The following is a 57,671-nucleotide window of genomic DNA, read 5'->3' as shown; positions in this document are numbered from 1 at the left end:
CACTTTGGACGTCACCGCCAAAGCGAAAACCGGGCAGATTGACCCGATTTTTGGTCGCGATACTGAGATCCGCCAAATGGTCGATATCCTGTCGCGCCGCCGTAAAAACAACCCGATTCTGGTCGGTGAACCGGGCGTCGGTAAAACCGCGCTGGTTGAAGGGCTGGCACTGCGCATTGCTGAAGGCAACGTGCCGGATAGCCTGAAAACTGTCAGCCTGCGCACTCTGGACTTGGGCCTGTTGCAAGCCGGGGCGGGGGTCAAAGGCGAGTTCGAACAGCGGCTGAAAAATGTCATTGAGGCGGTGCAACAATCGCCGACGCCGGTGCTGCTGTTTATTGACGAAGCTCACACCATTATTGGCGCAGGTAATCAGGCCGGTGGCGCAGATGCCGCTAACTTATTGAAACCGGCATTGGCCCGTGGTGAGTTGCGCACCATCGCCGCCACCACTTGGTCGGAATACAAACAGTATTTTGAACGCGATGCCGCACTGGAACGCCGCTTCCAGATGGTGAAAGTTGACGAGCCGGACGACGCGAAAGCCAGCCTGATGCTGCGCGGCTTAAAGGGCCGCTACGCCCAGCACCACGGCGTGCATATTCTGGATTCTGCTATCACCGCGGCGGTTACCCTGTCGCGCCGCTTCCTGACCGGCCGCCAACTGCCAGACAAAGCGGTGGATCTGCTCGACACCGCCGGTGCCCGTGTCCGCATGAGTATCGACACCCAGCCGGCCGCGCTGATGGAAATTAACGCCGAACTTGCCGCGCTGGCGATGGAGCAACAGGCTATCGAACAGGATTTACTGCTGCTGCCGAATGTCAGTTCAACGCGCTTACCTGAGATTGATAAACGCCGCGCCGAGCTGATTATTGGGCAACAGCAGCTTGCACAGCAATATGAAGCAGAGAAGCGGCTGACCACCCTGATTATTGAAGCGCGTCAGGATATCGCCAACGTGGCACATCTGGCGGAGTTGCAGGCAGAACTTAACCAGATTCAGGGCAACGCGCCGCTGCTGTCGCTGGATGTTGATGTCCGCACCGTCGCCACTGTCATTGCCGACTGGACTGGCGTGCCGCTGGGCAGCTTACTCAAAGACGAACAAACCAACTTGTTGTCACTGGAAAGCCTTCTGGGTGAGCGGGTGATTGGGCAGGATGGGGCATTGAGCGCACTGGCGCAACGGCTGCGGGCAGCTAAAACTGGCCTGACACCAGAGAATGGCCCTCTGGGTGTATTCCTGTTGGTCGGGCCGAGTGGTGTAGGTAAAACCGAAACGGCACTGGCGCTGGCCGACACACTGTTCGGTGGTGAGAAATCACTGATTACTATTAACTTATCGGAATATCAGGAAGCTCACACTGTTTCCCAGCTCAAAGGTTCGCCACCGGGTTATGTCGGTTACGGCCAGGGCGGCATTCTCACCGAGGCGGTGCGCAAGCGGCCGTACAGCGTGGTGTTGCTGGATGAAGTTGAGAAGGCCCACCGCGATGTGCTGAACCTGTTCTATCAGGTATTTGACCGTGGTTTTATGCGCGACGGCGAAGGGCGCGAAATTGATTTTCGTAACACGGTCATTGTGATGACCGCCAATCTGGGCAGTGATCATCTGATGCAACTACTGGATGAACAACCGGAAACGCCGGATAGCACTTTGCATGAACTGCTGCGCCCGATCCTGCGCGATCACTTCCAGCCCGCGCTGCTGGCCCGCTTCCAGACCTTGATTTACCGCCCACTTCAGGTGGACGCGCTAAAACGCATTGTGGCGATCAAACTGAATCAGGTGGCGCAGCGGCTACAACGGCACTACGGCCTGAGCTGCCAGATTGAAGAGAGTCTGACCGAGACTCTGGTCGCCGCCTGCTTATTGCCAGACACCGGCGCGCGCAATATCGACAGTCTGCTAAATCAACAAATCTTGCCGGTGTTAAGCCAACAGTTACTTCAACGTTTGGCATTACAGCAAAAACCGACCGGCCTGACGCTGGGCTGGGATGAAGCGGATGGGATCACACTGGAATTTCAAGGAGTGAATGATGAGTGATTCGATACTGACCAACATTGCCAGCCAGTTAAAACAGTCTTTGGGGCAATCACGTTACCATGTGGCCGTACATGACTGCCCGCACTTCCTGGATGTGCTGAGTTTTCATGCCGAAGAGTCTTTCAGTCGCCCCTGGCAGTATAATGTCTCACTCACCTGTAGCGAATCGGACATCGCCTGCGACACGCTGTTGCTTAAGCCGGGATCTTTCACTTTCCAAACCCCGATGTTTAATGGCGGGCCTGCGGTGCCAGTGCGAACGGTCTATGGTGTCGTGCAGTCTTTTCGTCGACTCTCGACCTCTGCTGATGAAACTCGGTATTCACTGACGTTGGTACCGCGCATCGCGCTGCTAAAGCATACAAAAAACAATGAGATTTACCTTAACCAATCCGTGACGGAAGTTGTCGAGCAGGTTCTGCGCAAGCACGGTTTTGACGGGCCTGACTTTGAATTTCGTTTGTCGTGTGAATATCCCGCGCGGGAACTGATTACCCAGTGGCGAGAAAATGACCTGGAATTTGTGCAGCGCTTGCTGGCGGAAGTTGGCATTTTCTGGCGTTTTGAAATGGATAGCCGCGTTGAGCAGGACGTCGTGATATTTCAGGACTCCCAAGAACAATACCAGTTCGGCACCCGGCTTCCATTGCGCAACCCAGCGGGCATGAGTGACAGCGGGCAAGAGAGTCTCTGGGATATCCAAACCGCGTACAACGTGGTGAGCGACAGTGTGGCCACGCGCGACTATAACTACCGTCAGGCACTTATTCCGCAGGACAGCACTGAGAATATCAGCAGCCCGGAAGGGATTACGACGGGCGAGGTTTATCACTATGCGGAGCCATTTTTATCCGAAGGTGATATCCAAAGTACCGAAACTGGCGCATTTTATGCCCGGATACGGCATGAGCGCATTCTCAACGTCCAGTTGACCGTCACGGGCCGCTCCACTCGTCCATTACTGGCCCCCGGTCAAGTATTGGAAACTGATAGTGCGCTACCGGAGGGGTTGAAAGATGGCATTGTCATAACGACAGTGCGCAGTCGCGGCTCACGGAAAAGCAGTTTCCAGTCGGAATTTGACGGCATCCCTTACAGTGAAACTGTCTGCTATCGCCCAGCACTACTTAACCGTCCGGTGATCTCCGGTTCTCTCTCCGCGAGAGTAGAAAGTACAGAGAAAGGAGATACTTACGCCTGGCTGGACGACCAAGGGCGCTACCGGGTGAAACTGGACTTTGACCGCAACGGCACAGAGCAGGGATATGCTTATCTTTGGCTGCGAATGGCAAAACCCTATGCCGGTGATACCTATGGCTGGCATGCCCCGCTGCTTGACGGCACAGAAGTTTCGGTGGTGTTTGACAGTGGCGACCCAGACCGGCCTTATATTGCCTATACGCAGCATGATTCCGAACATCCTGATCACGTCACCAGTGATAACCATACCCGCAATATCTGGCGCACCCCGGCAAACAATAAGCTGCGGATGGAAGACTTGCGCCAACAAGAACACATTAAGCTCGCGACGGAATTTGGTAAGAGCCAACTGAACATGGGCCATTTGGTCAATGCGCAGCGGGAACCGCGCGGCAGTGGATTTGAACTGCGCACTGACGAGTTTGGTGCTGTCCGTGCGGCCAAAGGGATTTTTCTGACGGCAGATGATCAGTTGAAAGCGCAGGGGCAGGTATTGGAGATGGCACCCGCGATTAACCTGATTAATCAGGCTAATAGCGAAATGCAGGCGCTGAACTCGGCAGCAGAGCAGGCCGGGGCGCTGCTCTCGGATATTCAGACCCAGCTTAACCTGGTCAAAGAGCGGCTGTCTGGTTTGCAATCCGCCGTCATCCTGGCGAGTGCCCCGCAAGGGATTGCCCTCACCTCTGGTGAACATCTACAGATGACCAGCGCCCGCAACACCATGATTAATGCGGGTCAGCACCTTGATATTGGCGCGATGAAAAACCTTTCCGTCTCGGTCGAAAAGGCGCTGGGGCTGTTTGTGCATAAAGACGGGGCAAAGCTGGTGGCTAATCAGGGCGACGTAGAAATTCAGGCGCAGCACAACACGCTGGCCCTCTTCGCCAAACAACAGGTCACTATCACCAGCAGTGAGGATGAAATCATCATCAGCACGCCGAAAACGCTAACGCTGAATGGCGGGGGCTCGTACCTGAAACTGAGTCAGAGCGGGATAGAGCACGGCTCGGCAGGGGACTTTATTATGAAAACGGCAAATTATGTGGTGCCGGGGTCTGGCAATAGTTTGCCTTTGGAAACTCCAGACTTTAAACAAACGGATGTCACTGTTACTACCAAAAACTCAGCCAAATGGGCCTGCGATTAACAGGGAAAGTAATCTATGCCAGCAAAACTACCCAAATTCAGTTATCCCGTACCGTCGAATAAAAATGGTCATGCGTTTTCAACCGCTGAGGATTTGCTGTCGAAGCTTGACGGTGAAAGCTCAGGGCAGTACCTGGTGGGAAGTCAGGGGATGTGGCACGGAGGTATTCACATTACTGATGCGACCATACCCTGGTGTGCATTGAGCACCAACAGTGCTGTGGAACAGCAGTATCGCCGAGAGCCATACAAGGGTGAGCAATTTATTCACTGTATGGCGGATGGTGAGATAGTGGCTTATCGGGTGTGCAAGGATTATGAGAGCACGGCCATCCCGTGGCGGGATGAAAAACTGCACTTTTCAACATCATTTGTGCTGGTGAAGCATTACGTTCAGCCGGGCGAAACCGATGACAGCGGGCTGACGTTTTATACGTTGTATATGAATTTGGCCCCTTTTTCTGCTTATGCACTGCAAGGCGGAGATTGCAACAGGAAGACTGCCAGTATTCAGCGATATTACAGTAGTGTGGACGATGTACTAGCAAGCCGTGCAGCCGGAACACTGGTTAAAGATACGTCAGTGACCCTGAGTGACAACATCATCACCCGCAGCAGCGATCGTCGGCAGTTCACTGAAGTCACGATAGCTGAAGAGACAACAAATGCAGCAGGCACCACGCTGAGTGCGGGGGCGAAGGTCTGGACCGTCTCCGATCAAGGCAGCTTAAAAGCTGAATCATCAGTGCCGGTGCCCTGCTGGTGGGCAAAATGCACACCGGCTTATGGCGCTCAGCCCGCAGGCAGGGTGAGCTGCACATCTCGCACGGACTGGGCGTATTACCTGAGTGGTGATGATGTTCTGGCTCGCAAATCCGCAGGTAAAGTGGCTGCGGGTTTCCCGCTAACTTATGAACCGGATAATGCCGCACAGCAGGTTGCACGACCGGTGACAGTCACGGCAGGCGCTGCCCCAACGGATGCGGTGAATACCTTCAGCCTGGTCACATTGGGTCGTGATGTAGGTAAGCAAAAGAAAGGTGATCGCGTCTGGATAGTGTCTGATGGTGACAGTTTGACGCCAGTCGCGCCAACGACTTCGGCAAGTACATTGGTCTTTGGTGAAGTGGTCAAACCGGCTACGGCCATGACCATTAACGGCGGCGACAGCATCGGGCATATGGGCTTTTTCCAACTGCCGGAAGAGAATGGCAAACGCTCGCGCTATCAGGTGCATATTGAGTGTTTTAGCATGGATGATACGCTGCCGACGTTTCTCACCAACCCGGATCACGTGGGTGAGCAAACCCCTGCTTTTCTGAAGTATCCGAAAGCTGCTGCACTGTTTGCGAAGGATGCGGCGGGGCAGATGGTGGACAGCACGCGCAAAACGCTGACTCAGGGTATTGTGACGTTATCGAAAGTACCGGTAGTGGATGTTGACGGGCGACCGGCTTATTACCAGATACACAGGGAAAATGGCTATCTGGCTGCAAGCAGTGTGCAAAAGTTGTCGCAATATGCCTTAGGTGAACTGGGTTTTGTGGCGCTGGATAAAACATCGGAGAGTTTTAACCTGTTAGATGGGGTGCAGCATCCGGATAATATCGTGAAAGGCATTCTGGAACAGATGTATAAAGCCGCTCAGGATGAAACCCGCACCAGCCATGTGTTGAATGAACATAATTACCGACGCCTGCTTGAGCATATTGACAGTAATCACGATGGGGTTTATTCAGAACAAGAATATCTTCAGGCGGTGCATAACGTCTCTTATCGTGACCATCGGTACCGGATAATCGCGAAACATACCAGCGAGTGGTATTGCGGTAAGGATGACCCACTCTGGAAGACTTATCTGGACACATTGACGACAGATGCGCCGCTGTGGAAAACGTATATTGAAGCGTTTATCGAGAAAATAAAGTGGATGAAGTCGTTACCAGGAATGGGCCCAGAGCTATGGCACATGCACCCGGTGGCGTTTTTGGGTGCATTGAATTTGGAACTGGAAAAACAGGTGATTTTCCCATTAATAGTGAAGCCGGAAAACGATCCCGAGCACGTGTGGTCCCGTTATGACTGGCGAAATATGCATCAACTGAATATGGCTGCATATGGAACTAATCGTAGTGGTGGCCGCAGGAAGCATGCTGCGCGAGATTTATATACCAAACCATATGAGAAAGTGGTGGCGGTCTGTGATGGAAAAGTTCTTGGTACAAACCCGTTCTATGATGGAACGAATGAGATAACAATTCTTCATACAACATTTGACGGACGCAAATTTATTGCCAGATATGGGGAGTTGGATCCACCGAGTATCACTGTCAGAATAGGGGATGAAGTAAAGCAGGGATATCATATTGGCAATACAGGTAAGCTTGTAAATCCAGCGACAGGACAACCAACGCTTACATTCGGCGGCGTCACTGTTTATATGCTGCATTTTGAACTATACTCTGGCCAGATTGCTTATAATATTAATACGCCTCTCACAGATAGAACACGTCCTCCATTTTTAAGGCGTAGTGATTTGGTTGATCCTATTGATATCTTATCAGAAGGATATACAAATACATTTATAAAGAAGGCCTCTTATGGGGAGCGTCTAGACATAAGTACACTATGTACATCCGAAAACGGAAAAGCCTTTATCAAGGGGTGGGAGTCATTAGGTCTTAATGCTTATAATGACTCGGAAGGATACTGCACCATAGGTTTCGGGCATTTAATAGAAAAACTAAGATGTGAGAACATTACATTACCGTCTGAGTATCAGGGAGGGATTACCCAAGATAAAGCGAAAGAAATTTTTGATGCTGATTTAATCAGATTTGAAAATGGTGTAAAAAGAGATATTCATGTTGATTTGTATCAGTATGAGTTTGATGCCCTGGTTAGTTTGTTATTTAACTGTGGGGAGTTTTTCTTTGCGGCTAATAAAGCACCAGCTTTATTAAGATTAATTAACTCTGAAGAATATGAATCAGCAGCTAATGAGTTTTTAGATATCACTAATCATGGTAATACAGGCCTTGTAAGAAGACGGTCTGCAGAAAATAACATATTTTTAAACAATATTTACGATTCCTCTCATTAATAATAAGGTCTGTTATTGTGATTAAGTTGCTATTGGTTTTGCCATTCATTCTGATTTCATTTGTTGCAAATGCTAACGTAGACAATTCTGCTTCCGATCTTCCTTTATTGACTGATAATTCAATGGTATGGAGGAGTTATGTCGTTTCTGATCGCATCGATCCGCAAGGAGAAGATGTAGCCGAGTATTTAGTAAATGAGGTTTTTAAAGGAAGAGAAATTGTTATTGATAATACCACTGTAACTGTCAATGGTGTTTGTAAGTATGAGTACAGCAAAGAAAAAATGACTCCTCTGCAATACTGGAATAGTCAAAAAACAGTTGACTTATATAAAACATTTTTATCTGGCTATAATGTTAAACTAAAGAATACGTTAGGTTTGATTACTCCGGTAAATCCTTCGATTGAATGCGTTTATCCATTTTCATACTTTATTGAAGTTGATAACTCATTAGTTTTTGTACTTAAAAATAGAGCGATCATTTATTCTCAGGTGAATGAAGAAGATAAGGTTTCTGTTGTTGCATGTGCACATAAGGAACAAACCCCAGAACAAATTTATGAGCATGGTTATATTGTCGATTGTTACTATAAAAACATGGATATTTTGGACTCTTACCAGAAGTATCGAAGTAGTTTAGTTAGTGATGATAGAGCGCATTTGCAGGAAAAAATAGCGTTAAACAAAAGTTTTTCCATGAAATGCGATAATGGTTGTATTGTCGTTGAATACAAATGGAATGGACCTGATCATCTTGTTATTACACAGCAATTTGATGGTGGTGAAACAAGGATCTATTTCAGTAAAGAAGAACAAGGCAGTCGAATTGTGACTAAATCATTCCCTGATTGATTACTTTTGTTATTAATTCGGTTCGTAGGAGGCTATCTTGAGGGAGATGTAATGGATTTTATCTTGTCAGTATTCAGAGAACATACCAACGCGGTATTCACATTACCAATACGATTATAGTTGCATGGCCAAGGCCGATACTGCAGTGAAATGATAAATATGAATCGAATGAAATTCATTGTTTTTCTCGTCACTCTTTGCTATTCAGTTAACAGCATGACTGCATTTACTAGCAATGAGAATAAACAGCTGTCTGAAATCGATATGAAATCTCGAAATAGGGTCGCTGAAGTTGTTAAACTATTGGATAATATAGTAAATGAGCAAATAGATAGTAACCCAGAGAAAAAGGAACAAATTTTAGTATTAAGAGAAATATGGGATATTACAACGCAAAAAAATGTCAATTGGAAACTTTTTATTCTAAAGGTACGGATGCAGAAATAACAGGAACTAGTGATTGTTTATACAATGGATATCAACAAGAAATTGATTATTTTAATAAAATACTACCATGACTAAAAACCGTAATGCATCAAGTTTTATTTGAAATCACTACCCTTCAAAAAAGCAAAAAAGCAAAAAAGCAAAAAAGCAAAAAAGCAAAAAAGCAAAAAAGCAAAAAAGCAAAAAAGCAAAAAAATAAAAATAAAAATAAAATATTAAATATGGCATGGGGAGTATCTGGTTTGGTATCCAGAAGGATATCTGAAAGAAATTTGTTTTTGAATAAGATGTATGACTCTTCTCATTGAGTTATAAATTGAGGTTTTAGATATGTTGCATATAAAAATTTATTTTTCTTTATTTTTATAAGTAAAGTGTATTCAAGTGATGTACAAATTAATGGTGCATGGGAGTTTTATAAGGTTTCCAGTGTAGATATCTTTGGTGAAAGTGACCCTGACACTGTTCGCAACCTAAATATTTTATATGAAAAGGTTGGGATAAATGTTGATGACAAAATTATTATAATAAGAAATTCTCTTCTTAGTGATAAGGGTATTTGTTCAATTAAATATAGAAAAACAAAAGAAACACCTCTTTTCTACTTTCATTCGGACACTACAGTTGCGATGTATAAGAAGTTGTTTGGTCAGGAGGGGGTTCCTCTGGCGGAATTCATATATTTATTAAGAGGTAATGAACAATCTGAAATATGCCCATCTATTTATAGTGAGATCATTAAAAATGATGATTATTTAGTTTTGATTGATCACTATTATGCTGTTTTTTTTAAGAGGGTTAATACGAATCTACCAGTTAATAAAAATAATGGCGATTTTTTATTAGACTATTGCAAGAATGTTAACCAAAATAAAACGTTTGATGGTGGGGGTAAGTATATATGTGATTTTATCAAAAAAAATATTAATGAAACATACACTAAGATAAGAGAGGCCTCGACTACTGGCAAACTCATGAAAGAAACTCTATCAAAGGAAAATTTAAAATATGCTATTAATGATGTAATGGTGAGCTATCAGTGGAAAAGTCCAGAAATATTGAAAGTGACAATTCTTCATGGAGGCGAGACCGTTACTTATGAATTTCAGGAAAAACAATCAGGGACTCATTTAGTCATTACTGTTGATACTGGATATTGAGAGTTGTTACGATGTAGACTGAAAGAAAGAAAGGATGCTTCATTAACTAATGATCAAGTAGTTTAATGATCGGGTTATGTATTCATATTTGATGCGTTCATAATTGCATGATTTAAAAAAGACACTCTAATAAATTAGAGTATAACTAAAGATATTTAGTGATTACGACTGTAATATGGATTTAATTAAATACCTAAAGGTAAATAACTAACAGAATTCACCTGCTAATGCGGCTTTACTTAATGACTATATATCCAATGTTAACACGTAAGTAATAATAGAAGTCCACAATAAAATGAATCACAATGATCATAAGAATTTTGTAGCTAATCCTGATCTTATAATTACTGATATTGAATTTTGAATAGAGTCAGCATTTACATTCTGGATAAAAACGAATAGAAGTGGCGAATATCTAAAAGACTTAGCCAAAAATTCAACAGTTTCTGTTGTTACGCAAATTGTAAATGGTGGGCAGAATGGGTATGCCGATAGACTTAAGAGAGATAATAAAGTAGTCCCTCTTCTTGGCCTTAATTCAGAGTTGGAGTAATTATTTATGATTAAGAGTTTTTTATTGTTGTTTTTTTTAGCATAATATTACCATGTCAGGCAGCTATCAATGTTGTTCAAGGACCATTTCCTCTAGATAAAAATAATAATTTAACTGTTTCTTTTATCAAAGAGAAAGATGAGTCCATTTCGTTTATTACACAGAGTGGATTAAAAATAGAGTCCATTGATAGTTATCAGGTGTATGATGGCGTACCTGAGATTGAAACGGTTTTTTTTACACCAATCGATAATGTTAAGAATGTAATTGTTCTTGTGTCTTGGGATGAAGATAATATAAATGCGAAATATTATAAAACTTTTGCATATAAATACTACAATGGAAGGGTTTCAGTAAACAAAAAAATATTAAATGATGGGAATCTATCTGGTTATGATGGATACAATTCATCAGGACTTATTTTTAGCTATAAAAATGCAGAATCCATAATGAAATATTTAAAAAAATATTATTAAATTAAGTATAGCGACGTTATTTTTTATGGCTTACTTTGTTTTAAATTAAAAAAAGTTCATGCATTTTCATTTAATTGGTTAGTAATCAAGAAGTATGTGACAAATTTTCTGTGCTAGATTTTATGGGTTTTGATAAAGTGAGAATGAGTAAAAAAATCACAACCGCTATGCTTAGAAAAATATGGACTACTACTACTGATGCGCCTGATACTTTACTTTCCTCTATTGCTGAGGAATTATCGAACAGTTTCGAAGCATGTAATATTAATACCAAAGATAGATTGTATCACTTTATGGCTCAGGTATTTCAGGAGGTTGGACCAGCATTTAACCTTAAAGAAAACTTTAATTATAGACCTAATGTACTTGTGAGTAAGTTTGCTTATTATAGAAACCATACAGCAGAAGCTCAACTCGATGGGTATATTCCAGGGACTCAAGCCGCAAATGCAGAAAATATTGCTAACAAAGCTTATGCGACCAGAGTTGGTAATGGGAACTTGGAAAGTGGTGATGGATGGAGATATCGGGGGAGGGGAATGAAACAATTAACATTCAGAGGAAATTACGGTTCTTTCACTCGTTACCATGAAAGTAAGTGGGATCAACGAATTGATTTTGAAGAAAACCCTGATCTTTTACTTGAGGCGGTTTACGCTGTTCGTTCAGCCCTTTATTTTTGGGATTTTCATTCATTATTCAGTCTTGCAGACCAAGGTGTAACTAGAGACGTATCTTACTCCATAACTAGAATTGTAAATCTTTACGATGATCATTATGAAGACCGTTTTGAAAATTTAAAAACATTTTTATCTGAAGGGATTTTCGATGAAATATTTTAGTTTGATGATTTTTCTTTTTTCAATAACAAATTCTTATGCTCTAGAGTTTACGATTGAACCGGGAGTTGACGATGCAGATGGCAATCAATATTACTCTTTGATAGTTAAAGGAGATAATGAATCTAAAAGTATTGACATTGTGCTGGAAGGTAATGCAACTACGGCCGCGATCAAAGATACACTTAGTATTTCATGTCCTTGGGGGATTGCTGAAGGAGTAAGAGTCAGTATGAGTTCCTCTTCAATTGATGGTGTAATGATTGTTGATGAAATTTACTTTTTTAATAAACAACTAGACAATGTTTTTGCCAAAGGTTTCACTAGGTTTGAAAATACCACATGGAAAAAACCGCCAAGCCTTAACCACTTTGTTTGTGAAAATTCCGGGGTGGTAATTAAAAAAGACATTCGTCTTGGAAGAGACTATTTGGAAAGTAATGAAGTAGTATCTCAGGGCCCATTCTTACTTAAAGGTATTTCTAATGTGTATATTAAATATATTTTAAATGGAGATTTGAAATTTATTCGAGAGGATGAAGTAGGTGAGACCATTGTTGAAACTTACAAAAATAAAAAAAACTATGCACCCAATGTAATTACTGTTTTCTTTATGGAATAACCTTTAAAAAGAAAGGTTGTAAGTTTAATCTCCTGGGGTGAGTCTAATAGTAATGTTAGCTCCATGTGCTATAAAGTCTATGCGTATTCATATAATAATGCTGGTATTTTATCACCGGATTTAAAAATAAACGATGACCAAAATTTATCAATGTGTGAAAGTAAAGATAAAAAATTCAAGTATAAGAATGCATCAGACATAAGAAAATATCTTGCTGGAAAATAAATTAGATAGAAAGATATTAAAAGCGGTAATATATAAATATATGTTGGGGTTGTGTAAGAAATTAATATTTTAAGATTTCTTAAATCAAGTATCCTAAATACGGGGTGATGGCTTTTTTTTTAAAGGCAACCGAAAACTTCCATACACACAATCAGAACGCGAGTTTTAGATCCACAAACATGGGGGAACGAGAGTGCCTTGCATGAAAGCAAAGTTATTGGAATAGTGTAAATTAACCAAGAGAATAACGGATTCTTCTCTTGGAGTTAATTCATTATATGACTCTTCTCATTGAGTTATAAATTGAGGTTTTAGATATGTTGCATATAAAAATTTATTTCTCTTTATTTTTATAGGTAAAGTGTATTCAAGTGACGTACAAATAAATAGTGTGTAGAAGCTTTATAAAGTTTTCAATGTAAATATTTTTGGTGAACATGGCTCTGACGTCGTTAGCAACTTAAATATTCTATATGAACGGGTTGATATAAGTATTAATAAAAAATCACCTTATTAGTGATAAGAATGTTTGTTCTATTAACTATATGAAAACAAAAAACACTTATTTCTTACTTTTATTCGGACACTACTGTTGCGATGTATAATACATTGTTTAGCCAAGATGGAGTTGCTCTGGCGGAATTTATACATGTATCAAAGGCTAATCAATAATCTGAAATATGCCCATTAATTTATAATTAGTTTATTATAAATGATGATTATTTAGTCTTGATTTATCATTATCACGTTTTTTAAAACGACACTAGCTCACTAGTAAAAAAACATAACAACGCATTTTTAGATTACTGCAAAGATATGAATAAAAATAAATAGTTTTACGGATAATATATTCATTAGTTAATAACTATATATCCATAATTAATATACAAATAAAACCCTCCTATATTAAATTATTAGCAACAACTAATCTCCAGAGACCGATATGCTAAATATTATTCGCAAAGGCGATAAAACCACTCATGGTGGCTCTGTATTAACCAGTTCAGAAAAAATGAAGTTTGGTGGCATTGGTGTCGCCCGTAAAGGCGATAAGGTTTCCTGTCCGATCTCTGGACATGGCCCGACCACCATTGTTGAGGGTATTCCTGTTGGTGGAAGGCGGAGCGCAAAGCCCTGAAGAGTTTCAGGCATTTTATGCAGCATATTCGTCGGATTTATATTCACTATTTCTTCACCCACAGCTTACCGATACCAGAAATTACGGCCCGTGGTTGTTTGCTGTTGATGATAGAGAAAAATTACCAAAATATATGGCCGATACGCCCGGCATTGCTGGCGTTATCATTTCTTCTCGTTATCCCGGTTCTCTGGCAGCGCAGCTTTCATACGGCTGTACGATGATTCGCCCAGACAATACAACGGCACTGATACGATTTTATACCCGGCATGTGATTAGCCTGTTGGCGCAATGTGATGAACAGGAATGGCACACATTTTTGTTTCAGGACATCGTGCAGTGGTGGGCACCCTCAGAAGAAGCATGGCGGCAAATCACTATTAAGCCTTCAAAAGTAGAAAATGCCAGAAACCGCACACTCAAGCTGGATGAGGAAATCTGGCAACAAATTGCAGATAAACCGGCAATCAGCACTGTATTAACTCAGTGGCAGAAGATGCCCGCAAGCCAGCATTTTCCTCCTTGTGCACAGCGCGATATGGTGATTAAAGCGCTGGATAAAGCACAAATAGCAGGGATGGCTGATGGCGTCGACAGCAAACTGTATGCGCTTTATTACCTCAATGGGGGCAAGAACGTACTGGAGTCTGAAGAGATGCAGGTATCGCTGAGAAACGTGAGCGAGGGGAAAGTATCGCTGGTACAAATTCTCACTCATCATGCAGCCAGATAATTATTGGAGATGGGGAAAAGATGGATTTTTTTAACCGGCTGGAAAAAATTGATGGTGCTGTGAATCGCGGTTATGCCCGTTGGGGGAAATGGATTTGGGGCAGCTTGCTGGCGATGGTGCTGGCATACGGCGGCTGGTTGGTCTGGGCATCTATATGGGGCCCGCCGACTGGGCCAGTAACCTTGATTATTCACAGTGAAATTGACCGGCCTATTCTGGGTTTTAGTGTTAATGGGGTGGCTGGGGCGAATGCTTCTGCATACAAAAAAAATCCCTATTCTGCCGGAGGAGGGGCGGCAACTTGTTGTGGAAGCATCAGTGGAAAAACGGCTGAAGTTATCTGGACATTAAGCACAACTCGTACTCAATACGATGCAGGGCTTCGTACAGAAACGCGCCAAGTTATTATGTCCCTACCTAAACGTAAATGGGGGGAGAATGATTTGCACGTTCATTTTTTACCCGGTGATAAAGTCCTGCTGGGTTGGAGTGATAATGCCTGGTCACCTTATGAAAAACGACCAGATGCTTCCAACAGCGCTGTAACACAGGAGCCGAATAATGGATATTGAAAGCATTATTGCTGCCGCAAACCGTGCGCAACAGGCAGAGGATACAGGGCTGAGCAATTGCTCACGAATCTGGCATGTTGGCTTATTTTTTGATGGTATTCATCGCAATATTGAGCAGGATGCTCCAGAGCAACGTCTCAGTAACGTGGCGCGCTTATTCAGGGCATATCCAAGTCCTCAGGAGAATACAGCTAATCTAAGTTATGACAAATTTTATATTTCAGGTCTAGGAACGCCATTTAATGAAGAACTGGCTGAGAAAATCCATACCATTATGGATGGTGCACAAAGTTCTGTATTAGATGATTTAAAAGGTCAGCCAGAAGATCTTGTAAAAGAGGCGGGCATGGAATTGCTGAAAGGCACCAGCTGGTGGGAGGTATTAGAAGATACAAGGAAAAAGCTTGTTAACCCCACTGAGTGGAAGAAACTAGCAGGTGATACGGTAAAAAATGCTGTCAGGAAGGTCAGTATTGAGGCCACTCCTTGGTTGCGTGATAATCCCGCCATTGCAGATATGCTAGTAACTGGTATTGATACACGGATTGGTTCCGCGAAATTGCGTTTTGAGCGTTTCTTTAATCGAGTTAAATCCAGCAGTCAAGTTCCGGTTGAATTGATCTCTATTTCATTATTTGGCTTTGATCTTGGTGCAACCCTTGCACGTAAATTTATCGATACTCTGCTTGGTGATATTTGCCAGAAGCAGGGAGATAAATACTTTTACCAAAATATTCCCGTAGAGATTATCTTTACCGGTTTGTTTGATTGCGCCCGTCATACCCCCGCCAGCAGCGACAACGGTGTGGACTGGTTTGTTTCCGCGTTTGGCGGGCCGGTAAGAGGGGTCAGTATTCTGTTGGGTGATAAATCCATTGATCAATATTCTGCGCTACCTGAAGCGGTGAAAAGTGCCCTGCATCTGGTCGCGGCACATGAAACACGGGTTTGGCGTAGTCTCTATCGTCTGGGTGGAAACAAGGAAACGCATCTGGAAGAATTACTGCCCGGTTGCTCTGAGGATGTGGGTGGCGGCCTGAAACCGAATGAACAAAAACCGAGTGCGGAACTGTGCAGGGTAGCACTACACCGAATGTACCGCGCAGCAACCATGGCTGGTGTTCCTTTTCTGGATTTCCAGACGCTTGATAAAACAGATACCGATGTTGCCGCCTATTTTGTTATGCAAGATAGCGTCAATAACAAGTCTGTCGCGCAGTGGACAAAAATCTACCAGCAAGCTGTGCCTTATAAAAAGCTCAGTGTTGCCGCGCAAAACTACCATCTTGACAGCTACATTGACTGGCTGGGGAAACAATTTTATCAATACCGCAGTGAATGTATGAAGTATGAGGAACAGCGTGAACAGGTGATGGCTTCAGCCGGTGCCTCTGCGGGAATGTTAGGTATTACACCGCAAGCACAGAGGATCGCCGATCAGTTTAGGACTGAACGCGATACTCTGAAAAAAAATTGGGGCTGGCTGGATGATGTTCACAGCGCTGCTGTGGGGATAAAAAACAGTATAGAAACGAATCCTAATGACAAACGGCGCTATATTGTACCTGATGTGTATGAGCCGGGTTTAAGAAGGGCGAAAAGATTTCTGCAATATGCTCATGCTGCCTATCAGGGGGTGACCCCGCCATGGCCTGATGACAATGCTCCCCCAGAAATGTTTGCCTGGTTTGTTCACAATGTACAAAATGTGGACCAAGGTGCTCGCATTTCGCAGGATTTCTTTGTGATTCGCTCGATGGAAATGCCCTCAGCCTGAGATTAAATGGCTCTGCGTAAAGATGTTGTTGCTTGCTGTCAGGGTACATAGCTAATTGATCTAATCGTGCAAGGAAGGCCAATAGATAAAAATGAGTTATATAACGATGGCGTTTGGCATCAAAAGTCAGTTTATTTTAAAGCTAATAATCTTTGTTGTATCAGTCATCATTATGATTGGCAGTTACAGCTTTGGCTCAGCCTTGTACAAAGGTATGTTCGATATTACTTCTCACCGAAACGTTGGAATGATATTTATATCTTTTTATTTTTTATTGATTGCTTCTCCTGTTTTACTTGTAACTTTGTTTACAACATTCAGGGTTGGTTTTGCGATTTTATTTTGTGGGATATGCTATTTATTCTTTGAGTGGTATTCACTGCACCCTCTTAGAGTTATATTAATGGGGGCTAGTGTAGTAACTGGATATGTTTTTATTTTAGCGACTAGAAAAATATGGGATATGGAATAAATAAAATCTTTGTGTTCAAGGTCATCATAGCATTAATGGCGTGTTTTGTTGTTTTCTCCATCCATCAACTAGGTCATGAATGGTATATGGGCTATTTTAAACCCCAGAGCAGGGGGTGACGTTAGGTTTTGTTATGTTTTATATGGATTTTATAGTAATGTCTGCTGTGTTTATTTCCCCATTTCTGAAAGCAAGGTTTTCATTAGTAATGATAGTGTCGGTATTTATCATTATGTTTACCACATGGTACAGCACAAATCCTCTCAGAGTAACATTAATGTTCCTATCTGGTTTTATGGGGTATTTATTTGTGATCCTAGATCTTACTATTGTAAATAAAATTCACAACAAGAAAAATAGTTAGAAATATTGAGCCACATTAAGTAGAAGTGATACCCAGTATGGGCTTAGTTAAATCTAGTATTTTTTTACCTCAGTAATTGTTGTGATTAACTGTTATAGCTTAGATTCGGCCTTGAACAAGAGTACTCTAGATATTATTTTTCACAAGATTGCAGGGTGATATTTATTTTTTCTGAAGAGTATGCTATTTACTCATTAGTAATGATATTCATTACTCCCTGTTAGAGTTATGCCAATAGGGGGTTATTGTAATGATTAGATGTATTTTTGTGATTGGCTATTTATCCTTTTTTATATTAAATTAAATTATATTGGGTGTAATTTACTGCTAGATTTTCTTATTTTTAGTTTTATGATGACGTGTTCTTACTTAAAAATAATGACAGTGATGAATTACTTTCTATAAGTTTAGTTAGTTACTATCTTGTTGTACTGATAATGATGGACGTAATATATTTTCAGTCAGGTAAATATATGGACCAAAACTCCCCCTCTCTGTATGAAATCCTCACCGGTAACTTCAGCGGTGATTTACCACTCAATATCGTGAGTGAAGAAGAACAGGTCATATTATCGGTATTGGATAATATCCAGCGGATACTCAATTCCCGGGCTGGAACCATTTCTCATTTACCTGATTTCGGGCTTCCGGATATGACTAAAATATTGCAAGGCATGCCGGGGACCGCTCATCAGTTAATTGATACCCTCTCAGATGTGTTGCTGAAATACGAGCCGCGGCTAAAAAGTTTACAGGTGTTTTTATTGCCACAGACCGCGCCGGGGCATTTGGAATACGGCATTGAGGCCGAGCTGAAAGGGCTGGGGCTAGTGCGGTATGGCACGGCGTTTATGCCAGAAGGCCGGGTGCTGATGCGCCATCTTAAGCAACAACACTACCTCGATCCGAGGGAGTCGTTTTAATGTTTTATCAGGGAAGACAAACTATGGCACCGAATACCGAGCGTACGTTGAAAACTGGCGGTGATCCCCGCCATTTTACTGAATTCAGCGCCTTACGTGACGAAATTGGCAAGTTACATCATCCCGCCCGCCCCGATGTTGACTGGGCGCGGGTTGAGCAGCTTTGTTTAGCGCTGTTCCGCCAAAACGGTGTTGAGTTGCAGACCACGGTAGATTTTACCCTGGCGCGAACTCATATTGCCGGGCTAGCAGGATTATGTGAAGGGCTGGAGCTGCTGGCGGGCTTGCTATCTCATCAATGGAGCGCATTGTGGCCACCACAAACTCATGCCCGAGTAGCGTTACTGGCTTGGTTGAGTGACCGATTACAGCAAGTCTGGCGCACCATGACACTGTGCTATGGCGACCTGGCTCAGGTGTATCGGGCTGAACGTGCGCTGGAGCAACTGTGTACTCAACTACAAACTTTAGAACTCAAGCATTTGAGTAAATTAGATGGTGTTCGCCTGATGTTGCATAACGCAGCATTGCGTCTGGAAAGTGCCGAGGCGAGTTCTGATACGCCAGACCGGTTGACGGTTCCGGCGCGACACGCTGATATCTCTGAACCACAAATGCAGCCCACATTGTCATCTGCCGCAGTCAGTGAGCCAGAGCCACTGGTTTATATTGTCAACGAACCGGCTCCACCGAGTGTTCAGGTGGTATTGTCCGCACCGCCGTCGCCTCCGCGCTGGAAGGCTGGGCAGGGTTTTGTTGCCGGGTTATCGCTGATGGCGGTGTTAATGGCGGGCAGTTTTGCTATCTGGCAGTCATGGTCATCCGCTACGCTGGAAGAGGCATTGTTAGCTCGCGCTGCGCCTTTACCTGCACCGTTAACAACTAAATCAATGGATGAACTGAAGAATCAGGCCTCAGATATCGAGTGGGCGCGGCTGGCGGAACCCGTGTTGCAGGCCAGTGCAGCGCAATTGGATCAGCTGGCACATTTACCACCTTTATGGGCGCAGGGGCAGGGTGATGCACTATTAGCGCAGGCGCAACAGCTGTGGCCTGCTAATCCAGAGGTCAAACGGTTGAGTACCTTCTGGCAGCAGCAAAGAGAGAGTGGGGCTGCCCCATTGGTGGAGCTGAAACATTACGCGCTGGCGCAAGACCGCTTGCGGCAGTTGGCTGAGCGTCTGAACAGTTTGGATGAGAAAAAACGTGGATATATGACTGTCTCTGAACTGAAATCTGCCGTCTATGCTATCCAGCAGCCGCTAACACAGACTGTGCCACTGGAAGAGTTGTTGCGGCAGTATCAGGAGCAGTTAGAGTCAGGGCAAACTCCGCCATTGGCACTGAGCCAACAGATAGACAGCCGGTTTACCCAACTTCTGAACCGGTATGCATTGCTGGCACAGCCCTCTAACGCGCAGTGAATATTCATTAATGTGGGAAATAACTGTCTCGAATTGACAAATAAGGGGCCGGTTTTATTTAGCATATTATTAAAATAATTAGCTTAGTATTTTCGTGTGTTACCACTAGAACCGGCTACTCTTAGATTAATAATATGTCACGCAACGCTCTGATATTAGGTTTTAAAATAGTCCCCTCGACTGAGTAGTCTATGGAGCATTGGCCCTATCTGTGATCTTAGGGCCTTTTCCTTTAATATAAAACTTGTGCTGTACTGCGGCGAAAAATTTCAGTGTGATTGAAGGCGCAAGGTTTTTTCTGGTCTGAAGTCACTGATCAGTAACGACATGTCCGGCATGTAGGTTCGGTGTCATAATTGAAGTGCGATGAGTCTAGCAAGGTAAAGCCGAATGATTGTCCTTTAATGGAGAAGCTTTCCGCGATGACTCATCCGCAGGAATTGAGCATTTATCGCCGAATATCGTGGTTTACCGGTCAACGCAATCTCTTTATGTGGTCGCAGCAGGCAGCATCTGATGCTTTCTCGTTACCGTGTGGACTGTGGCTCGGGGATTTACTTTCAGCGAATGCCCCCTGAACCGGTGCGCCAATTTCTTCAGCTGTTTGTCTGTGAAACCAGCTACAGCGGCCAAGTGGGCTTTGACTTTATCGAAGACAGTGACGGTCATTTTCATGTGTTGGAATGCAATCCATGGGCCATCAGCGGTGTTCATTTGTTCGATAATCAGCACCGGTCATTGGTTCAGCTTAGCAACCGCCCGGTGCTTTCTACTTCTTAGCGTAATTTATGCGCCAATTCTGCCACATTGGCATACATTTTTTTGCGAATATCGAATGTGGGTAAAACGTCTTGTAACATGATTTCATTAACGCCTGTCTGCTCTATCATATTACTCAGTTTTGCATATACCTGCTCTTTGTCACCAATGACATACATTGGCCAAGGCGAAGTTTCTGCAGGCCATATTCCCCCTGCATCAGCAATTGCCTCATCTATTGTTGGCATAGTAAGAGGCATAATATTAAGGTTTCTGCGTTGATGGAATATATGGCGCATCGGCATCGCCATTTTTTCTGCTTCTTCTTGAGTATCTGCAACGATTAATCGAATAGCGAGTAAATCTTTTGGTTTACTGGCAGTGCTATATTTCATCGTGTGTTGATAATTTTGACGATAAGTCGCAATACTATTTACCGCTTTTTCTGGTTGATGGAACGCACTACAAGCAAGGTTAATACCAAGGCTTGCGGCTCTTTTAGCACTATATTCGGACACTACTAGCGCCCAAATATTGTCATAATTAGATTCATCTCGCATTATCGGGATGGTTGAGAACGGATTATCAGCTTCAAAATCATTAGCTAACCAGCGTATTAATTCATCCATTGCTTGGTCAGGATTATAATTAGGTTCAGATACACGATTTGCTTGCAGAGCAAAGTCTTGTAATTGACCTGATGACGATTGCCCAATACCAAAATCTACTCTATCAGGATAGAGTGCATTTAAGCTTTTGATTATCTGAGCAACTTTATAAGGGCTGTAATTGTTAAGTAAAAAGCCACCCACCCCAACGTTAATTTTTTTTGTTTGGCTTAAAATTGCTGATGCAAGAATCTCGGGTGATGGTGTCGCTTCATAATGCACACCGTGATGCTCGACAATCCAATAACGAGCAAAATCGAGAGATTCGACATATCTAGCCAAATCAATAGAACTCTGTAGTGCTTTTGCTGACGTTGAATTAGGTTCAATGATCACAGGATCTAAAATCGAAAATTTCATAATTTATTTTTCCGTTCGTTATTTATACACTGACGTGGAAATTAAATCTTTTGCAATATCAATACGTTTGGTGCCCTGTAACATACCATTTTCAATCATGAAATCTTGATCTTCATTTAAGTTTTTAATATCAACTGAGGTCAGCACAGGGTTGAAGTCGTACAACAAAAATTGTTTTTTAGCATCTTCCAAGCTTAGTTTTTGTTCTTTAGCTGTAATTTCCAATGCTTCATCTGGATATTTTTTGATGAAATCAATAGCTTTCAAATGGGCAGAAAAATAGGCTTTTACTAGTTCTGGATTGTTTTTTACCCAATCAGAACGTGCGGCGATAACCGTTGTTGGATTAATTAACCCTTCACCATCAGCAAGTAATACAGCACCTGATTTTTCAGCATCGATTACATGAGCCCCAGCAAGAGTGGCGGCATCGACTTTACCTGATAGTAACGCCGCACTTGCTGCAGGAATGTCCATGTTGATGTATTCAATATCATTAAGGGTAAGTCCCTGACTTTTCAGTGCCGAGACTAACAATTGATTGAGTACCGTCCCTTTTGGCCCCGCAACTTTCTTGCCTTTTAGATCACTAATACTTTTAATTTTTTTATCCATAGTCATAACTGTATAAGCTTTTGGGCCACGAGAAAATGCAGCAATAATTTCAATTGGAGCACCATTAGCTTTTGCTAAAATGGCGGATGAGGATCCCAGCACACTGGCAATGTCAATTTTACCAGCAGCCATTGCTTGGGTCTGCTTTGCTCCTGAAGTGATAACGGAGTTATTCACTTGTTTGTTGTAAACTGCAACTTCATTATCTAAAAAACCTTTTTCGCGCATAATAATGGATGGCATATTAAACGGTGACGTCACATAAGTGATATTTAATGTGTCAGCATCATTAGCAAATGCTGGTATTTGAATAATAAAAGTGATTACCAATAAAATAGATTTTATCAAGTGTTGCATAGTAAAAATTTCTCTTGTTAATTGGGCATGAGTTTATCGGTAAGATAACGGCGCATTTTGACAACTTCGTCTTGATCTATTTCGCGAGGATATTTTAAATCAATAAGTAAATCTTCAGTAATTCTCCCATCATCCATTACAATAACTCTTTGTCCGAGTAATATGGCTTCTTCTATATCATGGGTGACAAAAATGACGCTGCTACTTGTATCTTTCCACCAAGAAAGCAGTTCATTTTGTAATGTTCTTTTAGTAAAGGCATCAAGTGCTGAAAAGGGCTCATCTAATAATAAGAGATCTGGCTGAGTCACCAAAGTGCGAGCAATAGATACTCGCTGCTTCATCCCTCCGGATAGCTGATTTGGGTACATATAACCACATTTCTCTAATTTGACTAATTGTAATATGTCATCAATTCTTTTTTTTATTACTTCTGGTTTTTTCTTTTTTAAGTGTTGTAAACCAAAAGAAATATTTTCTTTTACAGTAAGCCAAGGCATAAGACGTGGTTCTTGAAAAATAAAACCAATACTCGGGGTTTTATTATTCGCATGAGTTATTTGACCAAAATCTATTTGACATAAATTAGCAATGGCCTGTAAAAGTGTACTTTTCCCACAACCACTCTTACCTATAATTGTCAAAAACGTCCCTTTATCAAGAGATAAGGTTATATCTTCTAACGCCTTGATAATGCCTTGATTGCTAGGGTAATGAATAGATAAATTTTGAATATTCATAGTCGCTGCTTTTTCATTTTTCTTGAGCATGCCAAGGTGACAATTTATTGATTAATTTAGATAATAGATAATCGGTAAGCATGCCCATACAACCTATGACGAACACGCCAACCAAAATAATATCCGTTCTGGCTAAGGATTCAGCATCAAGCATCATATAGCCCAGACCCGCACTGCTAGCAATTAATTCAGCTCCGACGAGTGACCGCCAACTAAAACCTAAACCGACTCTTAACCCTATTAAAATAGAGGGCAAGGCCGACGGTAAATAAATGCGATAAAATATTTCTGATTGATTGAAGTTTAATACTTTAGCAACATCAATAAGTTTTTTATCAACTTGTTCCACACCACCGATAAAATTAAATAAAATAGGGAACAAGCATCCCAAAATAATAACGGCTATTTTTTGCTCTTCCCCAATGCCAACCCAAGCAAGTAATAATGGTAACAGTGCGAGAGGTGGGATTTGTCTTAAAAAGTTCAATGGTGGGTCAATGATACTTTTGATCACACTACTGGAGCAGAGTAGCAATGTTAAGATTGATGAAATAATAATAGCAAGTAAATATCCCCAGAAAATACGTTCTAGGCTAATTAGCAAATGCCGAATTAGTTCACCTGATACCAGCAGTTCATAGGCTGTTTTTACAACCGTAATGGGTTTGGGTAAAATATAAACACTAAATTTCCCTGATAAGCTAACCAGTTGCCAAACAACAATAAAAATTATCAGTGTTGTTGTTGTAATGAATATATTTTTATATTTTAAATCGCGCATATCGCTGATTGTAGATGTGAATGATTATTATTGTCAATTGTTGTTATTCTTTACATTCTTTGAGTGCGCTTACGCATACCATTAGTCTTGAACCCAACCTAAAAACTCCTGGCAAAGAGCAAGACATCTTTTTTGATTTTTGTTACATATGTAACATATGTAAATGAAAGATAATCAATGCACCTCAGACAGCTTTCTGGCAATTGAATCGCACCTGGCGGTAAATCAACGTCGGCGTCATGATTTTCCCGTCGTCAAACTGGATTAGTTCGCTTGGTCAAACTCCGGTACAAGTTGTTCAATGATAATGCAAATGCACTGTTACGTGAGTATGGGCTAACCCATCTGGAATATAACGTGTTGATCATTATCGATAGTAGTGAGCATGGTTTAGGGCCGAGTGAGCTAGCAGAGGGCTCCTGTAAGCCGCTAATATCACGAGTCTTGTTGACCCGTTGGCCCGGCCAGTAGCAATGACATAGCGGAAAATCTGATTACAGGATTGCGCACTTTACGCATTTTCTCCAGAGCGCCACGCTTTTCTATTAGGCGCAGCACCTGTGATAACTCCTTCCTGCTGAACTGTATCTGCGGGTGATCAAACATCCATTTTGCGATTGGCCAACCACTCAACCATTGCCGGGTCACGATGAGAAAAGAAGGCGCTAGTGGCCGTATCCATTGCCGCTATCTGCGTCATCTCCATCGCACTGAGTTCAAAATCCAGGATGTTGAAATTTTCAATCATGCGCTCCTTGTGAACGGATTTAGCCAGTGAAACGATGCCACGTTGAAAGATCCAGCGCAGGACGACCTGGCCGACACTCTTGGCGTATTTCTTGCCAATCTCTGTCAACAGGGGATTCAGAAACAGACCATTGCGGCCTTCTGCAAAAGGTGCCCAGGCTTCAGGCTGGATAGCCCGACTGTTCATCCACGGCACGGCATGAAGCTGTTGGTTAAACGGATTAACCTCAATCTGATTGACTGCGGGAGGAATGGGGTTAAACGCCATCAGATCCGCGAGGCGGTCGGGATGAAAATTACTGACCCCAATCGCTCGGATTTTGTCGGCAGCAAGCAACTCTTCCATTGCACGCCACGCACCATGAACGTCACCGTAGGGCTGGTGAATCAGATACAAATCAACGTAATCAAGCTGTAGACGATTCAGTGATCGTTCAAATTGTGCTTTTGCGCCTTCATAACTGGTGTCTTGCAACCAGAGCTTAGTGGTGACAAAGAGTTCATTGCGGGCAATGCCGCTTTGTTTCAGGGCATTACCCACCTGAGTCTCATTCTGGTAAGAGGCGGCAGTATCAATTAGGCGATATCCGGTCTCTATGGCATCAATAACAGCCCGCTCACATTCGGCGGGGTCTGTCATCTGAAAGACACCAAATCCCAGCAATTGCATCTGAATACCGTTATTCAATGTTACCGTGTTCATGGTCTTGTCCTGTGTAAATGTACCTGTCCCAGGAAGCATAACGCACACGCTGTAATAAGATTAGGTGCTATAATCTGCATGCCTTTATTAGTTGGACTAATAAATAGAATGGAAAACTACAATGATCTGGCCACTTTCGTCATGGTCGCCAAAGAGCGTAGCTTCACCCGGGCAGCAGCGAAGCTGGGTGTCTCTCAGTCAGCACTGAGTCAGACTATCAGGGGGCTTGAAGAGAAACTGGGTTTGCGGTTACTCACTCGCACAACGCGCAGCGTTTCTCCCACAGAAGTTGGAGAACAAATTCTTAATCTGCTTTCGCCGCGACTTGCGGAAATTGAAACCGAAATCGCGCGGCTAAAAGCACAGAAAGAACGCCCGGCAGGCACTCTTCGCATAACGGCGGGGGAACACCCAGCGGTGTATATCGTTCAGCCTGCACTGTCAGCATTTCTGGCGGAATACCCGGATATTCGTATCGAACTGATGGTCGATTACGGGCTGTCAGATATTGTGTCGGAACGTTATGACGCCGGTATCCGGCTCGGAGAGCAGATAGCCAAGGATATGATCGCGGTACGCATCAGCCCGGATATTCGGATGGTTGTTGTCGGCTCACCGGATTACTTTTCTACACATTCAGTGCCGCAGCATCCTCAGGAACTAACTCACCATAATTGTATTAGTATTCGCTTACCGACCTATGGTGGCATCTTCCCCTGGGAGTTTGAAAAAGAGGGAAGGGAAATTAAAGTTCGGGTGGATGGGCAGTTAGTTTTTAATAATATCGCCTTACGACTCAATGCCGCACTGTGCGGTATCGGTCTTGCCTACATACCTGAGGATATTGTTAGCGAGCATATTGCAGCCGGGCGGTTAATCACCGTTCTGCAAGATTGGTGTCCGTTTATTTCGGGTTACCACCTTTACTATCCTAATCGGCAGCATACTTCCCCAGCGTTTACGTTGTTGTTGAATGCGCTCCGCTATAAGCAATAGTGGAGTCACCAACGACTCCACGACTTATTGATTATTGAAGGTTTTTATCTTTCAGGAATTTTGAGACCAGATCGGCGATTTCAACGTTATTCAAATCAGAGAAGGGGAAATGGGTATTTCCTTTAATGCCGATTTCCGGCAGATGGATAACCGTCACGTCTCCGCCATGTTTATTCACTACATCCCGCCATTGACGCGCAACAGCCAACCGGGCGCGCCAGCTATCCTGTGCAGGCAAGACCGTCGGTTTATCCGGGATATTGTCGCCGTAGATAATCAGCACAGGGATTTTAGTCAGTGCCATAAACTGGTTCAGAGGCACCGACTCCCCCGTTAGGGTATCAAAGGCGTTCTTGGTTGGCGGCGGGACTTCGTCTTGTGGAAAGACAAAGCTGCTGCCAGGTTCAAACGCGACTATCCCTTTTACGTTGGCGTTCTTCATCGCGGTAAACCAGCCGGGGCCACCACCCTGAGAGTGGGTAAACAAAATGGCCGGGCCGGATTTATCCACGACGGCTGACATGGCATCTGAAATCACGTTGATATCAAAGGGGCCGGTGTTGGGGGTCATCTGGCGGTAATACTGGTTTAATGTTTCTTTATCATGGGCAAATTGAACGCCATCGAAGAAATCGGGCAAGACACCCAGACGGAACTGATTAAACCATAGTTGCTCATCGGCAAGCGGTTTGACAGTCCCCTCCACCATACTGCGCCCGGCGTTACCCCGACGTGGTTGATCAACCAGATAGGTCGAGAAACCACGACGCAGGAAGATGTTCTGAAAACCCTCGCGGCCGTCCGGTGTGCTTTCCCATGTCCGGGCGGACTGTCCGGCACCGTGCAGCATCACAATGGGATATTTGTGTGGGTTCTCTGGGATCTGATAAAACACAGCGGCGTGATCGCCATGATAGGTCTGGCCTGCCGGATCCAGCGGTTTTTTCGCATCAAACTGCCCTGGTGTCGTAACGACAGCACCACCTGCGGCAAAACTTCCCTGAGACTGAATAACCAAAGGGTCTGTGGGGGCAGCAAAGGCAGATTGAGAAACCAATCCGCCCACCAACATACAGGCGGTGAGTGTTTTCAGTAAGGCTTTCAATATATTTTCCTCATGTCATCGCGGATAATTGAATCATAGAGAGATTTTCACAAATGACTATGCTGCTAAAATGAATGAGTTAATAAGCAGGGCTAATTAATGGATGGGTTTTTTGCATCTGATATCAATAATATTTTTGAGCTCAGTGTATTTCACTCGTCTGCCGTTCATGAATATCTCAGTGCAGTTCTGTTTCAGAGAAAATGCAAAAACTGTATTTCATTATCGTGGGTACTGGTCGTCCGTGACTTTTTCCATCCACGTCACGGTTTTATCGTCCTGTGATTCTGAAACAGCAATATGCACCATCGGCTCTGTTGCGGATGCGCCATGCCAGTGTTTGACATCTGGCGGGATCCAGACCACATCGCTGGTTTTGATTGGCAGGGCCGAATTTTCCCATTCCTGTAAAAGACATGACGACTTACCATAAAGCCCACCCAGAGTTATTACACAGTGAGCTATTAAGTGGTTTATTGGTTCGGATAAGTTTTAGCTTAGACGGGTGATGTGGCTCAGTATCTCAATTTGCCATAAAACATATTGTCTACTAAGCAAAAATTTATTCATCTATTTATTTTCCCCTATATTAATTTTTAATATTAAGGGAAATCAAATGTTCAATGTTTTTGAATTGACTAAAAAATACTAGACATGTCAGCCTTGCTATTTACATTGGTGTTATTGCGGGTATTTTTTCAGCTTTAGTCAAATCTGGTTTTGAAACAATACTGCCATTAAGAACCGCTAAAACCATACCGCCATCCGTAGTATTACTATGAAAAATAGGGGGTAAATATTGACCCGATGACTTACCATTGGATGGATTACACGCTTAATTGGGGTGGTAATGGTGTTCATATTATCTTTCAATAGTCATCGCTATTATATACTGCGTAATTGCAGAATATCTTCCCAAAGTAAAAATGTTACACGAGATCGTTTTTGGTATCGGTGTTTCTGTATTTGCACATGGTTTAGTCGTTCCTTTACTCGGATTATCTGGATGGTTATGGGTTGCAGGCCCAGAAGCATTGATTTCTGAATTTTTTGGCACTGTATTCTGGATTTTGTCAATTGAAGCCATTAGACAAAATCTACGTTATACCTTAACCAAAGGGCCTGATGCTGAACGCTGTTAGCGAAATAAGATATGTGTTATCTGGAGTTTAGTTTCTTCGAAAACAGACGTTTAATATAGTATTAATGACTAAATCTCCCTCATTTGAAAGGCTCTACTGAAGTATTAAAAGACAGATTCACTGCAAGTGTAATAGCGGCGTTATGTAAACAAAATCATGTGAACAAATAGCTGATATTACACTTGGTCGCAGCGATAGGTAATGAGCTATTTAACCGGTCTTATTGAAGACTGACGAATGACCAACTCCCCCTCCACTCTCATTTTCAATGATAACAGAGACTGCTGTTGTGTAATTTTCAGCAAGGTGTGCAATGCCAGTTCCCCCATTTCGCCATAGGGTAAATCTACTGAGCTTAATTCAGGGGTGAGTTCTGAAGCGATACTTTGGTTATCATAGCCAACTACCGCTATATCATCAGGAATATGTAACCCTTGTGACAAAATCGCCTGATAACATCCCAAGGCGATATAGTCACTGCTACAGAAAATGGCTTCTGGCCGAGGAGTCAGTGCCAGTAACACCAATGTTTTATTATAAGCTTCTTTTAATGACCAGTTGGTGACTTGGATATAGCGTTCGTCAGGGCAAATATCATGGTTTATTAAGGCTTGTCGATAACCGTAAATACGATCATTGGTCGCATCCATCCACAACTCACCCGCCAAGATAGCAATCCGTTTATATCCTTGATCTAATAAATGACTGGTGGCTTTATAAGCACCAATCTTATCTGCGGGTAATATACAAGGGACATCGGGCAGCTCAGGACTATAACCATTCAACATTACCATTGGAATAGATAAATTGTGGAACATCGGTGCCAGTTGATTAGTCATACAGGATGCATAAATCACCCCCTGATAACCTCCTCCACTGATTTCCTCTTCCAAAGCGATACAATGTTCGGGTTCATTTTCCTGATCAAAAATAGCCAATAGTTTGTTATGTTGCCAAGCCGCCTGCTGAACCGCACTCACGGCTTCAATAAAGGGGTCGTGATTGATTAAACCATTAATTATTAATGCTATTTTTTCTCTCACTACCGGTCGATCTACTGCTTTATGGACATAACCCATTTCCTGGGCAATACGCAGCACTTTCTCTCTAGTGTCGTCGGCTAATTTGATACTGTAGGAACCATTCAACACCAATGAAACCGTCGATTGAGAGACTCCCGCCTTAGCCGCAATGTGACTCATGGTAACTTTAGTTTTTTTACTCATATTTTACTCATACTGGCTATGTTTCATCTCTTTTTATACTAACAGATTTTAGTCAACAGGATTAGGCATCAGCTTTCCGCTAAGTTCACCTCTCATGTATTTACTCCATTTATCAGAATTCCCACCTATCTAACTTTGTTAAAAAAACAACTGATTGATATTAAACAACTTATGTTTGTCTGTGAAAATAATTTCGTGAATCAGCTCACTCTTAAAGCATTAGCTCATTGTTATTATTCAATTAGCTAATATATTAGCTAATGAGCTAATAATTTATCGAGCGAGAATAAAAATGAATAAATGGTCTGAAGAAAAGTCATGGGAATGGCATAAAAAACAGGGCTGGTTGTGTGGCTTTAACTACCTACCACGTACCGCAGTTAACTGGACCGAAATGTGGCAACGAGATACTTTCGATCCTGCAAACATTGCCCAAGAACTACAATGGGCCGCTGACGCGGGATATAACACGCTACGCACCAATTTACCTTTTGTGGTCTGGCAGCTAGACCGTGATGGATTAATAGCTCGCATTGAACAATTTCTCGATATTTGTCAAGGTGCTGGCATCAAAGTGATGTTGACCCTAATGGATGATTGCGGATTTTCTGGTGATCATCCTTATATTGGGCAACAGAAGCAACCGACTCCCGGTTTGCATAATAGCCAAGCCGCTGCCAGCCCTGGTCGTAATATCGTAATGCAACCTTACTTATGGGGGCATGTAGAGCTTTACATCAAAGATATTATTGGTCATTTCGCTCAAGACGAACGGATCGCTATTTGGGATCTTTACAACGAACCCACTAACCGCATGATTTTCACCTTAACAGGTGAAGAAGCCTTTGACTCTGCACTGGAAGAATACAGCCACCAGCTAATGGAAAAAGCATTTACTTGGGCGCGGGAAATTAACCCATCACAACCATTAACTGTAGCTGCCTGGCATATTGCCAATATTCTAGATCTCGATGCCCCGATTTATGAGCATCCGACAGATCGCCGGGCACTGGAATTGTCCGACATTATTTCTTTCCATGCCTATGTGCCGCTAGATTTGATGAAAAAATCGATCGGAATCCTGAAGGAATATGAACGCCCGATGCTGTGTACTGAATGGTTGGCACGTCACGCAGAATCGAAAGTACAAGACCAATTACCTTTGTTTAAGGCTGAAGGAATTGGTTGTTATCAATGGGGTTTAGTTAAAGGGAAAACGCAAACTTATATTCCGTGGCCTGAAATAAAACGCAGAGATAATAACTATAGTGAACGCTGGTTCCATGATGTCTTAAATGAAGAAGGCATTGCTTATGACCCAGCAGAAATAGAAATAATCAAAATGCTAACAAAATAAGAATAGACTATTCCGTTATGGCTTCTAAAACCTATATATTGCCACAGCGGAACTTAGAAAGTTCACCTGTACCCCACATAATATAAAGGCTAAGAATGAACATAAATCATTCAGGTGCAAAAATCCCAATGAAAGAACTTGCTTCTTATTTTGGGTATGGAATGGGCCAGTGCTTCAGTTTTGGGCTGGTAGGCAGTTTTATTCTCTTTTTCTACACTGATATTATGGGAATCTCACCAGTAGCAGCAAGTATGATTTTCTTAATCGCCAGGGTATGGGATGCAGTACATGACCCATTGATTGCTGGTGTGATGGATACCATTAATATGCGGCGTGGAAAATTCCGTCCATACTTGATGTTTACACCTTTTTTGATTTTCATCGTCACCGTGGCTGCATTTTATAATATCGAAGCCAGCCTGATGACGAAAACAATATATGCCGGTGTCACCTATATCTTATGGGGAACATTATATGCCCTCTCTGATATTCCATTCTGGTCAATGAGCACAGTAATGACGGATGAGCCGCAAGAACGTGCCAAAACAGCAACTTGTGCAATGCTCGGTGTTAATGCCGGTATTGGTGCCACAATGGTTTTATTCCCTTATATCAGTGGACTGTTTGCAGAGAACAGTGCTGACCGCGGCTACCTTGCTGGTGTTGTCATCCTCATGACATTGGGGGTGATACTGATGTTAAATGGATTCTTTAATACCAAAGAGCGCGTCAAAGTCACAGTAGTTGAAAAAATCACCTTAAAGCAGACCTTTATTGTCGTTTGGCAAAATAAGCCGCTATTTTTTATACTTAGCGCCTTTTTCATGAACGTTTTTTCTAACATCGTTAACACATTTTATATTTTCTTCTTCACCTATAATATGAAAGATGCTGAATTAGTTTCTGTTATAGGTTTAATTACTTTTGCCTGTGCGCTAGCTTGCCTTGGCACTCCATTCTTAACCCGTCACTTTAAAAAGAGAGATTTATTCATTGCTCTGTGTGTGTTGGAGATAATAGCTCGCATCGGTTTCTGGTTTACCGGTTATCACAATGTGGTCTATGTAATGGTCTGGTTAGCCGTGATTACAGCAATTTTCATGATGACCAACCCGCTTATTTCCGCAATGATTGCTGATACGGTGGAATATTCTTATTACCATACCGGTAAGCGTTGTGCTGCTATCACTTTCTCTGGGCAGACTTTTGTCGGTAAACTCTCAGTTGCTGTTGCTGGCGGGCTTTCTGGCCTGATTTTATCAGTATTGGGCTATATACCCAATGTGGCTCAGTCGGAATGGACATTAAATGGCCTGTTTTTCTGTATTTCTCTGCTACCTGCTTTAGGCGCAGTAATACGCATTCTGATTATGAGAAAATATAAATTTACCGAAGATGAACATGCCATCCTGCGTGAAGAACTGAAACAAGGGAAATTCCACCCTTCCGTCGGTAAATAGATAATGTAATGAGCTTGGTAAAGTAAACAAGGCCGGTTCGTTAGATATACGAAGAAAACTACAGTGTTTATGGTGTACGCAAGGTCTGGCAGCAGTAAGCCGAAACACCACAGCGCCGGGCAATAGCTTCGAATGTTTGAGTGGCATCGGGTAAAGCCTTTGTCGAACGCTTGACCTCACTGGGGTCGGAGCCATCGGCAATTAATTTGCGTGCGGCGTCGCGTTTAGCCCGCGACTCTGAAAGTGAGAGGGCGGGGTAGACCCCTAATGCTAGGGTATTTTCTTTGCCGAGATAGCGATAACGTAGCCACCAGTATTTTTGGCCCATTGGGATGAACTAGCAAATGCATGCCAGCGCTGTCAGTCAGTTTGTAAGGTTTATCTTCGGTCGCACTTTCACATCGGTGAGTGCCATGGATAGCCTCTGGAATAGACTTTGTGGATATAATCATTATCTAACTGGACTGCACCCGCATTTATGTCTATAGGTGTAACTTGATCTAGGTAGAATCAGATTGAATTCAGTTGATATGGAGTAGGGGGACGACAGCAGTAACAGCAGGATTTAAAATGCAAAACGGACGTCAGTAGACGTCCGTTTATGGAATAGTGGTGCCCGGACTCGGAATCGAACCAAGGACACGGGGATTTTCAATCCCCTGCTCTACCGACTGAGCTATCCGGGCAACGGGGCGCATTAAACCGTATTGGCACCAAATCGTCAATGAGTTTCTCATATAAAGGCGATCGGTTGCTCTCTTTTCATGCAAAAGGTGGCTAATAAATGTTGGTGTGATATTTTTTCATCGTGATAGGCGGTTTTATCTGATTGATTTATAGATTTTTTATTTTCCAGTTTATTAGATAACAATGGCTTAGATATTCACTAAATATGAATTTTTATTGAACTTCAAGGATTGAATCGCTCCCATAAACATGTAATTATTGCGCGAATTTAGCGTTACTATTCATTCCTCTAGTCCATATAATTTTGAGAATTTAAGCAGGGGGGCGGTTATGGCAGTTTTACACTATCCAATGCATATTAAGCGCCTCATGTGCCACTTCCTCCGTTTCACTTCGGTTAAGTCTTTTACCTTTTTCATGCGGTAAGGCTATGTGTTGCTCACTGTTAGACATTATTAAAAATAGAGCTAATCCTCTGATTTTACTGATGTCTATTGGTCGATGCTGAGACCAGTTCACTCACTATTCTGGCTTTTATTTCTGCTGGGAAAAATGCGTTTAAAGATATCAATTTGCCGGTAATTCATATGATTCATCAATATGATGCCATCTATATGCCAAAGTGGCAGACTCATACCTGACCGTTTGAGAGTAAGTGACATGACACAGTTAAAAATAGCAACAAGTGCTCGTTTGGCTTCTTATGTAGAAAGTCAGCGGGGAGTGGTATACCTCAATCAGACCGATTTCACAGATGTTGCCGCCGTGGTGATGTCGGTGGAAGATGCGAGTGCCGGTATATTGTCGAAGCTCAATGATTTGGGTTTTGCTATTCCTACTTTTATTGCTGTTACGGCAGAACAGACGGTTTCTACGGATTATTTGCCCCTTATTAAGGGTGTCATCACACTCGGTGAGGCAAATAAAGCATTTTACAATGCTCAGGTTGAGGCTGCTGCCAGCGAATATCAAAAAAATCTGTTACCACCTTTTTTCTCAACATTAAAGAAATATGTCGAGATGAAAAATTCAACCTTTGCTTGCCCTGGGCACCAAGGTGGTGAGTTTTTCCGTAAACATCCTGCTGGCCGTCAGTTTTTTGAATTCTATGGTGAGACGATTTTCCGGTCAGATATGTGTAACGCCGATGTCAAATTGGGTGACTTGCTTATCCATGAAGGTGCGGCAAAAGATGCACAAAAATATGCAGCTAAGGTCTTTAATGCAGATAAAACCTATTTTGTACTGAATGGGACTTCATCGGCCAACAAAGTGGTTACTAATGCTTTATTGACCCGTGGTGATTTAGTGTTATTTGATAGAAATAACCATAAATCTAACCATCATGGCGCACTGATTCAAGCGGGGGCGACGCCAGTCTATTTAGAAACTGCTCGTAATTCATTTGGATTTATTGGTGGCATCGATGCGCACTGTTTCGATGAGCGTTATTTACGTCAGCAACTCGCTGAAGTGGCTCCTGAACATGTGAATGATACACGGCCATTCAGATTGGCAATCATTCAGTTAGGCACTTATGATGGCACTGTGTATAACGCTCGTCAGGTGGTTGATAGTATTGGTCATTTATGTGATTACATTTTGTTTGATTCTGCGTGGGTCGGTTATGAGCAATTTATTCCGATGATGAAGGATTTCTCGCCACTATTGCTAGAATTAAATGAAAATGACCCTGGGATTATTGTGACTCAGTCAGTGCATAAGCAGCAGGCTGGTTTCTCTCAGACTTCTCAAGTGCATAAAAAAGATAACCATATAAAAGGGCAAAAACGCCACTGTAACCATAAGCGTTTTAACAATGCGTTTATGCTGCATGCATCAACCAGCCCGTTTTACCCTTTATTCGCCGCGTTAGATGTGAATGCCAAAATACATTCCGGCGACAGTGGCCGCCGCATGTGGATGGATTGTGTAAAGCTCGGTATTGAGGCCCGTAAATTATTATTAGAGCGCTGCTCAATGTTACGGCCATTCATTCCACCCACTGTAGGGGGTAAGAATTGGCAGGATTACGATACAGATATTATTGCTAATGATGCTCGCTTCTTTAATTTTGTGCCTAATGAGCGTTGGCATGGATTTGAAGGTTATAATCAAGATCAATACCTAGTTGATCCTTGCAAATTATTGCTAACAACACCAGGTATTGATGCTAACAGCGGGCAATATACCCAATTTGGTGTGCCAGCAGCGATACTGGCAACTTTCCTTCGTGAAAATGGTATTGTGCCGGAAAAATGCGATCTGAATTCGATCCTATTCCTGCTGACACCGGCTGAAAACCCGGCAAAAATGGCTCATCTGGTTGATATGTTAGCCCAATTTGAGCGCTATATTGAGCAAGATGCGCTGTTGTGCGATGTATTACCGACGATATATCGTAAGAATGAAGAGCGCTATCGTGGCTATACTTTGCGCCAGTTATGCCAGGAAATGCATAACTTATATGTCAGTCATGATGTTAAACAGTTGCAAAAGGATATGTTCCGTAAAGCCAGTTTCCCACCTGTCGTGATGAACCCGCAGGATGCCAATATTCAGTTTATCCGCGATAATATTGAACTGATTCCTATTGCTGAAGCGGAAGGGCGAATTGCGGCTGAAGGGGCTTTGCCTTATCCACCAGGCGTGTTGTGTGTTGTGCCGGGTGAAATATGGGGTGGGGCGGTGCAGCGTTATTTCCTGGCGCTGGAAGAGGGCATCAATTTATTGCCGGGCTTCTCCCCGGAATTGCAGGGCGTTTATATCGAAAAAGGTGATGTAGAATGGCGGCGTATTTTTGGTTATGTCATTACTCAGTAATCTGAGGACAGATAGACAGCCAATGGGAATATTGGCTGTCACTTTATCCCACTTTGGATAGTCAGTAACCGAAATAGCGTACCAACAAAACAGTACCGGAAATCAGCAATAAGATATTTATTATTCTAATCAGTTGTTCGCGGCTGATCCCTAAGCTGATTTTATTGGCAATTGCTAATCCGACCAACATCCCCGGCACCAATAGCAATACCATCCATAATATCGACAAATCCATATAGACTCCGGCCAGAGCAAATAAAATTACTCGGGTTAAGGTGCTTAGGCCGATAAGTGTTGTCTGTGTAATCCGTAAATTATCTTTGTTGGTTATCCGCCCTGATAAATAAATAGCATATATAAACCCACCGCTACCAAATAATGCACTGAAAATACCGCCAATTATGCCAAAAGGAATAGCGGCAGCGGATTTGAATTGCCCTTGCGGTTTACGCCGACTGAGGGCGTAAATTGCATATAAAATAACAAATATGCCTAATGCTAATAGCAAAATATCGGGGCGGGTTCGCAGCAATATTGTCGCGCCTATTAGGCTCCCAAGAATCATCAATGGGACCAAGCGCTTAAGCTCTGCAATGTCTGCATGGCGGCTATGACGTGCTACGTTGGTGATTGCAGCAACCATATCAACAATAGCTAGCAATGGGACAATTTTTGCTACAGGGATAAATAGTGCTAAAACCGGACTGGCAATTAACGCGGAACCAAAGCCAGTAATACCAAAAATAATGTAGGCAATGACCATAGTGGAGAAGATTACCACCATTTCGAAAACGGTAAGTCCAACGTCCATTTGTTCAATCTGCCAGCTGTGGTTAAGAGAGTAATGATCAATACTATAAACACTTTATTGCGAATAGTTGTTATTCAAAATTGAACAGTTATCAGTTGGTCACAATTTTAGCCATAAAAAAGGGCACAGCGCACTGTGCCCTTTATACCCATGACAATTAGTGGCGGCGGTAGCTCTTCTGCGCACTATTCACTTTCACCAGATAGCGGCGAGATTCACCGGATGGGTGTTTGGTGGTTAGCGTTTGGAATACATCGCCCGGAGCCATACTATTAATAATATTAACCGCTTGGTTTTTGTCGCTAGAGAATACCCGTAACACACTGCCGGCACCGCCATTATAGGAGGTAATAACTGCATAACGCCGCGAGGTGGCATTTTGAATACCGCCCAAATAGGTATTTTGCAGAATAGATAGATAGGCTGTGCCAGCATCAATATTGTTAGCAGGATCAAATAGATAACTGCGGCTCGGCTGACCACTTTTGCCTTTCAGTTTGTAGACGTCCCGCCCGGCAGTATGCTGAACAACCTGCATCAGGCCAAGTGCATCAGAGCCACTAACCGCATATGGGTTAAAGCTTGATTCAGTTTGCATAATAGCCAGAATTAATGACTCTTCTACGCCATATTTCTCAGCCGATTGCCGCACCAGTGGCAAATATTTATGCGCACGTTTATCCAGATGGTTCGGCACTAATTGCAAGGTTACCGACCAGATAACATGCAAACCAGAGGTACGCTTTTGCATTTTGTTTTGCAGTAAATAATCAGCAAAATGTGCAGCTCGCCATTCCCAACGAATAGGCTCGCCGTTGTTATCTAGTACCTGCCCATAGAGGAAAGGTTCTTTGCTGATCTGGATGTCATTAGCATCAGAATAGAGGTCGATCGAGCCAGGATCATCGCCCATTAATAACGTGGTAATAATCGCCTGACGTAAGTGAGCCGCCGGATCAGTCGTGGCAATAGTTTCAACTGTAATGGTACCAGCATCAAAGTTGATATGGCTGCGGGTTTGATATTGATCTGTATACTTAACGTAATCTTTTGGGCCCGCGATTAAGACTTCTTTTAATCCCCAAATATTTTCGATGTTATGGGCAAACTGGCCCATTAAAATTTCAAAACCGTTGGTGTCTTTGACAAAGGCTTCGTTTTCTGCCTGATTTTTATTGCCTGAACAAGACACTAACAATGGTGCAATAACCAACAAAGCTAAAATTTTCTTCATCTTACAAGCCATATCTTGATGAGGAATGTCCCCGTTAGGGAATAAATAACAGCGGGGCCAGCATAGGCCCCGTAATAGGTTACTGACTCGGCGGAGTATAACCTTCAATATGAACATCCTGCCCTTCGAACAGGAAATTGACCATTTCTTGTTCCAGCAATTTTCGGTCTTCTACATTCATCATGCTGAGCTTTTTCTCATTAATCAGCATGGTTTGTTTAGTTATCCATTGTGACCAAGCTTCTTTTGAGATTTCGTTATAGATACGTTTGCCGATTTCGCCTGGATACAGCTGAAAATCTTGCCCCTCAGCATCCTTTTTTAAAAACGTGCAAAAAATCGTTCTGCTCATGCTAAATCCTCTTTGATGACGATCGTCAAATACAGCTATTGGGGTAGACGGCGGTGCTGCCCATTATTGTTTTACTAACTTTTCTTTTGCTAATTCTTCTTTTGCTAACTGAAGTAATAAGCGCTCAACAGGGGCGGCCAATCCTACCGACGGCGGCTGTGCTAAGTTATACCAGAGACCCGCTCCATCATCCATGCATCCATGCCCTGATGCAGTATTCAGCCACATAGGGACAATATCCAGATGGAAGTGACTGAAGGTGTGACGAAAAGCAGTTAACTGCTGTAATTCGCTGGCGACCATGCCACGTTGTTGTAACCAACTATCCAGACTCTCTTGTTCCGCAAATTGTGGGAAACAAAACAATCCGCCCCATAATCCCACGGGAGGCCGCTGTTCGAGCCACACCTGAGAGCCGTTTTGCAGCAACAGAAAATAGGCTGTTTTTTCCGGTATTGTTTGTTTGGGTTTTTTACCCGGATAGCGCGCCCAGCTATGGTTGGCATAAGCGAGACACCCCATATTCAGTGGGCAAAGTTCGCATTTGGGTTTAGAACGGGTGCAAACAATTGCGCCTAAATCCATCATGGCCTGATTAAACTGACCCACTCCCTTGGCGGGGGTGACATCTTCACTGATTTGCCACAGTCGCCCTTCGACCTCTTTTTTACCCGGCCATCCCTCAACGGCATAGCAACGAGCTAGAACTCGCTTCACATTACCGTCCAAAATTGGGAAATGTTGCCCCAAAGAGAGTGATAAAATAGCACCCGCAGTGGAGCGGCCAATGCCGGGCAGTGCGAGTATGTCATCAAAAGTCGTGGGGAATTCGCCCTGATGGCGTTCAACAACAGTTTGGGCGGCTTTATGCAGGTTTCTGGCGCGGGCGTAATAACCCAACCCAGTCCACAAATGCAAAACTTCGTCCAGCGGAGCTGCCGCCAAAGCACGGATATCAGGGAAGCGCAGTATAAAACGTTGGAAATAAGGAATGACGGTCGCAACCTGCGTTTGTTGCAACATCACTTCTGATAGCCAGACTTGATAAGGTGTTTTATCCAATTGCCATGGCAATGTTTTGCGGCCAAAGCTTTGGTACCACTCAAGTACCACGTGCGCGAATTGTTGCGCTTGCATCATAAGCAGGTATCGATATCCGGCAGAGAAATAAATTAGGGTTGGATTGCAGCATAGACTCCCCAGACTGTAAACCCCCTTCATTCTTGACGCCACAGCGGCGTTAGCGGCATTCACTCACCCGAATCACTTACTTGATGTAAGCTCATCGGGATTTGTTCACTTGCTGCCTGGCTGTAACACCAATAACTTTGGGGGAAATGCTTTCGTTCTTGCGCCACCGCGGCGTTAGCGGCATTCAATTAGCCAGTTTGGGCATTAATCTATTATTTACAGCTTAATTTTGTACTTATGACCGCCAGAGTTGATAAACTGGCGTATCTTTGCATAATGCGCGTTCGTATACGCAACCAACAGACAGAAAGCACCATGATAAATGACGTCATATCTCCGGAATTTGATGAAAACGGTCGCGCTATGCGCCGTATTCGTAGTTTTGTCCGCCGTCAGGGGCGCCTGACCAAAGGCCAACAACTGGCGCTTGATAACTACTGGCCGGTGATGGGCGTAGAATATCAGCCAACCCCTGTTGATTTAACAGCCTTATTTGGCCGTGAAGCGCCCGTGGTATTGGAAATTGGCTTTGGTATGGGAACCTCGCTGGTCACTATGGCGGCCAGTAATCCGCAGCAGAATTTCCTGGGGATAGAAGTACACTCTCCGGGCGTGGGTGCTTGCTTGGGCTCAGCTCATGACGCGGGTCTGAGTAACTTGCGGGTTATGTGCCATGATGCGGTCGAAGTGCTGGAAAATATGATCCCGGATGCTTCATTGGATATGGTTCAGTTGTTTTTCCCTGATCCATGGCACAAAGCACGCCATAATAAACGTCGTATCGTGCAGGCACCTTTTGTCGAATTGGTAAAAAGTAAATTAAAAGTGGGCGGCGTGTTCCATATGGCGACCGACTGGCAGCATTATGCGGAACATATGCTGGAGGTTATGTCAGGTGCAAACGGGTACCACAACCTGTCAGAGCAGAATGATTATGTGCCTCGTCCGGACTCGCGTCCGCTGACAAAATTTGAATTACGTGGCCAGCGCCTGGGACATGGCGTTTGGGATCTGATGTTTGAGAGGAAAGAATAATGGCTAATAATCGTAGTCGTCGTTTACGCAAAAAAATGCATATCGATGAGTTTCAAGAATTAGGTTTTTCTGTAAAGTGGACCTTCCCAGAAGGGACCAGTGTTGATGTTATTGACGAAACTGTCGATGCTTTCATTGATGAAGTTATTGAAGCAAACGGCCTGGCATTTGATGGCAGCGGCTATTTGCAGTGGGAAGGCCTGATTTGCCTGCAAGAAATTGGTCATTGCACGGATGAACACCGTGCGTTAGTGACTAAATGGCTGGAAGCGCGCAAATTGAAAGATGTAGAAACCAGTGAACTGTTTGATATCTGGTGGGATTGATCTTCCGTTTTAACGGTAGATAATCAATAAGGGCGCCTAAGCAGGCGCCTTTGTTTTTATCAGGCGTAGTTAGCGGAAACGGTTACCGGAGATTGATTGGGAGCATCATTGTGGCAGCAGCTTTAGGGGTGATAACAGGTTTAGATAATGCCTTGTTGGCGGATATCTTGCAGCAGGTACGCCCGCTGATTGGTCAGGGGAAAGTGGCGGATTATATCCCCGCCTTGGCTGAAGTCTCGGCTGACAACTTGGGTATCGCGGTCTGTACGTTGGATGGCACAATATTTCAGGCCGGGGATGCCGATGAGCGCTTCTCTATTCAATCGATTTCAAAAGTATTAAGTCTGACTCTGGCATTATCGCGTTACGGGGAACAGGAAGTATGGCAGCGGGTTGGCAAAGAACCCTCAGGTCAGCCATTTAACTCATTGGTGCAGTTAGAGTTAGAAAAAGGTAAACCGCGTAACCCATTTATTAATCCAGGGGCGCTGGTAGTCTGCGATATGTTGCAAAGCCGCCTTAGCGCACCGAAACAACGAATGTTGGAAGTGGTGCGCCAGCTAGTGAATGACGATAGCATTAGCTACGATACTCGCGTCGCGCGATCAGAATTTGAAAACTCCGATCGGAATGCGGCCATCGCCTATTTGATGAAGTCTTTCGGTAATTTCAACAATGATGTACTGACGGTGCTTCAGACCTATTTTCACTATTGCGCCATGCGCATGAGTTGTGTCGAACTGGCCCGCTGCTTTGTCTATCTGGCAAATCAGGGGCGCAGTACTAGTGGGCAAGACCCGCTGATTACACCGATGCAGGCGCGACAGATTAATGCTCTGATGATTACCAGTGGTATGTATGATGGAGCCGGTGAATTTGCCTTCCGCGTGGGTATGCCGGGTAAGTCCGGTGTTGGCGGTGGGATTATTGCCATTGTACCCGATGAGTTGTGTATTGCGGTTTGGTCACCCGAATTAGACCACGCAGGGAACTCTCTGGCCGGAACCGCTGCCTTAGAGCTACTGGCACAGCGGATTGGCCGCTCCATTTTTTAGGACAGCTCCCCTTCATGTCTAAAGTAAATTCTGGCAGGGTGGGGATTAGCACGTTATAAATAGCCATAGAAATACCGGATGGCACAGTTTCTCAGGAGTCTTATGTTAGTTAAAATGAAAGCATTACGAACGGCGGGGCTAGCGGTATTGATGCTGACGGCCTGGCAGGCACAAGCTGATTATCAGTGCAGTGTAAAGCCGCAGGATGATGTGATTATCAGCCCGCAATCTGTGCAGGTGGTGGGAGCTAGCGGTAATTTACAGATTTCGCCTGACGGTGATGTTACCCGTAATGGCAAGACATTAACTGTGACCGATGCACAACGCCAACAGGCTTTCCGCTATCAAACGGCATTGCGCAAAGATTTGCCGTGGATAGAAAATGGCGCGCAGCAACACCTGGAAAAAGCACGGGTTTCTCTGGATAAAGTGATTGTTCAGCAATTGGGAACCAGCAGCAATGTGCGTAACCGGCTGACAACCTTGAGTGACCAGCTTAAGCAACAAATGAGCCGAATTATTGAGAAGCGCAGCGACGGTTTAGCTTTCCACCATAAAGCTATTGATCAAGTCGAAAAAGATGGCCGCCAGTTGGTACAACAAAGCATGGGCGGTGTGTTGCAAGATAGCCTGAATGAGATGGGCGTTAAGCAGGCGACCAGCAGCAGTGGCGGTAATAATCCATTGCAGGCCATTATGGGCAATCTGGGTGGTTTACAGCAGGCTATCCAAAACGAATGGAATAATCAGGAGCAGGATTTCCAACAGTTTGGGCACGAGGTGTGTGGGCGTGTGACGACATTGGAGCAGCAGCGTAAGGACTTACTCAAAGCATTAAACTAATATACCCGTCATACTTCAAGCTGCATGTGCGTTGGCTGCTTTCGCTCACCCGAATCACTTACCTAAGTAAGTTCATCGGGATTTGCTCAATTGCCGTCTTCCTGCAACTCGAATTATTTTGGGTATATACTCGCCGTCTTTCTAGGCGCAGGATTGTTGGCCGCTATCACTTACCCAAGTCATTGAGTTATCTCAACTCCTTGGGTTCATTCTATTGCCGCCTACCTGCAACTCGAAATCTATTGGGTATAACGTGATTCTGGTTTGGCAGGTTCAGACTGGGAATGCCGTCTGAACCTGTTTTTCTCACTTATTTTTATAAAATCTCAATTAGCTTTACAAAAACAGTTCTAACAGCGAGTTAAGGAATAACTTTCCTTTCTCGGTGATCTGCCAGTATTCCTCTGTTTCGATTAAATATTCTTTCGCTAATGCTTCATCCAACTGCGGGCGAATGATGCTTTCAGCTAACCCGGTAAAATGGGTGAAATCTGCGCGCGGTGCAGCCTCTAGCAAACGGAAGCGGTTCATAAAGAACTCAAAAGGCCGGTCAGCGGCTTCGACTTCATATTGCTTATCCAGATATTTGCCCTGCATAAAGCCACGGGGATGCTTGGTTTTTATAGTGCGTAAGATCCGCCCATCACTAAAAGTGATTTTGCCGTGAGCACCACAGCCAATCCCCAGATAATCGCCAAAACGCCAATAGTTGAGATTATGCTGACATTGATAGCCCGGTTTGGCATAGGCCGAGGTTTCATATTGCTGATACCCGGCGGCACTCAATAACTGATGGCCTTGCTGGAAAATATCCCATAGCGCATCGTCATCTGGCAGTGTCGGAGGGCGCGAACTGAAGCCGGTGTTTGGCTCAATGGTCAACTGATACCAAGACAGGTGTGGTGGATTTAAAGCAATGGCCTGGCGCAAATCATCCAGTGCTTCTTCCAGTGACTGATCCGGCAAACCGTGCATTAAGTCCAGATTAAAACTGCGCAGCTCCAGTGAGGTTGCTAGTTCTGCGGCCCGTTTTGCCTCATCCGGCCCGTGTATCCGCCCCAACCGCGTTAATTTCTCGGCACTGAAACTTTGCACCCCAATGGAGATACGATTGATCCCCGCGCGTTGATAGCCGCTGAAACGCTCTGCTTCAACGGCACCGGGGTTGGCTTCCATGGTGATTTCAGCATCAATGGCGAGTGGCAATCTGGCACGAACGCCATCGAGCAACTGCTGCATAGCCTCGGCACTGAGCAAGCTTGGTGTGCCGCCACCAATAAAAATGGTGCTAATCTCGCGGCCGCTGACCAGAGGTACATCTGCATCAAGGTCCGCTAGCAAGTGCTCCACATATTCCTGATGGGGGACATCGCCTTTCAGTGCATGAGAATTAAAGTCACAGTAAGGGCATTTCTGCACACACCAGGGAATGTGAATGTAGAGACTGAGCGGGGGTAATTTAAGCATTGCGCAAGGCATCCAGCATCAGTTTCAGTGCTTGACCACGATGGGAAACAGCGTGTTTTTCTTCGCGCGTCAATTCCGCTGCGGTTTTACCCAGTTCTGGGACATAGAAAATGGGGTCATAACCAAATCCAGCAGCACCAGCAGGTTGGTGAGCAATCACACCCGGCCATTGACCATGGAATACCAATGGCGTTGGATCTTCCGCATGGCGCATATAAACCAGCACACAATGGAATTGAGCGCCGCGCTGTTCATCAGAAATATCTTTCAATGCGATCAACAGCTTCTCAAGGTTTTCTTGATCACTGGCCTCAGTGCCGGCATAGCGTGCGGAGTAAATCCCCGGCGCGCCACCTAAAGCATCAACAGCTAAGCCGGAGTCATCTGCGATAGCCGGTAAACCGGTGACTTGTGCAGCATGGCGTGCTTTTAATATGGCGTTTTCAATGAAAGTTAAGCCGGTCTCTTCGGCAGATTCGACACCCAGTTCGGTTTGCGCGATGACATCCAAACCAAAGTCGGCCAGCAAGTTTGCCAACTCACGCACTTTACCGGGGTTACCGGTGGCTAATACTATTTTTTGCATGGAAGAGTCCTGAATTTCATTCAATCGCCCAATTCTAGCGGGAAGTATTTATCATTCGAGCAGTGTCGCTACTTCGGGCGGGATCTGTTGCGGGGCAACTATTTTGATCTGTTTATGCCGCCCCAACTCGCCCTTTTCGATAATCACCTGGCTTTTCGCTACCCGGAACTGTTTAGCGATAAACTTGACCAAATGAGCATTAGCTTGACCATCAACGGGTGGCGCGGTAATGGCGACTTTAAGTTCGTCGCCATGTAAACCGACTATCTGATCACGACTGGCTTTCGGCTGAATATATAGCCTGAGAGCCAGCCCGTCCAGCAACTGGGTGACTACACTCACAGTATGAACCAAAGCTCACCTAGCAGATCCGTACCTAAATAGTTGAACAGGTACAGAATAAGAATCACCACCATCGCTGAGAAATCGATACCGCCCATGGCGGGTAAAATGCGGCGAATCGGTGCCATTAAAGGTTCAGTTAACTGATAAAGCAGGTAATCCATTGGGCTACGGCCCTGGCTGACCCAGCTCATCAGCGCCCGAATAATCATCACCCAAAAAATGAGATAACCGACTGCTTTAACTAACGAAATAACACCAAACAGCAAGTTGTACGGGCTGAGTGACATTGAACCGCTCTGGATCAACACCAATAGTGGATACTTGATGGTCATCAACAGGAACGCCAGCAGCAACGATGCACTGTCGATTGGCCCCAAAGACGGGATAATCCGACGCAACGGGCCAACAATCGGCTGGGTGATTTTCACCACAAATTGTGAAAACGGGTTATAAAAATCGCTGTGAACCCACTGCATCCAGATACGCAACAGCAGTACCATCACATACAGGTCAATGACCGTTTTTGCCAGAAAAGTCAGCGTTAGCATGAGTTGCCTTAATCCTTTATTCAATATGGTATGCAGGTAAATAGACCGTCTATTTACCTACTTTATAGGCCCCTATCTTAACGGGAAAGCATTAGGGCCAGTGTCGGGTTTTGTAAATTTTGCCGTGGTTAGAACAGCTTTTCCATTTCTTTTGCTCGCACAATGGCGGCTTGCATGGCATTGGAGACAATTTCTGGCAAATGCTGTTCGTTAAATACTCGAATTGCCTCAGCGGTCGTGCCCCCTTTCGACGTTACCTGTTCACGCAGTGTTGAAAGCGGTAATTGCGGGTTGGCCTCCACTAATGCTGTCGCCCCGGACGCCGCTTGCTGTACCAGCATACGGGCAGTTTCACTATCAAAACCTAATTTTTCAGCTTCTTGCTGCATTGCTTCCATAAATAAGAAGAAATAAGCGGGCGCACTGCCTGCGGCAGCAATAATGCTGTTGATGCCATTTTCATCATTCACCCAACAAACTTTACCCACTGAACTCATCAGTGAAGCCGTGAAATCACGGTCATCCTGCGAGACTTGCTCCGGTGCATAAAGGCCGCTCATCCCTTTCCCCACCAGCGATGGTGTGTTGGGCATAATTCGCACCAGATTGAGATTCTCGCCCAGTAGCGCATAAAAACGGGCCACCTGCACACCCGCAGCAATAGACAGCACCAGCTTGCCGGTGAAATTGATACTTTCCTGCAACGGCTGACATACTGCCGCCATTAATTGGGGCTTAACGGCTAAAACTACCACCTCGGCTTTTTTCGCTTCGGCAATGTTGTCGTCACTACTGATAACACCAAATTCAGCGGCCAAAGCATCTCGGTTTTTAGCGGAAGGCGCACAAACGCTGATCATTTTAGCGGGGTAACCACCGGCCACTAAACCCGCGATAATTGCCCGCGCCATATTGCCCGCGCCAATGAATGTAATGTTGCGATGTTTCATTAAATCAATTCTCCTCATCCACTGCGTATTTGAAGCCACAGCGGTGTTAGCATCTCTCACTCACCCGAATCACTTACTTGTGTAAGCTCATCGGGATTCGCTCTTTTGCTGCCTTGCCGCGACTCCAACTACTTTGGGGATCCCCTTTGTATTTGAAGCCGCCGGGGGTTAAGCGCGGGAGCCAAAAATGGCGGTACCAATGCGCACTAAAGTACTGCCCGCGGCAATAGCGGCAGCCATATCATCCGTCATCCCCATGGAAAGCGTATCCATCTGAGGGTGGCTGGTTTTTAAAGTCAAGAACGCCTGATTCATTTGCTCAAATACCGCCAGTTGCCGCTGATAATCAGTTTCAGGGGCCGGAATAGCCATTAGCCCGCGTAAATGTAGGTTAGGGAGTTCATTGATACTGGCCGCTAAAGCAGGTAATTCCGCCAGTGCTATACCTGATTTACTCTGCTCATCACTGATATTGACCTGAATCAGGACGTTCAGCGCTGGCATGTCGGGCGGGCGTTGAGCACTTAAGCGCTGTGCAAGCTTGAGCCTATCCACGGCATGGCACCAGGCAAAATTTTCTGCCACTAATCTGCTTTTATTTGATTGCAGCGGGCCGATAAAGTGCCATTCAAGATTTGCTGTGGGGGCGTTATCTGCAAAATAGTGGATTTTATCCACCCCTTCCTGCACATAGTTTTCACCAAAGGCATATTGCCCTGCGGCGATGGCCTCTTCGATAGCGCTCACAGGCTTGGTTTTACTGACTGCAAGTAATGTCACTTCTTCTGGAGAGCGCCCGCAATTGCGTGCAGCGGTTGTGATTTGCGCTCTGACATCCTGTAGATTCTGCTCAATTGTGCTCATATGGACCCAGGAGTTTGATATGGATTTCACCCGTCTGGATAATAAAAACACAGACTTGGATAACCCCGTATTTAGTGGTGTTTTCACTGAATACATTGATTTAGAAAACCCTGAACATGCCGATGGTGACTTCAATGAACAGGATTTTGCCGATAAGGTGGCGGCTAGTGTAAATCATAATGCATCCGATCTGCACCTTTGTACCGGCGATCATCCGGTATTGCGTATTGATGGTGAATTGAAAACCTTCACTCATTGGCCACGCGTCAATGCCAATTGGCTGAGCGGCCTTAGCCGATATTTATTGAGCGAAGTGCAACAAAGGCAATTGCAGCAAAGTGGGCAAGTGGATTGTGCTTACACCACCAGTGCCGGGCAACGGTTGCGGGCGAATGTTTTCCAGCAACAGCAGGGGCGCTCGATAGCCTTTCGTGTCATTTCTGCAACTAGCCCATCACTGGATGAATTGGATGTTCCACCCATTATCAATCAACTCATTGAGCAAGAGAATGGATTAATTCTAATTACCGGCGCGACAGGCAGTGGCAAAACAACCACATTGAGCGCGATGATAAGTGCCATGAATCAAGAACAAGCGCGTCATATCATCACACTGGAAGATCCAATCGAATTTCTTCATAGCAGCAAAACATGTTTGATCCAGCAACGGGAATTGGGCCGTCATACTCATTCTTTCAGTAGCGCCTTAACTGGGGCATTGCGGCAAGATCCAGATATCATTTTGCTGGGTGAACTGCGGGATCAAGAGACAATTCGTTTAGCATTAACCGCTGCTGAAACCGGGCATTTGGTGTTAGCCACATTACATACCCGCACCGCGACCCAAGCAATTGATAGGCTGGTGGATGTTTTCCCCGCAGCAGAGAAAACGGCGATTCAGGCGCAATTGGCCGCCAGTTTACGTGCCGTTATTGCACAAAAATTGTGTCATAAAGTCGGCGGTGGGCGCATGGCTGTATTTGAAATTCTGACCCAAAACACGGCAGCCAGCCATTTAATTCGTGAAGGTAAAACCTACCAGCTTCCCTCAGTGATACAGACGGGTGGGCAATGGGGGATGCAAACTTTTGAACAAAGCATGGCGCAGCGGCAAAAACAGGGCATATTGGCCGAGCAGCATGTGAGTCAATTGAGATAGAGCCGCTAACACCGCTGCGGCTTCAATTAAAAAGAGGTTACCCAAAGTAATTGGTGTTGCAGCAAGGCAGCAAACGAAAGCATCCCGATGAGCTTACATTAGTAAGTGATTCGGGTAAGTGAGAGCCGCTAACACCGCTGCGGCTTCAATTAAAAAGAGGTTACCCAAAGTAATTGGTGTTGCAGCAAGGCAGCAAACGAAAGCATCCCGATGAGCTTACATTAGTAAGTGATTCGGGTAAGTGAGAGCCGCTAACACCGCTGCGGCTTCAATTAAAAAGGGTACTAGGCTGCGGGGATCTGCTGGGTAATACAATGAATATTACCGCCACCTAACAGGATCTCGCGGGCAGGGACGCCGACAATCGTATAGTCAGGGAATATCTGCTGCAATAGGTCATGCGCCAGCCCATCTGTGCGGCTGTCCAACAGTGGATAAATAATCTGTTGATTGCTGATTAGGAAGTTGACGTAAGACCCCGCTAACCGCTCACCAGCGGTACGTGGCACCGCATCACTGGACAGCACATCAAAAGTCTCGGCTTCAGTATTATACAGTGGGCCAGGTGCTGGTAGCTTCCAAATTTTCAGCTTACGGCCTTTGGCATCGACGGCATTGGATAAAACGTCAAAGGCAGCAACCGAACGCGCATATTGCGGGTCCTGTTGATCATCAGTCCAATGTAGGGCGACCTCGCCTGGACGGACAAAACAGCACATATTGTCGATATGACCATCAGTCTCATCGTTATAGACGCCGTCCTGTAACCAGATGAAATGCGTGACGCCAAGGTATTCATGCAACAACTGTTCAATCTGCGCCTGATTCAGATGCGGGTTGCGGTTTGGATTCAGCAAACATTCAGCGGTGGTCAGTAAAGTGCCTTCGCCATCAGTATGAATAGAGCCACCTTCCAGCACCAACGGTGCGCTGTAATGGGCATTATTCAAGAAGTCACTGACTTGGACGGCAATTTTCTCATCTTGCTGCCAATTGGCATACAAACCGCCATTAAGACCGCCCCAGGCGTTAAATTGCCAGTCAACAGCGCGGCGCTCACCGGCACCGTTAATCACCATGGTTGGGCCGGTATCGCGCATCCAGGCATCATCGCTGGCCATTTCTACCAAGGTGACACTGGCTGGCATGGTGGCTTTTGCCTGCGCCATAAACTCAGTTGGCACTCCCATAAACACCGGTGTAGTACGGCTGATAGCCTCCGCCACTTTGGCAAACGTCTGTTGAGCGGGAATGCCTTTGCCACGCCAGTTGTCCTGACGATACGGCCACAGCATCCAGACCGCATCTTGCGACGCCCATTCGGCGGGCATAAAAAAGCCATCTTGCTGCGGAGTACTCGGCAGTGCTTGTGATGCCGTATCGGGTAAAACAGGGTCTTTTACAGACATAAATTATCTCCGGGTCTTGCCATCAGAAGTGGCAAGTGCCTGATACATTTCCGGGCGGCGATCGCGGAACAAGCCCCATGAAGCGCGCTGAGCCGCGATTTCCTGCAAATCGAACTCATGCACCAAAATAGCTTCGTCGGTTTTATTCGCCTGAGCTACCAGCGCACCAGTTTGGTCAGCAATAAACGAGGAACCGTAGAAAGTCATTTCCAGACCATCGATATATTTGCTTTTTTCTGTACCAATGCGGTTAGAGGCAATCACGGGCACCAGATTCGCAGCGGCATGACCTTGCTGAACACGAGTCCAGTGCGGCTGGCTGTCAATATCAGGATAAGCTGGCTCAGAACCAATGGCTGTTGGGTAGAAAATGATTTCCGCGCCCAGCAATGCCAGGCTGCGGGCAGTTTCCGGGAACCACTGATCCCAACAGATACCTACACCGACTTTGGCGTAGCGGGTCTGCCAGACTTTAAAGCCGGTATCACCGGGGATAAAGAATTGTTTTTCTTGATACGCCGGCCCATTAGGGATGTGAGTTTTGCGATACACATCCAGCACTGAGCCGTCAGCATCAATCATGACCAGCGAGTTATAATATGCGTTGTTGGCTTTCTCAAAGAAACTCAGTGGCAATACCACTTCCAGCTCGGCCGCGAGCTTGGAAAAATGTTGGATAAGCGGGCTACTATCCAGCTCTTGGGCCAGTGCATAGTGTTCAGGGCTTTGGTCTATGCAGAAATAAGGAGCGGCAAACAGCTCCTGAATCAGGATGATTTGTGCGCCTTTGGCGTGCGCATCACGTACCAGTTTCTCGGCATTCTCAATGTTCTTAGGCAGGTCCCAGGAACAGGCCATTTGAGTCGCAGCAACAGTTACTTTTGTCATGAGAGAACCTCAATAAATGTAAAAAGCACCCGCGAGGGTGTGCAATATTTTGAGCCGCTGATTGGCATCCATCCAGTATACAATTGTGCGAGGATGGGTGCCACGCTATACCAGATTTGTCGGGGCAGGCAGCGGGAATGGATAGTGGAAAACAGCAGGGGATGCAGAATTTGGCTTATGATAAAATGTCAAAAAGCGTATTCAGCCTGCTTGCTCATCAAACCAACTTTCCAGAATGATCACCGCGGAGGCGGCGTCGACACTGCCTTTGTCCAGTGCGCGATAACCGCCACTGTCAAATAAATTGGCTCGCGCCTCGACGGTACTAAGGCGTTCATCCTGCAAGGCAATTTGGACACCAAAACGGCCATGTAGGCGGTTGGCAAACCGGCGCGCGCGCGCCGAGAGTGGTTGTTCGGTGCCATCCATATTCAGTGGCAGCCCGACGACAACTAAATCAGGTTGCCACTCTTTCAGCAGTTTTTCGACTTTTTGCCAGTCCGGTGTACCGTCCTGAGCTTTAAAGGATGTCAGTGCTCTGGCGGTGCCAGTGACTTCCTGACCAATAGCAACGCCGATACTTTTAGTACCAAAATCAAAGGCTAAAATTGTGCGATTAGCCATCAGGCGTGTCCTGCTTGCGGGGCAATATTAAAGATATTGATACCCAGTTTATTGGCCGCGGCTTGCCAGCGCTCAGAGATCGGGGTGTTAAACAGAATATTACTGTCCGCCTCAATGGTCAGCCAGGCGTTATCCAGCAGTTCTTGTTCCAGCTGCCCCTGTTGCCAGCCCGCATAACCCAGTGCTACCAGCAGATTTTTAGGTTGTTCCGGTGTTCCAAATGTCGCCAGCACATCTTTAGAGGTGGTTATCATGGTATCTGGTGAGATAGGAATACTGGAGCCGAAACCTTCCTGTGGCGAATGCAAGATAAAACCGCGATCTTCCGCCAGTGGACCACCCGCCAATACTGGTTTATCCAGTCGAATGGATGAGTCGCGTGGGGTTGGGTTGATCTTCAATTTTTTCAGCACAGTTTCTACTGTGAACTGTTCAATCGGCTTATTAATGACTAAGCCCATCGCACCCTCTTTATTATGTTCACAGATATAGATAACTGAGCGCATAAACTGCGGGTCCTGAAGTGACGGCATAGCGATAAGAAAATGATGCTGTAAATTCATTATGTTATATAGGGGGTTCGCTGAGTTAAGGGGAAAACTCTGCCAGTATGCGGATAAATGGGGATAAAGTCACGGATCCCCTTTGTCCTTGAAGCCGCAGGGTTGTTGGCTGCGCTCACACACCCGAATCACTTACTTGAGTAAGCTCATCGGGATTTGTTCTCTTGCCGCCTACCTGCAACTCCAATGACTGTGGGGATATTTTTGTCCTTGAAGCCGCAGGGTTGTTGGCTGCGGCTTCAAGTTTTTTGGAGCGAGCGCCGGTTTATTTATTAGCCAGACGCACTTCGATTGCATCCATCAGCATGCCAGTAATCGAAACATCTGGGAAAGCGGCTTCAATTTCGCGAATGCAGGTCGGGCTGGTGACGTTAATTTCAGTTAGGCGGTCGCCGATGATATCTAACCCGACAAAAATCAAGCCTTTTTTCTTCAGCGTCGGTGCTACAGCACGGGCAATTGCCCAATCACTTTCACTCAGTGGGCGGGCTTCGCCACGGCCACCGGCCGCCAGATTACCGCGAGTTTCACCTTGTGCTGGGATACGCGCCAGGCAGTAAGGCACCGGTTCGCCGTCCACGACTAACACCCGCTTATCACCATCTTTAATGGCGGGCAGGAAGTTTTGCGCCATACAGAATCTGCTACCCAGTTCGGTCAAAGTTTCAATGATAACCGACAGGTTCGGGTCATCTTGTTTCACGCGGAATATTGAAGTGCCGCCCATCCCATCCAAGGGTTTCAAAATGATATCGCCGTGTTCCTGATGGAACTTGCGGATATGCTCTTTGCTGCGGCTAACCAGTGTATCGGGGGTCAAATCCGGGAACCACGCGGTAAACAGCTTTTCGTTACAGTCGCGTAAACTCTGCGGTTTATTTACCACCAGAGTGCCTTTATCTTCCGCACGTTCCAAAATATAGGTGGCGTAGATGAATTCAGTATCAAACGGCGGGTCTTTACGCATCAGAATGACATCAAGGTCATGCAGCGGTAAGTCTTGCTCAGCACCAAAACTGAACCAGTCATCTTTATCCTGTTTCACACTTAGCAGGCGGGTGCGCGCGCGGCCATCACCACCACGCAGATAAAGGTCGCCCATTTCCATGTAATGCAGTTCCCAACCACGGCGCTGTGCTTCCAACAGCATGGCGAAGCTGGAGTCTTTCTTGATATTAATGGACGAGATTGGGTCCATGACGATGCCGAGCTTGATCATTCTTCTCTCCTAATGGGAACTCATTTTATCCCAGGTCGCCAAACCGCACCTGTAAAGCAGTGATAGCGGTAAGGGCGGTAGTTTCGGTACGCAGCACTCGCGGCCCTAGCAGGATATCAGTAAATCCAAGGCGCGAGGTCATGGCAATTTCATCGGCAGAAAGGCCGCCTTCCGGGCCAATCAATAAACGCACTTTGTTGAGTGACGAGGGGAGGGTATTAATGCTGTTGCTAGCTCGCGGGTGCAGATTGAGTTTTAAACTGTCATCTTGTTCCGCGCACCAGTCGGTGAGCTGCATTGCCTCACGGATTTCTGGGATTTTATTGCGCCCGCATTGCTCGCAAGCCGCAATAGCAATTTTCTGCCACTGCTGAATTTTCTTCGCCAGACGTTCGCCATCCAGCTTAACGCCGCAGCGCTCGGAAAACAGCGGAGTAATCACGTCGACACCCAGTTCAATCGATTTCTGGACAGTAAATTCCATCTTTTCCCCACGGGAAATGACCTGCCCCAAATGCAGATTTAAGGGGGATTCGCGGTCTTCCAACTGCCCTTCGGCTAACCGGACAACCAGGTTTTTTTTATCCGCGCGGATAATTTCAGCTGCAAAAACCTGATTACTGCCATCAAATAATTGCAGACTTTGGCCTTCAGTCATCCGTAGCACGCGGCCAACATGATTGGCGGCTTCATCACTGAGCGCCAATTCGGTATTTGCCTGCAAAGGTTGCGGGTGATAAATGCGAGGTATGCGCATGAGTTGTTTGAGTCCTGAAACGAAAACTTTGACCAGTATACTAGATTAGCCTTTTTGCTGCTGGCAAGCCTGTTGTACATAAGGGTTATGATTCCCTTGTGCTTTTGCCACCCGCTCGTCACGCAGACATTCCCAGTTTGTCACCGGATATTGGCGATTCCACACCTCGAACAGCTTGCTTTGCTGACTGGAAAGCCGCAGTTGATAGTGGTCGCGCATATAAAAGTAAGTCCGCGCAATGGCACCGCGCGCGCGTACAGGGGGTTCAGCCTGCTTATTTTTGAAGTCGACTTTCATGTCACACTGGCCATATTGACCTTTGCCGCCATTCCATTGGGAATACATGAAGTTGTTGCGGTCGCCATTCACCTCGCCAATAGCGGGTTGCAGGTTATGCAAATCAGTTTCTATCTGGCGATAGACTGGATCTTTAGCGCAATTTTTGCGCCCGCCTTGCTGCCAGCACTGGCGTTGGTGGCCAAATTGCCAAGCTGGGACGACATGCTCCCATTCAATCCGTGCTGCGCGCTGGGCATTTTTCCGCGGTTGATAGCCGCAACTCTTCAGGTCTGGAACCCCTTTTTTGCCTTGCCAGTCAATTTTGCAGCCACAATAAAAACTGCCGGGCGCATCCTGGTTAATTTTTGCCGCAACCGCTTTGGCCTGAGAAAAGTTATTGATACTTTGGCTGTAGCCGGGGAGCGCAAGCAGTGGGGAGGATAAAACCAACAGGAATAGAAGTTTGCGAAACATATCTCAAAACAGCCTAATGATAAAAACAGGCAGATTATAGAGAATAGCTATATATGGCAAGTTAACTTGCTGTTTTATAACAATTAACGTTAATTGCTAACAGCTTTTTTCGCAATAAATTGCAGTTTTTCACCACACTCTCGGCAGCGGTATTCGCTCTCACCGCGCTGTACTTTATTGTGGCGGCGAATGGTTAAAGCATGTTGTTGGCATTTGCACTGATAATTAAAAGTCTGACTGCGCACCGAGGTCACTTCAAACTGATGAGTGCGACTAGCCGGGACTTGCAACACATGCTCCATCATCCAGCGCCATTCTTTACCATGGGGAGCCATCCGACCAAATTGGCGATAAACCAGTAAATGCGCCAGTTCGTGAGGTACCACTTCATCAATAAAAACCTGTTGATTTTCCAACAATAATACTGGATTTAAACGGATTTCGAAGGATTGTAGATAGGCGCTGCCCGCGCTAGTACCGCGTTGATGATAATTGATTTTAGGCTCCGGATAGTCGGTGCCAAGATGCTGATTCGCCAGCTGTAATTTATGGCGCAAACAGCGCATAACCGCTTGCTGTAGCGCGATGGGGATTCTTAATGAACTCATATTGCGGAAGAATAAAACGGCAGATAGTCAGATGCAAGCGGGTCAATAGGACTATTTTTAGTCGATCATTATGTAAAAACATATAATATAAAAATATATAATGATTCCAAAGTGCCAGAGATACATATGAATAACTATAAAACGATCAGTATGGATCTGATGAGGTACGCGGCAGGGCAAGCCTGTGACGTGCTGCGAATACTGGCGAATGAGGATCGGCTGCTATTGCTGTGCCAACTGAGTCAGGGGGAAAAGGCGGTCGGCGAACTGGAACAGGCCTTAGGTATTCACCAACCGACACTCTCACAACAGCTCGGTGTATTACGCAGTGATGGGTTGGTCAACACTCGCCGAGAGGGGAAGCGCATATTTTATTCAATCGCTGATAATAAGATATTGGCGCTGCTTGAGCTGCTGTATCAGCTTTATTGCCCACAAGATAAGGAGGGCGCATGACGATAGATTGGGCTAATTTCACCCCCTACAGCGCACTGGCGGGTGGGGCGCTATTAGGTATTGCCGTAATAATCCTATGGCTTTGCAATGGCCGCATTGCCGGTATTAGCGGCATTTTAGGCGGATTATTGCCGCCAAAAGCGGGGGATATTTCCTGGCGCGTTGCTTTCACCCTCGGCTTGATTGCTGCTCCGGTGATTTATTCTCTTTTTGCTGCTCTGCCGGTGATTCAGATTGATGCGGGCTTGCCGGTTCTGATCGTGGCCGGATTATTGGTCGGGATTGGCACTCGCTATGGTGCAGGTTGCACCAGCGGGCATGGTGTCTGCGGATTAGCGCGTTTTTCACCGCGTTCATTGCTGGCGACACTGAGTTTCATGTTTGCGGGTTTTGTCACTGTATGGCTTGTTCGCCATCTATTCGCTTAGTCGATAGGAAGGGAATATGAATTTACTTTTCTCATTGCTTGCCGGGGTGGTTTTTGGCCTGGGGCTGATAGTTGCAGGTATGGCGAATCCAGCTAAGGTGCTGGGTTTTCTGGACATTGCTGGCTCATGGGATCCTTCGCTAGCACTGGTGATGGCCGCCGCAGTCGCTATCGCGACATTAGGTTTTGGTTGGGCTAAAAAACGTAAAACTAGTTTGCTGGGACAACCTTTCCAATTGCCAACATCTACGCGAATTGATCGCCGTTTAATCGGCGGTAGTGTGTTATTTGGTATTGGCTGGGGGCTGGCGGGGATATGCCCTGGGCCAGCTTTAGTTTTATTGGGGGCGGGCATATACAAAGGTGTTATTTTTGCCGCCGCGATGGTGGCAGGAATGGCGATATTTAGCTTGATTGAGCGTTACCGACAATCATAAAAATAAAGTATAAAAAAACCCCGCTTGGCGCTGGTGAATCCCCAGAAAAAAGGACAGGCATAGAGAAAATATGATCTACTGATTGTGCAACCAATTCAGCGAGATCAACTCTATGCCTGCCCGTAAAGTATGCCAGAACTTTTTCCGGGGCGCT

55 protein-coding genes, 1 tRNA gene and 5 pseudogenes (1 of these 61 running past the window's edge) are annotated in these 57,671 nt (G+C 45.0%); 31 read left to right on the top strand and 30 right to left on the bottom strand.

Going from position 1 to position 57,671, the window contains the following annotated elements; all coding sequences use genetic code 11:
- From tssH to OVO64_RS18520, 16 genes and pseudogenes are all read left to right on the top strand, one after another.
- Positions 1-2,053, top strand: partial view of a type VI secretion system ATPase TssH gene (gene tssH, locus OVO64_RS18595; RefSeq protein WP_267248939.1) — the 3' portion only. 599 nt of this gene lie to the left of the window's left edge; the window shows 2,053 of its 2,652 coding nt (coding positions 600-2,652); its start codon lies off the left edge, out of view; the stop codon is at positions 2,051-2,053.
- Entirely contained in the window at positions 2,046-4,403 is a 2,358-nt protein-coding gene (locus OVO64_RS18590) for a type VI secretion system Vgr family protein (RefSeq protein WP_267248938.1), read from the top strand. Before tssH ends, OVO64_RS18590 begins: the two co-directional genes overlap by 8 nt.
- A 15-nt stretch (positions 4,404-4,418) precedes the next feature.
- Complete coding sequence (locus OVO64_RS18585) at positions 4,419-7,505, top strand: glycoside hydrolase family protein (RefSeq protein WP_145510206.1); 3,087 nt, start codon at positions 4,419-4,421, stop codon at positions 7,503-7,505.
- A gap of 17 nt (positions 7,506-7,522) precedes the next feature.
- Positions 7,523-8,359 carry a hypothetical protein gene (locus OVO64_RS18580; protein WP_145510205.1) on the top strand — a complete coding sequence of 279 codons (837 nt, stop codon included), beginning with the start codon at positions 7,523-7,525 and terminating at the stop codon, positions 8,357-8,359.
- Positions 8,360-8,889: 530 nt separating this feature from the next.
- Positions 8,890-9,114: a hypothetical protein gene (locus OVO64_RS18575; protein WP_267248937.1), complete on the top strand. Its 225-nt coding sequence runs from the start codon at positions 8,890-8,892 to the stop codon at positions 9,112-9,114.
- Positions 9,115-9,180: 66 nt separating this feature from the next.
- A complete protein-coding gene (locus OVO64_RS18570) occupies positions 9,181-9,966 on the top strand; it encodes a hypothetical protein (RefSeq protein WP_038630735.1) in 786 nt (261 codons plus the stop codon).
- A gap of 753 nt (positions 9,967-10,719) precedes the next feature.
- Positions 10,720-10,995 carry a hypothetical protein gene (locus OVO64_RS18565; RefSeq protein WP_051957629.1) on the top strand — a complete coding sequence of 92 codons (276 nt, stop codon included), beginning with the start codon at positions 10,720-10,722 and terminating at the stop codon, positions 10,993-10,995.
- Positions 10,996-11,138: 143 nt separating this feature from the next.
- Positions 11,139-11,837 carry a glycoside hydrolase family 19 protein gene (locus tag OVO64_RS18560; RefSeq protein WP_145509470.1) on the top strand — a complete coding sequence of 233 codons (699 nt, stop codon included), beginning with the start codon at positions 11,139-11,141 and terminating at the stop codon, positions 11,835-11,837.
- Positions 11,824-12,456 carry a hypothetical protein gene (locus OVO64_RS18555; RefSeq protein WP_267248936.1) on the top strand — a complete coding sequence of 211 codons (633 nt, stop codon included), beginning with the start codon at positions 11,824-11,826 and terminating at the stop codon, positions 12,454-12,456. The genes OVO64_RS18560 and OVO64_RS18555 overlap by 14 nt, the downstream gene beginning before the upstream one ends.
- 1,168 nt (positions 12,457-13,624) lie before the next feature.
- Positions 13,625-13,789: pseudogene (locus tag OVO64_RS18550) on the top strand (PAAR domain-containing protein); the annotation flags it as partial.
- Positions 13,790-13,793: 4 nt separating this feature from the next.
- Complete coding sequence (locus tag OVO64_RS18545) at positions 13,794-14,552, top strand: DUF4123 domain-containing protein (RefSeq protein ID WP_267248941.1); 759 nt, start codon at positions 13,794-13,796, stop codon at positions 14,550-14,552.
- A 20-nt stretch (positions 14,553-14,572) separates the two neighbouring features.
- Positions 14,573-15,124 (top strand): DUF3304 domain-containing protein, encoded by a 552-nt coding sequence (locus tag OVO64_RS18540; protein WP_267248935.1) that lies wholly within the window; start codon positions 14,573-14,575, stop codon positions 15,122-15,124.
- On the top strand, positions 15,114-16,901 hold the full coding sequence (locus tag OVO64_RS18535; RefSeq protein ID WP_267248934.1) for a phospholipase effector Tle1 domain-containing protein: 1,788 nt from the start codon (positions 15,114-15,116) through the stop codon (positions 16,899-16,901). The genes OVO64_RS18540 and OVO64_RS18535 overlap by 11 nt, the downstream gene beginning before the upstream one ends.
- A 106-nt stretch (positions 16,902-17,007) precedes the next feature.
- Positions 17,008-17,373 carry a hypothetical protein gene (locus tag OVO64_RS18530; RefSeq protein ID WP_038630768.1) on the top strand — a complete coding sequence of 122 codons (366 nt, stop codon included), beginning with the start codon at positions 17,008-17,010 and terminating at the stop codon, positions 17,371-17,373.
- An 837-nt stretch (positions 17,374-18,210) separates the two neighbouring features.
- Positions 18,211-18,660 (top strand): type VI secretion system baseplate subunit TssE, encoded by a 450-nt coding sequence (tssE, locus tag OVO64_RS18525; RefSeq protein ID WP_038630773.1) that lies wholly within the window; start codon positions 18,211-18,213, stop codon positions 18,658-18,660.
- Between the two features lie 23 nt (positions 18,661-18,683).
- On the top strand, positions 18,684-20,084 hold the full coding sequence (locus tag OVO64_RS18520; protein WP_145585939.1) for a VasL domain-containing protein: 1,401 nt from the start codon (positions 18,684-18,686) through the stop codon (positions 20,082-20,084).
- A 207-nt stretch (positions 20,085-20,291) separates the two neighbouring features.
- Here the strand turns inward: OVO64_RS18520 and OVO64_RS18515 are convergent.
- A pseudogene (locus OVO64_RS18515) lies at positions 20,292-20,490 on the bottom strand (DsbA family protein); the annotation flags it as partial.
- 10 nt (positions 20,491-20,500) lie between these two features.
- Between OVO64_RS18515 and OVO64_RS18510 the strand changes: the two are divergent.
- Both OVO64_RS18510 and OVO64_RS18505 read left to right on the top strand, forming a co-directional pair.
- Positions 20,501-20,617 (top strand): annotated as a pseudogene (locus OVO64_RS18510) (LysR family transcriptional regulator); the annotation flags it as partial.
- Positions 20,601-20,864: a hypothetical protein gene (locus tag OVO64_RS18505; RefSeq protein WP_186377417.1), complete on the top strand. Its 264-nt coding sequence runs from the start codon at positions 20,601-20,603 to the stop codon at positions 20,862-20,864. The pseudogene OVO64_RS18510 and the gene OVO64_RS18505, both read left to right, overlap by 17 nt.
- Here the strand turns inward: OVO64_RS18505 and OVO64_RS18500 are convergent.
- From OVO64_RS18500 to OVO64_RS18480, 5 genes are all read right to left on the bottom strand, one after another.
- Entirely contained in the window at positions 20,861-21,871 is a 1,011-nt protein-coding gene (locus OVO64_RS18500) for an MsnO8 family LLM class oxidoreductase (protein ID WP_038630786.1), read from the bottom strand. The two genes, OVO64_RS18505 and OVO64_RS18500, sit on opposite strands and share 4 nt — an antisense overlap.
- Before the next feature lie 18 nt (positions 21,872-21,889).
- The gene (locus OVO64_RS18495) at positions 21,890-22,843 is read right to left on the bottom strand and encodes an ABC transporter substrate-binding protein (protein ID WP_038630788.1); all 954 of its coding nucleotides are present in this window, start codon (positions 22,841-22,843) and stop codon (positions 21,890-21,892) included.
- A 17-nt stretch (positions 22,844-22,860) separates the two neighbouring features.
- Positions 22,861-23,583: an ABC transporter ATP-binding protein gene (locus tag OVO64_RS18490; RefSeq protein WP_158501186.1), complete on the bottom strand. Its 723-nt coding sequence runs from the start codon at positions 23,581-23,583 to the stop codon at positions 22,861-22,863.
- 13 nt (positions 23,584-23,596) lie between these two features.
- Positions 23,597-24,364, bottom strand: coding sequence for an ABC transporter permease (locus OVO64_RS18485; RefSeq protein WP_038630792.1), 768 nt, complete (start codon positions 24,362-24,364; stop codon positions 23,597-23,599).
- Positions 24,365-24,962: 598 nt separating this feature from the next.
- A complete protein-coding gene (locus OVO64_RS18480; protein ID WP_145509687.1) occupies positions 24,963-25,814 on the bottom strand; it encodes an aldo/keto reductase in 852 nt (283 codons plus the stop codon).
- Between the two features lie 108 nt (positions 25,815-25,922).
- On the opposite strand from OVO64_RS18480, the gene OVO64_RS18475 reads away from it, so the two are divergent.
- On the top strand, positions 25,923-26,810 hold the full coding sequence (locus OVO64_RS18475) for a LysR family transcriptional regulator (RefSeq protein ID WP_038630800.1): 888 nt from the start codon (positions 25,923-25,925) through the stop codon (positions 26,808-26,810).
- 31 nt (positions 26,811-26,841) lie between these two features.
- On the opposite strand, the gene OVO64_RS18470 is transcribed toward OVO64_RS18475, so the two are convergent.
- Positions 26,842-27,915, bottom strand: a complete 1,074-nt coding sequence (locus OVO64_RS18470) for an alpha/beta hydrolase (RefSeq protein ID WP_145509688.1) — start codon at positions 27,913-27,915, stop codon at positions 26,842-26,844.
- A gap of 222 nt (positions 27,916-28,137) precedes the next feature.
- Positions 28,138-28,326: pseudogene (locus OVO64_RS18465) on the bottom strand (cupin domain-containing protein); the annotation flags it as partial.
- Positions 28,327-28,787: 461 nt separating this feature from the next.
- Between OVO64_RS18465 and OVO64_RS18460 the strand changes: the two are divergent.
- Complete coding sequence (locus OVO64_RS18460) at positions 28,788-29,057, top strand: DUF1440 domain-containing protein (RefSeq protein WP_315850464.1); 270 nt, start codon at positions 28,788-28,790, stop codon at positions 29,055-29,057.
- A gap of 206 nt (positions 29,058-29,263) precedes the next feature.
- Here the strand turns inward: OVO64_RS18460 and OVO64_RS18455 are convergent, their stop codons facing one another.
- Positions 29,264-30,283, bottom strand: coding sequence for a LacI family DNA-binding transcriptional regulator (locus tag OVO64_RS18455; RefSeq protein ID WP_038630804.1), 1,020 nt, complete (start codon positions 30,281-30,283; stop codon positions 29,264-29,266).
- A 292-nt stretch (positions 30,284-30,575) separates the two neighbouring features.
- Here OVO64_RS18455 and OVO64_RS18450 point away from each other — a divergent pair, with 292 nt between their 5' ends.
- Complete coding sequence (locus OVO64_RS18450) at positions 30,576-31,640, top strand: cellulase family glycosylhydrolase (RefSeq protein ID WP_038630806.1); 1,065 nt, start codon at positions 30,576-30,578, stop codon at positions 31,638-31,640.
- Positions 31,641-31,735: 95 nt separating this feature from the next.
- The gene (locus tag OVO64_RS18445) at positions 31,736-33,100 is read left to right on the top strand and encodes an MFS transporter (RefSeq protein WP_042562471.1); all 1,365 of its coding nucleotides are present in this window, start codon (positions 31,736-31,738) and stop codon (positions 33,098-33,100) included.
- A 112-nt stretch (positions 33,101-33,212) separates the two neighbouring features.
- On the opposite strand, the pseudogene OVO64_RS18440 reads toward OVO64_RS18445, so the two are convergent.
- Positions 33,213-33,515, bottom strand: a pseudogene (locus OVO64_RS18440) (Arm DNA-binding domain-containing protein); the annotation flags it as partial.
- Between the two features lie 195 nt (positions 33,516-33,710).
- Positions 33,711-33,786 (bottom strand) — tRNA-Phe (locus tag OVO64_RS18435).
- Positions 33,787-34,447: 661 nt separating this feature from the next.
- Between OVO64_RS18435 and speF the strand changes: the two genes are divergently transcribed.
- Positions 34,448-36,610: an ornithine decarboxylase SpeF gene (speF, locus tag OVO64_RS18430; protein ID WP_038630974.1), complete on the top strand. Its 2,163-nt coding sequence runs from the start codon at positions 34,448-34,450 to the stop codon at positions 36,608-36,610.
- Positions 36,611-36,671: 61 nt separating this feature from the next.
- Here speF and OVO64_RS18425 read toward each other — a convergent pair whose 3' ends face one another.
- From OVO64_RS18425 to mutY, 4 genes are all read right to left on the bottom strand, one after another.
- Positions 36,672-37,421 carry a sulfite exporter TauE/SafE family protein gene (locus OVO64_RS18425; RefSeq protein WP_038630976.1) on the bottom strand — a complete coding sequence of 250 codons (750 nt, stop codon included), beginning with the start codon at positions 37,419-37,421 and terminating at the stop codon, positions 36,672-36,674.
- Between the two features lie 157 nt (positions 37,422-37,578).
- On the bottom strand, positions 37,579-38,655 hold the full coding sequence (mltC, locus tag OVO64_RS18420) for a membrane-bound lytic murein transglycosylase MltC (protein WP_038630978.1): 1,077 nt from the start codon (positions 38,653-38,655) through the stop codon (positions 37,579-37,581).
- 79 nt (positions 38,656-38,734) lie between these two features.
- Positions 38,735-39,007: an oxidative damage protection protein gene (locus tag OVO64_RS18415; protein WP_004391023.1), complete on the bottom strand. Its 273-nt coding sequence runs from the start codon at positions 39,005-39,007 to the stop codon at positions 38,735-38,737.
- 63 nt (positions 39,008-39,070) lie between these two features.
- Positions 39,071-40,147 carry an A/G-specific adenine glycosylase gene (gene mutY / locus OVO64_RS18410; RefSeq protein WP_038630980.1) on the bottom strand — a complete coding sequence of 359 codons (1,077 nt, stop codon included), beginning with the start codon at positions 40,145-40,147 and terminating at the stop codon, positions 39,071-39,073.
- 366 nt (positions 40,148-40,513) lie between these two features.
- Here mutY and trmB point away from each other — a divergent pair, with 366 nt between their 5' ends.
- The 4 genes from trmB (at position 40,514) to OVO64_RS18390 (ending at position 43,457) form a co-directional block, all read left to right on the top strand.
- Entirely contained in the window at positions 40,514-41,233 is a 720-nt protein-coding gene (gene trmB / locus OVO64_RS18405) for a tRNA (guanosine(46)-N7)-methyltransferase TrmB (protein WP_032820017.1), read from the top strand.
- Entirely contained in the window at positions 41,233-41,559 is a 327-nt protein-coding gene (locus tag OVO64_RS18400; RefSeq protein ID WP_038630982.1) for a YggL family protein, read from the top strand. The genes trmB and OVO64_RS18400 overlap by 1 nt, the downstream gene beginning before the upstream one ends.
- Before the next feature lie 128 nt (positions 41,560-41,687).
- On the top strand, positions 41,688-42,614 hold the full coding sequence (gene glsB, locus OVO64_RS18395; protein ID WP_038639332.1) for a glutaminase B: 927 nt from the start codon (positions 41,688-41,690) through the stop codon (positions 42,612-42,614).
- A 102-nt stretch (positions 42,615-42,716) separates the two neighbouring features.
- A complete protein-coding gene (locus OVO64_RS18390; RefSeq protein WP_038630984.1) occupies positions 42,717-43,457 on the top strand; it encodes a DUF2884 domain-containing protein in 741 nt (246 codons plus the stop codon).
- A 336-nt stretch (positions 43,458-43,793) separates the two neighbouring features.
- On the opposite strand, the gene hemW is transcribed toward OVO64_RS18390, so the two are convergent.
- From hemW to OVO64_RS18360, 6 genes are all read right to left on the bottom strand, one after another.
- On the bottom strand, positions 43,794-44,924 hold the full coding sequence (hemW, locus tag OVO64_RS18385) for a radical SAM family heme chaperone HemW (protein WP_050292360.1): 1,131 nt from the start codon (positions 44,922-44,924) through the stop codon (positions 43,794-43,796).
- Complete coding sequence (locus OVO64_RS18380; RefSeq protein WP_038630988.1) at positions 44,917-45,510, bottom strand: XTP/dITP diphosphatase; 594 nt, start codon at positions 45,508-45,510, stop codon at positions 44,917-44,919. Before OVO64_RS18380 ends, hemW begins: the two co-directional genes overlap by 8 nt.
- A gap of 51 nt (positions 45,511-45,561) precedes the next feature.
- Positions 45,562-45,852, bottom strand: a complete 291-nt coding sequence (yggU, locus tag OVO64_RS18375; protein WP_267248933.1) for a DUF167 family protein YggU — start codon at positions 45,850-45,852, stop codon at positions 45,562-45,564.
- Positions 45,849-46,403 (bottom strand): YggT family protein, encoded by a 555-nt coding sequence (locus OVO64_RS18370; protein ID WP_004391013.1) that lies wholly within the window; start codon positions 46,401-46,403, stop codon positions 45,849-45,851. Before OVO64_RS18370 ends, yggU begins: the two co-directional genes overlap by 4 nt.
- A 128-nt stretch (positions 46,404-46,531) precedes the next feature.
- Complete coding sequence (gene proC, locus OVO64_RS18365; protein WP_038630996.1) at positions 46,532-47,353, bottom strand: pyrroline-5-carboxylate reductase; 822 nt, start codon at positions 47,351-47,353, stop codon at positions 46,532-46,534.
- Between the two features lie 168 nt (positions 47,354-47,521).
- Entirely contained in the window at positions 47,522-48,217 is a 696-nt protein-coding gene (locus OVO64_RS18360) for a YggS family pyridoxal phosphate-dependent enzyme (protein WP_038630998.1), read from the bottom strand.
- 19 nt (positions 48,218-48,236) lie between these two features.
- Here OVO64_RS18360 and OVO64_RS18355 point away from each other — a divergent pair, with 19 nt between their 5' ends.
- A complete protein-coding gene (locus OVO64_RS18355) occupies positions 48,237-49,376 on the top strand; it encodes a type IV pilus twitching motility protein PilT (RefSeq protein WP_038631000.1) in 1,140 nt (379 codons plus the stop codon).
- Between the two features lie 284 nt (positions 49,377-49,660).
- Here the strand turns inward: OVO64_RS18355 and aguA are convergent, their stop codons facing one another.
- From aguA to OVO64_RS18315, 8 genes are all read right to left on the bottom strand, one after another.
- On the bottom strand, positions 49,661-50,785 hold the full coding sequence (gene aguA, locus OVO64_RS18350) for an agmatine deiminase (protein WP_267248932.1): 1,125 nt from the start codon (positions 50,783-50,785) through the stop codon (positions 49,661-49,663).
- Between the two features lie 3 nt (positions 50,786-50,788).
- Entirely contained in the window at positions 50,789-51,673 is an 885-nt protein-coding gene (gene aguB, locus OVO64_RS18345; RefSeq protein ID WP_004391008.1) for an N-carbamoylputrescine amidase, read from the bottom strand.
- A gap of 201 nt (positions 51,674-51,874) precedes the next feature.
- Entirely contained in the window at positions 51,875-52,297 is a 423-nt protein-coding gene (gene ruvX / locus OVO64_RS18340; RefSeq protein ID WP_145585932.1) for a Holliday junction resolvase RuvX, read from the bottom strand.
- Positions 52,297-52,860 (bottom strand): YqgE/AlgH family protein, encoded by a 564-nt coding sequence (locus OVO64_RS18335; protein ID WP_267248931.1) that lies wholly within the window; start codon positions 52,858-52,860, stop codon positions 52,297-52,299. Before OVO64_RS18335 ends, ruvX begins: the two co-directional genes overlap by 1 nt.
- A 265-nt stretch (positions 52,861-53,125) precedes the next feature.
- Positions 53,126-54,079, bottom strand: a complete 954-nt coding sequence (gene gshB / locus OVO64_RS18330) for a glutathione synthase (RefSeq protein WP_267248930.1) — start codon at positions 54,077-54,079, stop codon at positions 53,126-53,128.
- Positions 54,080-54,104: 25 nt separating this feature from the next.
- Positions 54,105-54,836: a 16S rRNA (uracil(1498)-N(3))-methyltransferase gene (gene rsmE / locus OVO64_RS18325; protein ID WP_038631009.1), complete on the bottom strand. Its 732-nt coding sequence runs from the start codon at positions 54,834-54,836 to the stop codon at positions 54,105-54,107.
- 45 nt (positions 54,837-54,881) lie between these two features.
- The gene (gene endA, locus OVO64_RS18320) at positions 54,882-55,589 is read right to left on the bottom strand and encodes a deoxyribonuclease I (protein ID WP_038631010.1); all 708 of its coding nucleotides are present in this window, start codon (positions 55,587-55,589) and stop codon (positions 54,882-54,884) included.
- Positions 55,590-55,678: 89 nt separating this feature from the next.
- Complete coding sequence (locus OVO64_RS18315; RefSeq protein ID WP_267248929.1) at positions 55,679-56,197, bottom strand: SprT family zinc-dependent metalloprotease; 519 nt, start codon at positions 56,195-56,197, stop codon at positions 55,679-55,681.
- 126 nt (positions 56,198-56,323) lie between these two features.
- Between OVO64_RS18315 and OVO64_RS18310 the strand changes: the two genes are divergently transcribed.
- From OVO64_RS18310 to OVO64_RS18300, 3 genes are read left to right on the top strand one after another with little or no spacing between them, the layout of a single operon-like run.
- Positions 56,324-56,653, top strand: a complete 330-nt coding sequence (locus OVO64_RS18310; RefSeq protein ID WP_162928753.1) for an ArsR/SmtB family transcription factor — start codon at positions 56,324-56,326, stop codon at positions 56,651-56,653.
- Positions 56,650-57,081 carry a YeeE/YedE family protein gene (locus OVO64_RS18305; RefSeq protein ID WP_038631016.1) on the top strand — a complete coding sequence of 144 codons (432 nt, stop codon included), beginning with the start codon at positions 56,650-56,652 and terminating at the stop codon, positions 57,079-57,081. Before OVO64_RS18310 ends, OVO64_RS18305 begins: the two co-directional genes overlap by 4 nt.
- Positions 57,082-57,097: 16 nt before the next feature.
- A complete protein-coding gene (locus OVO64_RS18300; RefSeq protein ID WP_038631018.1) occupies positions 57,098-57,517 on the top strand; it encodes a DUF6691 family protein in 420 nt (139 codons plus the stop codon).
- On the opposite strand, the gene OVO64_RS18295 is transcribed toward OVO64_RS18300, so the two are convergent.
- Positions 57,486-57,671 (bottom strand): hypothetical protein (locus OVO64_RS18295; RefSeq protein WP_267248928.1); only part of this gene is annotated, 186 nt, incomplete at its 5' end. The genes OVO64_RS18300 and OVO64_RS18295 overlap by 32 nt on opposite strands.

This window comes from Yersinia sp. Marseille-Q5920 (assembly GCF_946902935.1).
GTDB classification, from domain to species: domain Bacteria; phylum Pseudomonadota; class Gammaproteobacteria; order Enterobacterales; family Enterobacteriaceae; genus Yersinia; species Yersinia rochesterensis.
This window is presented reverse-complemented; position numbering and strand designations above follow the sequence as displayed.

What these genes read in the sequence shown, in the direction of transcription:
- OVO64_RS18590 (WP_267248938.1), top strand. Translation starts at nt 2,046, where the DNA reads ATGAGTGATTCGATACTGACCAACATTGCCAGCCAGTTAAAACAGTCT.
- OVO64_RS18585 (WP_145510206.1), top strand. Translation starts at nt 4,419, where the DNA reads ATGCCAGCAAAACTACCCAAATTCAGTTATCCCGTACCGTCGAATAAA.
- OVO64_RS18575 (WP_267248937.1), top strand. Translation starts at nt 8,890, where the DNA reads ATGCATCAAGTTTTATTTGAAATCACTACCCTTCAAAAAAGCAAAAAA.
- OVO64_RS18560 (WP_145509470.1), top strand. Translation starts at nt 11,139, where the DNA reads ATGAGTAAAAAAATCACAACCGCTATGCTTAGAAAAATATGGACTACT.
- OVO64_RS18555 (WP_267248936.1), top strand. Translation starts at nt 11,824, where the DNA reads ATGAAATATTTTAGTTTGATGATTTTTCTTTTTTCAATAACAAATTCT.
- OVO64_RS18540 (WP_267248935.1), top strand. Translation starts at nt 14,573, where the DNA reads ATGGATTTTTTTAACCGGCTGGAAAAAATTGATGGTGCTGTGAATCGC.
- OVO64_RS18535 (WP_267248934.1), top strand. Translation starts at nt 15,114, where the DNA reads ATGGATATTGAAAGCATTATTGCTGCCGCAAACCGTGCGCAACAGGCA.
- OVO64_RS18530 (WP_038630768.1), top strand. Translation starts at nt 17,008, where the DNA reads ATGGCGTTTGGCATCAAAAGTCAGTTTATTTTAAAGCTAATAATCTTT.
- tssE (WP_038630773.1), top strand. Translation starts at nt 18,211, where the DNA reads ATGGACCAAAACTCCCCCTCTCTGTATGAAATCCTCACCGGTAACTTC.
- OVO64_RS18520 (WP_145585939.1), top strand. Translation starts at nt 18,684, where the DNA reads ATGGCACCGAATACCGAGCGTACGTTGAAAACTGGCGGTGATCCCCGC.
- OVO64_RS18505 (WP_186377417.1), top strand. Translation starts at nt 20,601, where the DNA reads ATGCTTTCTCGTTACCGTGTGGACTGTGGCTCGGGGATTTACTTTCAG.
- OVO64_RS18500 (WP_038630786.1), bottom strand. Translation starts at nt 21,871, where the DNA reads ATGAAATTTTCGATTTTAGATCCTGTGATCATTGAACCTAATTCAACG.
- OVO64_RS18495 (WP_038630788.1), bottom strand. Translation starts at nt 22,843, where the DNA reads ATGCAACACTTGATAAAATCTATTTTATTGGTAATCACTTTTATTATT.
- OVO64_RS18490 (WP_158501186.1), bottom strand. Translation starts at nt 23,583, where the DNA reads ATGAATATTCAAAATTTATCTATTCATTACCCTAGCAATCAAGGCATT.
- OVO64_RS18485 (WP_038630792.1), bottom strand. Translation starts at nt 24,364, where the DNA reads ATGCGCGATTTAAAATATAAAAATATATTCATTACAACAACAACACTG.
- OVO64_RS18480 (WP_145509687.1), bottom strand. Translation starts at nt 25,814, where the DNA reads ATGAACACGGTAACATTGAATAACGGTATTCAGATGCAATTGCTGGGA.
- OVO64_RS18475 (WP_038630800.1), top strand. Translation starts at nt 25,923, where the DNA reads ATGGAAAACTACAATGATCTGGCCACTTTCGTCATGGTCGCCAAAGAG.
- OVO64_RS18455 (WP_038630804.1), bottom strand. Translation starts at nt 30,283, where the DNA reads ATGAGTAAAAAAACTAAAGTTACCATGAGTCACATTGCGGCTAAGGCG.
- OVO64_RS18450 (WP_038630806.1), top strand. Translation starts at nt 30,576, where the DNA reads ATGAATAAATGGTCTGAAGAAAAGTCATGGGAATGGCATAAAAAACAG.
- OVO64_RS18445 (WP_042562471.1), top strand. Translation starts at nt 31,736, where the DNA reads ATGAACATAAATCATTCAGGTGCAAAAATCCCAATGAAAGAACTTGCT.
- speF (WP_038630974.1), top strand. Translation starts at nt 34,448, where the DNA reads ATGACACAGTTAAAAATAGCAACAAGTGCTCGTTTGGCTTCTTATGTA.
- OVO64_RS18425 (WP_038630976.1), bottom strand. Translation starts at nt 37,421, where the DNA reads ATGGACGTTGGACTTACCGTTTTCGAAATGGTGGTAATCTTCTCCACT.
- mltC (WP_038630978.1), bottom strand. Translation starts at nt 38,655, where the DNA reads ATGAAGAAAATTTTAGCTTTGTTGGTTATTGCACCATTGTTAGTGTCT.
- OVO64_RS18415 (WP_004391023.1), bottom strand. Translation starts at nt 39,007, where the DNA reads ATGAGCAGAACGATTTTTTGCACGTTTTTAAAAAAGGATGCTGAGGGG.
- mutY (WP_038630980.1), bottom strand. Translation starts at nt 40,147, where the DNA reads ATGATGCAAGCGCAACAATTCGCGCACGTGGTACTTGAGTGGTACCAA.
- trmB (WP_032820017.1), top strand. Translation starts at nt 40,514, where the DNA reads ATGATAAATGACGTCATATCTCCGGAATTTGATGAAAACGGTCGCGCT.
- OVO64_RS18400 (WP_038630982.1), top strand. Translation starts at nt 41,233, where the DNA reads ATGGCTAATAATCGTAGTCGTCGTTTACGCAAAAAAATGCATATCGAT.
- OVO64_RS18390 (WP_038630984.1), top strand. Translation starts at nt 42,717, where the DNA reads ATGTTAGTTAAAATGAAAGCATTACGAACGGCGGGGCTAGCGGTATTG.
- hemW (WP_050292360.1), bottom strand. Translation starts at nt 44,924, where the DNA reads ATGCTTAAATTACCCCCGCTCAGTCTCTACATTCACATTCCCTGGTGT.
- OVO64_RS18380 (WP_038630988.1), bottom strand. Translation starts at nt 45,510, where the DNA reads ATGCAAAAAATAGTATTAGCCACCGGTAACCCCGGTAAAGTGCGTGAG.
- OVO64_RS18370 (WP_004391013.1), bottom strand. Translation starts at nt 46,403, where the DNA reads ATGCTAACGCTGACTTTTCTGGCAAAAACGGTCATTGACCTGTATGTG.
- proC (WP_038630996.1), bottom strand. Translation starts at nt 47,353, where the DNA reads ATGAAACATCGCAACATTACATTCATTGGCGCGGGCAATATGGCGCGG.
- OVO64_RS18360 (WP_038630998.1), bottom strand. Translation starts at nt 48,217, where the DNA reads ATGAGCACAATTGAGCAGAATCTACAGGATGTCAGAGCGCAAATCACA.
- OVO64_RS18355 (WP_038631000.1), top strand. Translation starts at nt 48,237, where the DNA reads ATGGATTTCACCCGTCTGGATAATAAAAACACAGACTTGGATAACCCC.
- aguA (WP_267248932.1), bottom strand. Translation starts at nt 50,785, where the DNA reads ATGTCTGTAAAAGACCCTGTTTTACCCGATACGGCATCACAAGCACTG.
- aguB (WP_004391008.1), bottom strand. Translation starts at nt 51,673, where the DNA reads ATGACAAAAGTAACTGTTGCTGCGACTCAAATGGCCTGTTCCTGGGAC.
- ruvX (WP_145585932.1), bottom strand. Translation starts at nt 52,297, where the DNA reads ATGGCTAATCGCACAATTTTAGCCTTTGATTTTGGTACTAAAAGTATC.
- OVO64_RS18335 (WP_267248931.1), bottom strand. Translation starts at nt 52,860, where the DNA reads ATGAATTTACAGCATCATTTTCTTATCGCTATGCCGTCACTTCAGGAC.
- gshB (WP_267248930.1), bottom strand. Translation starts at nt 54,079, where the DNA reads ATGATCAAGCTCGGCATCGTCATGGACCCAATCTCGTCCATTAATATC.
- rsmE (WP_038631009.1), bottom strand. Translation starts at nt 54,836, where the DNA reads ATGCGCATACCTCGCATTTATCACCCGCAACCTTTGCAGGCAAATACC.
- endA (WP_038631010.1), bottom strand. Translation starts at nt 55,589, where the DNA reads ATGTTTCGCAAACTTCTATTCCTGTTGGTTTTATCCTCCCCACTGCTT.
- OVO64_RS18315 (WP_267248929.1), bottom strand. Translation starts at nt 56,197, where the DNA reads ATGAGTTCATTAAGAATCCCCATCGCGCTACAGCAAGCGGTTATGCGC.
- OVO64_RS18310 (WP_162928753.1), top strand. Translation starts at nt 56,324, where the DNA reads ATGAATAACTATAAAACGATCAGTATGGATCTGATGAGGTACGCGGCA.
- OVO64_RS18305 (WP_038631016.1), top strand. Translation starts at nt 56,650, where the DNA reads ATGACGATAGATTGGGCTAATTTCACCCCCTACAGCGCACTGGCGGGT.
- OVO64_RS18300 (WP_038631018.1), top strand. Translation starts at nt 57,098, where the DNA reads ATGAATTTACTTTTCTCATTGCTTGCCGGGGTGGTTTTTGGCCTGGGG.